Genomic DNA, 52,736 nt, shown 5'->3' with positions numbered 1-52,736 from the left:
CAGTGGAGACCGAGGACGGAGTAGTTCTTCACCAGCGCGTGGTTGAGGGCGGGGGCGGGGATGGTGCCGCTCGCGAAGCCGACGACGACGATCCGGCCCTCGAAGGCCACGCATTTGGCGGAGGCGGTGTAGGCGTCGCCGCCGACCGGGTCGTAGACGACGTCGGCGCCGCGTCCCGCGGTGAACTCCTTGACGCGGGCGACCAGGTCCTCGCTCGTGCGGTCGATGACGAGGTCACAGCCGAGTTCCTCGGCGGTACGGGCCTTCGCCTTGCCTCCGACGACCCCGATGACGGTGGCGCCGGCGGCCTTGCCGAGCTGGACGGCGGCGCTGCCGACCCCGCCGGCGGCGGCGTGCACGAGCAGGGTCTCGCCGGCTTGCAGCCGGGCCCGGCGGTGCAGGCCGAACCAGCCGGTCTGGTAGCCGATGTGCAGGGCGGCCGCCTCGGCGTCGTCGAGGGTGTCGGGCGCGGGGAGCAGGGCGCGCGCGGGGGCGGTGACGTACTCGGCGAAGCCGCCGTGCGGCAGGCTCGGGTTGGCGATGACGCGGCGGCCGTCCTCGGTTTCGCCGCAGATCTCCACGCCGGGGGTGAAGGGCAGGGGCGGGCGGATCTGGTACTGGCCGCGTACGAGCAGGGCGTCGGGGAAATTGACGTTGGCGGCGAGCACCCTGAGCTTCACCTCGCCCTCGCCGGGCACCGGTTCGGGAACCTCCTCGAGGCGCATGGCCTCGCGGGGTTCGCCGGGGGTATGTACTCGCCATGCCTGCATCCGGGGCCTCCAGCCGCCGTCGAGGAACCACGCTCGCCGGCATACTAAGCGGTCGCTTGTGTCATTGGGAACCCCGGCCGCGGGAACCCGGCGGCCCGGAATCGGGCACATCGGGCCCCGCGCGGTCACGGCCATGGAGATCTGGGCCCCGGCACGCTATCGATGGACCCATGCGTCCCCCCGAGAGCGGCCCGTCCGGTACACCCCGACTGCCCGGGCTGCCCGCTCCCCCGCCGCTCGGCGCCGCCGCCCTGCCGCCGGGCACGTACGCGGGCCGGGTGGTGCTCGTGACCGGCGGCGGCACCGGGCTGGGCAAGGCCATCGCCACCGAGTTCGCGCGGCTCGGCGCGGACCTGGTGATCGCGGGGCGCCGGGCCGAGCCGCTGAAGTCGGCGCGGGAGGAGCTCGCCGCCGTACCGGGCGCGGGCCGGGTGACCGCGGCCGTCTGCGACATCCGGGATCCGGAGCGGGTCGCGGCGGCCTTCGACGCGGCCGGGGCGGCCTTCGGACTGCCGGACGTGCTGGTCAACAACGCGGCCGCCAACTTCCCCTGTCCGGCGGAGGACCTGTCGCCGAACGCCTGGCGGGCGGTCGTCGACATCACCCTGACGGGCACCTGGTTCATGACCCGCGAGTTCGGCCGGCGCCACCTCGCCGCGGGCAGCCCCGGGTCGATCGTGAACATCGGCGCCTCGTACGCCTGGACCGGCGGGCCGGGCTTCGCCCACAGCGCGGCGGCGAAGGCAGGGGTGAAGAACCTGGTGGAGACGCTCGCCGTCGAGTGGGGACCGTACGGCATCCAGATCAACGGACTGGTCCCCGGGCTGTTCCCGCACGCCGACATGACCGAGGACATCCGCGGCGGCCTGGAACGGGCCGCGCCCGACGCCAAGGACGCCCGTCAGCCCGCCCTGCGGGTCGGCGCCCCGCGCGAACTGGGCTGGGCTGCCACCTTCCTGGCCTCGCCCTACGCCCGGTTCATCACGGGACACACCCTGGTGGTGGACGGCGCGAACTGGCAGCGCCGGTCCCTGGTGAACCCCGAGGTGGTCCCCGTCCGGGAGCAGTTGGGCCGCGGCCCCTTCACGCCGCCGCCTGCCGGGTAGCGGGTAGCGCACCCCGCCGTTGTCAGTGGCCCGGGGCACCATGGCCCGTATGACCCTCGCTGAACTGACCCTCGCCCAGTGGCGCTCCTTCGGCCCCGCGGCCGCCCGGCGGCTGGCCCGGGAGGCCGCGGCGGACGTGGGCGGCCGGGTGCGCCTGGTCGAGACCGTCGAGCACCTCGGCGCCCCGCTGCACCGCGCGCTCATCGAGCGGGACGGGCGGGAGTTCGCCCTGATACCGGGCGGGCGGGTGCGGCTCGGTTTCGATCTGGAGGCGTGGCAGCCGACGCCGGAGCAGGTCGCGGACTACGCCGAGTGCCTGGCCGAGGGCTTCGCCTGGGCGCCCGACATCAAGGCCCATCTCGCCGACGAGCTCTCCCCGCCCCGGACCGTGGAGCTCGCCGCCGTGCTCATGGCGGTCGAGGCAGAGGAACTGACCGAGCCCGCGGCCGACATGCCCGGGGTCCTGGCCGCGCGCGGGCTGCGGATGCCCGATCCCGACGAATGGGAGCACGCCTGCGGGGCCGGTGCCACGACGCTGTTCCGGTGGGGCGACGACTATCCCCTCGACGCCGCTCCGTACGGCGGCGGCGGTGACGGCGGCGCCACCGGGCCACGGCTCGAGCGGAACGCCTTCGGGCTGCGCATCGCGTACGACGTCTACAGCGCCGAGCTGAGCGGCGGCGGGCGCGCCGTGCACGGCGGGGACGGCGGCGAGGCCGTCTGCGGCGGCTACGGCCGGCTGCGGGAATGGTTGCCGCTGGCCACCGCCGGCATCAACCCGTCCATGGTCGAGTTCGTCCACGGACCGGACGGGGAGGACGTCATCGACTCGCTCTCGGTCCGCCCCGTCCTCAGCCTCCGGTGAAGCGCGGGGGCCGGCGCGCGGCCTTGGCGGTGTAGCCCTCCCGGCAGTCGTCCGAGGTGAGCGTGAGGGCCGCGGTCATCGCGACGCGGTCGAGGGCGGCGGGCAGGGCGGCGTCCGCGTAGCCGTCGATGGCACGCTTGATGCCCTGCACGGCGAGGGGCGCGTTCGCCGCGATCTCCGCCGCCACCGACCGGGAGACCTGCGCCAAGTCCTCGGGCGGGACCACCAGTTGGACCAGGTTCAGCCGCTCCGCCGTGGCCGCGTCGATCCGGCGTCCGGTCAGCGCGAGGAACTTGGCCCAGCCCGCGCCCGCCTCTCGGGCTATGCGCAGGTCCCCGCCCGCGTCCACGGCCACGCCCAAGCCGGCTTCCGGCAGGGCGAAGACGGCGTCGTTCGCCGCCACCCGGATGTCGGCCATCAGAGCCAGCTCGAAGCCGAAGCCCAGGCAGTACCCCTGGACCGCGGCCACCACCGGCTGCGGAAGGCGGGCCAGGACGGCGAAGCGCTCGTGGACCCAGCGGATGCCCTCGTAGTAGTTCCGGGTCTGCTCCGCCGGGGTCTCCCCCGTGATCGCGCCGCCCGGGGCCGTCACGTCGATGCCCGCGCAGAACGCCCGGCCCTCGGCCCGCAGCAGGACCACTCGTATTTCGGGGTCGAAGCGGATCCGGTCCGCCAGCAGGCCCAGTTGGCGCGTGGACTCCCAGCTCCAGCCGTTGAGCTTGTCCGGCCGGCACAGGGTGAGGAGCCCGATCCCGTCCGCGACCTCCAGACGGATCCGCTCCTCCCCCTCCGCGATCTCCGTGCTGATGGTGTCGATCACCCCGTCACCTTAGGGGGCGCCGATCAGCGCGGGAAGACCTCGAACGGCACCGCGGGGCGGCCGCCGAACCGTGCCGCCGCCTGCTGGGCGTTGCCCGTCAGGAAGGTGCGTACGTACTCCTCGGGGTCCTGGTCGGTGAGCACCTCGATGTACGCCTTGTGCTCCAGCAGGGACTTGACCGAACGCTCCAGGCCGGGCCCGGCGTCGGCGGCGTGGGTCGGGGTGCTGGAGCCGGCCACCGCGACCCAGCGCACCCCGTTCCAGGGCTCCAGGCCCTGCTGGGTGATGAGTTCGGGGAAGATCCACCGGTTGCCCGCGTCACTGGCGGCGTCCAGGGTGGCCCGGCCGACGGCCTTGTGGTCGGGGGTGTTCCAGAAACCGCCGCCGCCCGCCCCGCCCCAGGTGTCACGGTGGTTGAGGGTGATCACCAGCTCCGGGCGGTGTCGGCGGATGGCGGCCGCGATGTCCCGGCGCAGGCCCAGGCCGTACTCGACGATCCCGTCGCGGTAGTCGAGGAACTCGACCTCGCGCACCCCGACCACGGCCGCGCTCGCGCGCTGCTCCGCCTCGCGCAGCGCGGCGCAGGTTTCGGGAGCGACGGTGTCGATGCCGGCCTCGCCGCGCGTGGCGAGGAGGTAGACGACCTCCCGGCCGCCGTCCGTCCAGTCCGCGACGGCGGCCGCGCAGCCGTACTCCAGGTCGTCGGGGTGGGCGACGACGGCGAGGGCGCGCGTCCAGTCGGTGGGCATGGGCTGCAAGGGCGCGGGCTGATCGCGTTGTTGTTCGCTCATACGCCGCACAATAAGCGAGTGCTGGCGGGGGCGTTGTCAGACCCGGCGGCTACGGTGCCTCCATGACGGATTTCGTGTTGGTACCAGGCGTTTGGCTCGGATCGTGGGCGTGGGAGGAGGTGGCGGCGCATCTGCGCGGGGCCGGTCACCGCGCCCATCCCGTCACGCTGTCCGGAGTCGCCGAGAAGCGGGGTGTGGCGGCCGGACAGCAGACTCATGTCCAGGACATAGTCGAGGAGATCGAGCGCCGCGATCTGCGCGACGTCGTCCTGGTCGGACACAGCTACGCGGGCATTCCCGTCGGGCAGGCCGCCGAGCGGATCGGCGACCGGCTGGAGCGCGTGGTGTTCGTCGATGCCAATGTGCCGACGGACGGCGAGTCGTTCGTCTCCGGTTGGTGGGAGGGCCCGGCGAGCATGGAGGCCGAGCTCGCGGGGAACGGCGGCTTCTGGGCTCCGCGAACCGCCGACGAATACGAAGGCCAGGACCTCACCGCTGAGCAGATATCCCGCATCGTGAACGGCTCGACGCCGCACCCCGGCGCCACGCTGTCCGAGCCGGCCGTGCTGGCGCGACCGCTCGGCGATCTTCCGGCGACGTACGTCAAGTGCCTGCTGGACGGCGCCGAGCCGAGCGAGGACGTGGCCAAGCTGCTGACGAGCGAGCACTGGCGGCTGGTCGAGATGGACACCGGCCACTGGCCGATGTTCTCCCGGCCCGCCGAACTCGCGCGGATCCTCCTCGACGAGGCCTGAGCCGGCCCCGGCGGGGCCGGGGCCGGACGTGATCCGGCGGCCGGTCCCGGGTGCGTGCCGCCGGAGCCCTCGCTCGCTACCGGGCCACGTCGTCCCGTACGAGGGCCAGCAGACGGTCGAGTACGCGCGGGCCGCCCGCCCGGACGCCGTCGTGCTCGAACTCGTCGGTGACCCAGGTCCGCAGGCCCCGGATCGCGCGCGCGGTCTCCAGGGAGTGCCCGGTGTCCACGTAGAGGTCGTCGTGGTAGACGGCGGCGGCCACCGGCACCTCGTTGGCAGCGAGCCGGGCCGGGTCGTAGAGGGCCGGCCAGCCGGTACGGGCGGCCAGCAGCTCGGCGGTCTCGCGCAGCGGGGCCAGGGCCGGGTCGGCGGCGAAGTGCCAGGGGTGGACGTTCTCGGCGGTGAAGAGCAGCGGCTCGTCGCCCGTCAGGGTCTTGGCCGCGTCGAAGCGCGGGTGCCGGGCGCGCACCCGGTCGGCCGCCCAGCCCGTGGGGGCGGCGGGGTCCTGGGCGTAGATCGACTCGTGGATCAGCGCGTACAGGGGGTGCCCGGCGAAGGAGAGGAGCCCGCGGACCTCCTCCAGGAAGGCGTCGGAGAGGGCGGGTCCGGCCGGGGTCGGGACGAAGGCGTCCTCCAGGAGGTAGTGCAGCTGGTGGCTGCCGTCGCCCGTGCCGAGGAGGATGCCGAGGGACTGGAAGGCCTCGACGGTGAGGCGGTGCCCGCCGGGGAGTTCGGCCGGCTGCGCGGCGAGGTGGGCGGCGATCCGCCGGGCCCGCTCCACGTCCATGGGGTAACGGGCGTAGTGCGCGAGGCTCTTGCGCTCCATGCGGGGGTAGGCCGCCTCGTACACCTCCTCGGCGGTGGCCGTCAGCGAGGGGAGACCGCCGGTGATCAGGACGGCGGCGAGGCCCTCGGGGGCGGCGGCGAGGTAGCGGGTGGCGCAGAAGCCGCCGAAGCTCTGCCCGAGCACGGTCCAGGGCGCGCCGCCGGTCAGGGCGGGGCGGATGGCCTCGGCGTCGCGCACGATGGCGTCGGAGCGGAAGTGGGCGAGGTACTCGGCCTGTTCGGCGGGCGTGCCGCGCAGGGGCAGGGTCTGCCGGTTCACCGGGGTGGAGCGGCCGGTTCCGCGCTGGTCGAGGAGCAGCACCCGGTACTCGGCGAGGGCCCGCTCCAGCCAGGCCTGGCGGCCGATGAACCGCCGGGCGCCGAAGCCTGGGCCGCCCTCCAGGTACAGCAGCCAGGGCAGCGTGGCCGGGTCCTTGCCGGTGGCGACGATCTCGCGCGCGTACAGCTCGATCCGCTCGCCGTCGGGGCGGTCGTGGTCGAGCGGGACGGTGAAGTGGTGGTCGGTCAGGACGGTGCCGGGCTGACGGTAGGTGTGCGCGGTGGTCACGGACTGCCCCTGGTGTACGAGGAGGTGCGGAAACCCGCGCCCCGAACGGGTCACGGTCGGGGCGCGGGTGCGGTTCACCCGAGTCTAGTACGGGGCCCAGCCAGGGCTTGGGCCTTACGGGTGGGCCGTCAGAACTCGACGACCGACCGGAGCACCTCGCCGCGCTCCATCCGCGCGAAGGCGTCCTCGACCCCGTCCAGCGGGATCCTCTCGGACACGAAGGCGTCCAGGTCGAGCCGGCCCTGCAGGTAGAGGTCGATGAGCAGGGGGAAGTCCCGCTCGGGCAGGCAGTCCCCGTACCAGGAGGACTTGAGGGCGCCGCCGCGTCCGAAGACGTCGATGAGCGGGAGTTCGAGCTTCATGTCCGGGGTCGGGACGCCGACCAGGACCACGGTGCCCGCCAGGTCGCGCGCGTAGAAGGCCTGCCGGTAGGTCTCGGGGCGCCCCACGGCCTCGATGACCACGTCCGCGCCGTTGCCGCCGGTCAGGCCCTGGATGGCCTTGACCACGTCCTCGCTGCGGCCGTTGACGGTGTGCGTGGCGCCCAGGCCCCGCGCCCACGCCAGCTTCCGGTCGTCGAGGTCCACGGCGATGATCCGCGAGGCCCCCGCCAGCCGGGCGCCGGCGACGGCCGCGTTGCCCACTCCCCCGCAGCCGATGACGGCGACGGAGTCGCCCCGGCCGACGTTGCCGGTGTTCAGGGCGGCGCCGAGGCCGGCCATCACCCCGCAGCCGAGCAGTCCGGCGGCGGCGGGCGCGGCGGCCGGGTCGACCTTGGTGCACTGCCCGGCCGCGACCAGGGTCTTCTCGGCGAAGGCCCCGATGCCGAGGGCGGGCGAGAGCGGGGTGCCGTCCTCCAGGGTCATGCGCTGGGTGGCGTTGTGCGTGGCGAAGCAGTACCAGGGGCGGCCGCGCTTGCAGGCCCGGCAGTTGCCGCACACCGCACGCCAGTTGAGGACCACGAAGTCGCCGGGCGCGACGGAGGTGACGTCCGGACCGACCGATTCGACGATTCCGGCGGCCTCGTGGCCGAGCAGGAAGGGGAACTCGTCGTTGATCCCGCCCTCCCGGTAGTGCAGGTCGGTGTGGCAGACCCCGCAGGCCTGGACCCGCACGAGCGCCTCGCCGGCTCCCGGGTCGGGTACGAGGATCGTCGTCGTCTCCACCGGCGCGCCCTTGCTCCGGGCGATGACCCCTCGTACGCGATGTGTCACGTGCTGCCCCGCTCTCGATCTGGTTCGGATCCCATGAGCAACGTACACGGACACCCCCGTACAAGGGAGTTGTGTCACATCCCGCCGCGCGATCCGGCCAATTCCGGCGGAAGCGCCTCCCGCAGGGCCGCGCCGAAGGCGGCCACGGCAGGGTGGGTGGCGGCTCCGCTGCGGAAGGCCACCTTCGTACGGCGTTCCATGAGCAAGCGGGTGAGGCCGACGGCCGGATCGGCGGGGCCCGCGACCCCGAGCTGCGGTACCACGGCCACCCCCTGCCCGGCCGCGACCAGCGCGAGCACGGTGGCGAACTCGTCGACCTGGTGGCGGACCCGCGGGGTGAACCCGGCGGCCTGGCAGGCCCGCACGGTCATGGCCCGGCAGAGCGTGCCGGGCGTGGCGGTGATCCAGGGCGCGTCGGCGTACGTACGGAGCACCGCGCGCTGGTCTGCGCCTGAGTCAGGGCCGGAGTCAGGGCCTGAGTCAGGGCCGGCGCCCGGGCCGGTCCGCTCCGGGTCGGTCACCGGCGCCGCCAGGTACATCGCCTCCCGGTACAGCGGCTCGGTGGCCAGCCCCGGCTCGTCCGGGGTCGGCACGAAGTCGTACTCGTGGACCAGGGCCACGTCCAGGTCCCCGGCCCGCAGCGCGTGCGCGACCGCCGCCGGGTCGGTCTCCGAGACCATCGGCTCCAGCGCCGGATGGCGGCGGGCCAAGGCGACCAGCGCCGCCGGGACGATGGCCCGGGTGGCCGTGGGGAAGGCCCCGATCCGCAGCCCCCCGGCCAGGCCGCTGCGGGCCTCGGCGAGATCGGCGTCGGCTTGTTCCAGCCGCTCCAGCACGGCTTCGGCGTGCCGGACCAGGTTCTGTCCGGCGGGGGTGAGCCGGACCCGGCGGCCGGTGCGCTCCAGCAGCGGCAGCCCGGCTTCCCGTTCGAGGACGCCGAGCTGTTGGGACACCGCCGAAGGGCTGAAGGAGAGGGCCTCGGCCACGGCGGCGATGGTCCCGCGGCGGGCGAGTTCGCGCAGCAGGCGCAGGCGTCGTACGTCGAGCATCGGTCCAGCTTACGGTTCAGGTAAGAAACGCGAACTGGATTCGATGCTCCAGGCAGGCCAGGCTCGACGGCATGCGACAGGAACTCTCCCTGCACGGGATCCACGTACCTCTGATCACCCCCTTCGCGGCCGGCGGGGACATCGCCGCCGACGCCCTGGAAGCCCTCGCGCACGAGGTGCTCGACGCGGGCGCCGCCGGGATCGTGGCGCTCGGCACCACCGCCGAGGCGGCCACCCTCGACGAGGCGGAGCGCGACCTGGTCACCGAGGTCTGCGCGCGGGTCTGCCGGGAGCGCGGCGCGCCCCTGACCGTGGGGGCCGGGGCGAGCGGCACCCGGGCCGCCGAAGCCTCGCTCGCCCGGCTGGCGCGGTGGCCCGAGGTGCGGGCCGCGCTGGTGACGGCGCCGTCCTTCGTCCGGGCGGGGGCGGCCGGGGTGCTGGCGCACTTCGCGCGGCTGGCCGAGGTGAGCCCCGTACCGCTGATCGTCTATCACATCCCGTACCGGACCGGGCAGCCGCTGGACGCGGCCGCGCTGCGGGCCCTGGGGTCGCTCGCCGGGGTGGCCGGGGTGAAGTACGCGGCCGGCGGCATCGACCAGGACACGGTGGCGCTGCTCGGTGAACTGCCGGACGGTTTCGACGTGCTGGCGGGCGACGACGCGCTGGTCTCGCCCCTGCTCGCGCTCGGCGCGGCGGGCGGGATCCTCGCCTCGGCGCACCTCGAAACGGCGCGGTTCGTGGAGCTCGCGGCGGCCTGGCGGGCGGGCGAGGCGGAGCGGGCGCGCGCTCTGGGCCACGCCTTGGCCCGGCTCTCCGCGGCGGCCTTCAGCGAGCCCAATCCGGTGGTCATCAAGGGGGTGCTGCACGCCCAGGGCCGTATCCCGACCCCGGACGTGCGCCTCCCGCTGCTCCCGGCGAGCCCGGATGCGGTGACGGCGGCACTGAAGGAGCTCACGGAGTCCCGAAAGAGTCCTGAATGGGCGATTCGCGGATAACGCGCGAGTCGCCCGAATCAGGCATACGGAGAGGCGACTTGCCCGTATTGGGAAGCGCCGCCCCGGCCCGTGATGTGAGTCACGCCGGCCACTTCAACATCATTTCCCCGAAATGGCCGATTCCCTTTTCCCGCCGGGAAAGTTGGCAATTCCCCGCGGGCCTTTTCAAGGTCATTTGCCGGGCTGAAAGCGGGATGTGGATCTCCGGGTCGAATTCAAGCCTTGTTCCAGCCGTGCGGGCTCACTTACGGTCGCCTCGTTCCCAGTGGTCAGCTGTCTCATCCGGCCACCACCAGGGCTCTCCCGTACCCCGCACGTGAGGAATTCCGCCATGCCCGCAAAGGGAAAGCACCGCCGGCCGAAGCACCACCCGCTCACCCGCAAGCTGGCCCTCGCCGGCACGGGCGGCGCGGCCCTGGCCCTTCCGCTGATCAGCGCGACCACGGCCGGTGCGGCGCAGGTGGCGGCCGCGCCGACGACGTACTCCGTGGTCAGCGGTGACTCCCTTTCCAAGATCGCGGCGGAGCACTCCGTCAGCGGCGGCTGGCAGCAGCTCTACGAGGCGAACCGGGGCATCGTCGGCTCCGACCCGTCGGTCATCCGCCCCGGCCTCAAGCTGACGCTCGCCGCCGAGGCGAAGACCACCGCGACGGCGGTCCAGGCAGTCCAGGCGGTCGCGAAGCCCGCCAAGTCCTACGCGGACAACCTCGACGGCTGGATCCGCGAGTCCCTCGACGTCATGGCCCGGCACGGAATTCCCGGCAGCTACGACGGAATTCACCGCAACGTGATCCGGGAGTCCTCCGGCAATCCGCTGGCCATCAACAACTGGGACTCCAACGCCGCCGCCGGCATTCCCTCCAAGGGGCTGCTCCAGGTGATCGACCCGACCTTCCGCGCCTATCACGTCGCCGGCACGTCCCTGGACTCCTACGACCCGGTCGCCAACATCACGGCCGCCTGCAATTACGCGGCCGCCCGCTACGGCTCGATCGACAACGTCAACGGCCCGTACTGATCCGGCACGTGGCCGGGCGCCGGCGGCAGGGACCACATCATGCGGTCACACGCCGCCGTCGCGCCCGGGCGCGGACCAGGGTCCGCAGGGGCGCGGCGACCCCGTAGCCGGTGTCCTTGCGCAGGGCGCCGGCCCCGGCCCGCTCCACGGCGGTGAGCTGGTGCTCCATGAGCTCCGTCATGGTGGCGATCACCGGCCGCAGCCCCGGTTCGGCGAGGCCGAGGATGCCGTCGGCGGCCGCCAGGGCGGTGCGGGCGCGCCCGCACTCGGCGGCGAGGAGCTCGCGTACGGCCGGGGTGTCGCGGGCCCGTTCCAGATCGGCGCGGGTCACGGAGTGCTCGGCCAGGCGCGAGCCCGGAATGCACAGGCGCCCCTCCGCGAGGTCCCCGGCGAGGTCGGCCAGGAAGTCGACCCGCTGGGCGGCGTCCACGAACCGCCGCCAGCCCGCGGCCTGTTCGGCGTCGGGGCCGCCCTGGTACTGGAGGCCGGTGAAGACCACCACGCCGGGCCAGGCATAGGCGTCGAGGTACTCCTGGAACTCCTCCTCGGTGGCGAATCCGCCGAAGCCGGCTTCGGCGGTGGCCGCGCCCTCGAGGAAGCGGCTGACCCAGTGGGCGGGCAGAGCGCGGGAGCCGACGGCGTGGGCGTAGGCGCGCAGCAGCGGGTCGGGGCTCCCCCCGTCCCGCAGGGCGGTGTCCACCTCGGCGGCCAACTCCTCCAGACCTTTCGCCCGTTGCTCAGGGGTGCCGGTCTCGGCGACGTCGTCGACGCGGTTCATGAAGGCGAGGCCGGCGGCGAGCCAGGGCACCAGGGGCGGCGCGGCCAGCAGCCGCAGGGCCAGGTATGGGGCCGGTTCGCGGCGCAGCACCCGGCGTGCGGCGTGTGTGTAGTCCGCCCGCAGCCGGGGGTCGCGAATCCCGGCCGCGGTCAGCGTGGTGCGCCAGGTGGGCATGGCGGTCGTGCTCCCTCGTCAGTTGCGGTAGACCTTCTTGACCTTGCCATCGGTGTCCGCGAGCACATAACCGCCCTGGCCGTACGGGTCGCTGAGGTAGGGGCGCATGGACGGGGTCCCGTCCTGCCAGGTCTCGACGTTGATGTAGCGCGAGGTCGGGTTCGGGACGCCGAGGTCCTTCTTGGACTGTTCCAGGAGGGCGGGCAGGGCGTCCCAGTTGACCTTGGCCATGTCGATCAGCGGGTCGCCGTCCTTGACCGTGCCGGCCGGACCGCTGCGCTTGGCGGCGCCGTTGCGGTACTGCCAGGAGTCGACGGTCCTGGCTCCGGGGGCGGTGGGGATCGAGGTGATCACGTAGTCGTCGTAGATCCGCATGTTCACGAAGGTGGTGGTGCCGGTCTGCTGCTTGAAAGCCTCGATGGCGGTGCGGATGTTGGCGGGCGTGATCATCATGCCCTTGGGCGGATCGACGGGGGCGCCGGACGGCGGGGTGCTCGCCTTCGGGGTCAGGCCAGGGGTCCGGCTCGGGGAGGGGTCCGGGCCGGCGCTCGAGGCGACGGGGCTCGCGCCGCCCTTCGCGTCCCCGCCGCGGGTGTCGCCGTCCGGGAGCCACTTCACCGCGCCGGCCACGCCGGCCGCCAGGACCACCGCGAGCAGCCCGGCGATCAGGACCGGCCGGCGGCGCGGGGCGGCCGGGGCCGCGACGGGCACGGTGGCCGCGTACGGGTTGGACCCCGGCGCCGGGGGCAGGGGTGGAGGCGGGGGCGGTGTCGGCGGCCCGTACCGGCCCAGCGCGACGGGAGGCGTCACCGGGGTGGCGCCGCCAAGAGCACTGCTCGCATTGCGGAGCAGAGCTTCCAGTTCCTCGCCGCCCGGACGCGCACCCGGATCCCGTACCAGCAGCCGTTCCAGTACGGGCCCCAGCGGCCCGGCGCGGACCGGCGCGGGGATGGGCTCGTCCAGCACGGCGACCACCGTGGCCAGGCTCGTGGCCCGGCGCAGCGGATGGACCCCCTCCGCGGCCACGTACAGCAGCATGCCCAGCGACCACAGGTCGGAGGCCGCCAGCCCCTCCTCGCCGCGCACCCGCTCCGGCGCGATGTACTCGGGGGAGCCGATCAGCACCCCGGTGGAGGTCAGCGCGGTCGACCCGTGCAGCGCCGCGATCCCGAAGTCGGTGAGCACGGCCGAACCGTCGGGCCGCAGCAGCACGTTGGCCGGCTTCACGTCCCGGTGCAGGACCCCCTCGGCGTGCGCGGCGCGCAGCGCGGAGAGCACGTCCAGTCCGAGCCGCAGCACCTCGGCCACCGGCATCGGCCCCGAGGCCAGCCGGTCGTACAGGGAGCCGCCCCTGACCAGCTCCATCACGATCCACGGGTGTCCTTCGGCGCCGTCCGCCGGCTCCACGATGTGGTGGATCGTGACCACGTGCGGGTGCGCGAGGCGGGCCAGCGCACGGGCCTCGCGGACGGCCCGTGCGCGCAGTTGGTCGGCGAGAGCCGGCTGGGCGGCGGCGGTCGCCGGGTCCGGCGGGCGCACCTCCTTGAGTGCGACCTCGCGGTGCAATGCGATGTCGCGGGCGCGCCACACCGTTCCCATGCCGCCGCTGCCCAGGGGGGCGATCAGTTCGAAGCGCCCGCCGATCAGCTGTCTGCCGGCCTCACTGTTGTCCATGGCCGGTCATCGTAGGGGCCGCCGGTGTCAGCAGCGTCGGCGGTCCACCGTCACGGTGCCCTGCGCGGTGGCCACCGTACGGTCGTAGCAGCCGCCGGGCGCCTCCGAGCCCAGGAGCCGGTAGCGGGCGGTGGTGGTGGCGACGGCGTGGCGCTGATCGCGCGGGACGTTGGCCGTGTACGAGGCGTCGCCCGTGTAACGGTCGTCCAGGCGGGACCAGTCGACCTGCCGGCCGCCGCGCAGGGTCACGGTGTCCGCGCGGTCGCCGAGCGAGAGGACGGTGCGCAGCCGGTCGTCGGCGCCGAGGGTGGTCTCGCCGTCCATCGTGTACGTGCGCTGCGTGCGGGTGGCGTTCGCCCCGCGGGTCACCGTCTCCTCGTCGGTCCAGGTGGCGGTGAGAGCGTCCTGGTTCTCGCCCGCCGTCCAGCGGTGGACGGAGGTGGCCCGCACGACCCGCGTCACGGTGGTGGTGACGCGGCCGTGGGAGGTGTCGAGGCGCCCGGCGACGGTGAGGCGGTGGCCGCCCTCGGTGTCCAGCCGGTGCTCGGCGCCGGGTGCGGCGGGTGTCCAGCGGGAGGAGCCTTCGGGTGCGCCCTCCTCGTGCCGGGTCAGCGCGCCCGTGACGATCTCGCGGCCCCCGTCCTGCCAGAGCAGCAGGTTGGCGGGGGTGTTCCAGCCGCTCTGCCCGGCCGGGACCCCGGCGACGTGGACCTCGATCCGGTGCGGGAGGCCGTCGTTGAGGACGGCCGCGTAGGGGGTGAGGTCGTAGCGGACCGGCTGGACGTCGAAGGCGCGGGGGCCGGGGGTGACGTACCAGAGGAACGGGTTGGACCAGCCGCCGGTCCAGACGGTGGGGAAGGGCGCGGCGAGGCCGGCGAGCTGTCCGTCGACGGAGACCTGGACCTCGCGGTAGGGGCCGTCGGCGGCCTTGCAGGAGTACGGGGCCTCGTCGGGGGTGGTCATGTACCAGTACTCCTCGCAGCCGCCGCCGGAGCCGGTGGCGTACACCTCGGCGAGGAGCCGTTCGGTGTTGCGCGGGGTGGTGACGGTCGGGCCGGTGAGCGGCAGCACGCGGTCGGGCGTCTCGGGGGCCGGGGTGCGGCGGTCGGCGGCGTAGAAGGTCAGGGTGACCTTGACGTCGATGACGCCGGTGTAGGTGTCGTTGACGACGTTGCCGATGAGCATCTCGACCGGCTGGGGGCGGCTGAGGGCGTCGCGGTAGTGGGTGACGTCCTTCTCGACGGACCACGTGATGCCGTCGGGCGAGGGCTCGGGGGTGGAGGTGTGGAAGATCTCGACGCCGCCGACCGAGAGGTGGCCCAGGCGGTCGTACTGGCGGCCCTTGACCTTGCCGTCGAGGCGGAGCACGACCTTGGCCCAGGAGCCGGTGCCGCAGGACGTGGGCGGGGCGTAGGTCCCGCGGTACGGGGTGTAGTCCCGGAACTGCGCCTCCGCCAGGGTCACCTCGCAGGCCCGGGTCGCGGGCCGGGCGACGGGCGGGGCCGCGGTGAGGGGGTCGTGCCAGTCGGTGCCGAACTCGGCCGGCGGGGTGGGGCCGGTGGGGGCGGCCGCGCTCGCGGGTCCCGCGGCGGCCAGGGTGGCCGTGGCCAGCGCGAGCGCGCCGAGCAGGCCCATGATCCTGTGTCGTCTCATGGACCGGCAGTGAAACGCGGCCGCCCCGCACCCCGCCAGAGCCGCGGCCCGCCTCTGGCCGGATCTCGCCGGTAAGCGCCCCTCAGATCCGGCGGCGGGACCGTTCCCGCGCCATGGACGCGGGTCCGCGGGGCTCAGTCGCGGGAGTTGCCGAACAGGATCCGGTAGCCGACGAGCAGGACCAGGGAGCCCCCGATGGCGGAGCCCCAAGTGGCGAGGTCGAAGAACTCGTCCTGGATCGGGCGGTCCAGGAACTTCGCCGAGAGCCAGCCTCCGATGAAGGCGCCCGCGACGCCGATGAGGGTGGTCCCGATCAGGCCGCCGGGGTCCCGGCCGGGCAGCAGGACCTTGGCTATCGCCCCGGCCAGCAGTCCCAGGATGATCCAGCTGACGATCCCCATGCCTGTTCACTCCGCTTCGTTCGTGTGCGCGTATTCACCCCCGAGGACGCGCACCCGGCCGGAACGGTTCTCGGCCGTGGCCGGTCAGGCCGCCGCGTGGGTCATCGCGGGCGCCGCCGCGGCGGTGGGCACGCCCGCCGCCGCGGGTACGGCCGGCGGGGCGGTACGGGTGAGCAGCAGGACCCCGCGGGCCGCCGCGAGGGCGCCCGCCACGGCCAGCAGGACCCCGAGCGCGCCGCCCTGGAGGCGTTCGCCGAGCAGGACCATTCCGATCGCGGCCGCGGCCAGCGGATTGGCCAGGTTGACCACCGCGAGCGGGGCTCCGAGGCCGCCGCGGTAGGCGCGCTGGGACAGCAGCAGGCCGCCGACGGCGAAGACCACCACGAGCAGGGCCACGGCGACGACGCGGAGGCTGAGCAGGGCCCCGCCGCGGCCGGCCGCCACGGCGACGGTCTGGGTCAGGGCGGAGGCGGCCGCCGAGGCCAGCCCGGACGCCGTCGCGTGGCGCAGCCCGGAGCGCGTGTCCCTGCGTACGGTCAGCAGGGTGATCACCGCGGCGGTCGCGCCCGAGACGGCGAGGGCCTCGGCCAGGGTGAGGGTGTCGTCGGGGGCCGGTCCGGAGGCCGGGAGCAGGAGCAGGCCGAGCCCGAGGACGGTGGCCAGGGTGCCCCGCCACTCGGTGGCGGCGACCCGGCGTCCGGCGCCGTGCGCGCCCAGCGGGACCGCGGCGACGAGGGTGAGGGCGCCGAGCGGCTGGACCAGGGTGAGCGGTCCGTAGCGCAGGGCGGCCGCGTGCAGGAGTGCGGCGGCGGCGTTCAGGCCGGCCGCCCACCACCAGGCGCTGTTGCCGAGCAGGGACTTGGCGCTGCGGGCGGTGGCGCGGCGAGCGAGGCGCTCTTGGGCCACGGCGGCCGCCGCGTAGGTGGCGGCCGAGGCGAAGCAGAGTGCGACGGCGACGAGGGTGGCGTTCATCGCACCACCCCCACGGTCTCCGCGCCAGCGGCGGTGGCCGCGCCGGCGGCGGTGCGCTGCCGCGGCAGGCTCCGTACGGCCACCAGGGACCGGCCGGCCGGGCGCGGGATCAGCAGCAGGGCCGCACCGAGCAGCACGGTCGCCACGACGGCGTCGAGCCAGTAGTGGTTGGCCGTGCCGACGATCACCAGCAGGGTCAGCAGCGGGTGCAGCAGCCACAGGACGCGCCAGCGGGACCGGGTGGCCGCGATCATCCCGAGGGCCAGCATCAGCGCCCACCCGAAGTGCAGGGAGGGCATGGCGGCGAACTGGTTCGCCATGGTGTCGGTGGCGGGCGCGGCCCCGTAGACGGTGGGCCCGTAGACCTGGCCGGTGTCGACCAGGTGCGCCTCGCCGAGCATCCTCGGGGGCGCGAGCGGGAAGGACAGGTGCAGGGCGAGGGCGGCGCCGGTCAGCAGGGCGAGGACCCGCCTGGTCCACAGGTAGTGCGCCGGGCGCTTCAGGTAGAGCCAGACGAGGAAGAGCGCGGTGGCCGGAAAGTGCACGGCCGCGTAGTACGTGTTCGCGCTCTGCACGAGTGCGTCGCCGTGCAGGAGCAGCCGCTGGATCGTTCCCTCACCCGGCAGGTGCAGGGCGCGCTCGGCGTCCCAGACGCGCGTGGCGTTGCGGAAGGCCTCGTCGGTGCGGCCGGTCGAGAGCATCCGGCCCGCCTTGTAGACGGCGAAGAGGCCCGCGACGAGCAGCAGCTCGCGTATGAGGCGGCGGCGCCGATCGGTTCTTGGTCCGGCACCTGCCTCGGCGGGTGTGGTCTGGGAGGTCATCCCCCGGTCTCTCTTCCTGTACACGGGCACACATCGACACGCCAGTGTATCGATACATTGGCGTATCGATACGAGGGTGTACCGATACGCTTGCGTTCCCGTAGACTTCGACTGGAACGAGATCCAGCCATGAAGGCACCGAGGCGCCCCCGAGGAGAGCCGCACCACATGACGTCGCCGACGCCGAGCATCGCGCGCCGCTCGAAGATCACCCCGGAGCGGGAGCGGCAGTTCTACGACGCCGTCCTGGAGCAGCTGCGCGAGCAGGGCTACGAGGCCCTGACCATGGAGGGCATCGCGGCCCGGGCCTGCTGCGGCAAGTCCACGCTCTACCGGCAGTGGAAGACCAAGCCCCAGCTCGTCGCGGCCGCCCTGCGCGCGAACCGGCAGGGCACGCTCGCCGCCGTGGACACCGGCACCCTGGCCGGGGACCTGCGCGAGGCGGCCCGGATCGCGGCCGGCACCTCGGGCCGCGACACCCTGCTCACCCAGGCTCTGGGGCACGCCGTGCTCAGCGACGAGGAGCTCCAGGCGGCGCTGCGCGAGGCGCTGGTCGAGCCGGAGCTGGCGGCGTTCGACGCGATGGTCGAGCGGGCGGTGGCGCGCGGCGAGATCGCCGCGGAGCACCCGGCCGTGGAGTTCCTGCCCGCCCAGCTGATGGGCGTGCTGCGCATCCGGCCGGTACTGGAGGGGCGGTACGCCGACGCCGACTACCTGGTCCGGTTCGTCGACGCGGCCCTGCTTCCGGCCCTGGGCCTGGGCTCCGCCTCCCCCGCGGAGGCCACACCCACGGCGCCCGCACCCGCGGAGCCCGTACCCGCGACCGCTTCACCCCCGGCCGCTCAGGCCTCCTGAACCGGCGGGCCGCCGTCTTCGATGACCGGACGGCGACCTGCCCGCGCTGCCTCGTGGGGACGGCGGCAGCGCGCCACCCGGACCGGGCGGCGGTCACCCTCAGGGAGTGACCGCCGCCCGATCTGCGCGGCCCGGCAGGCGTCAGCCCCGGGCGGCGCCCATCACCCGGGCGTACTCCTCCGGATCGGCGTCGAAGCCCCGTACCGCGGCGTCCAGCGACCAGGCGCCGGATTCGTCGCGCGTGAATTCGGCGACCGTGGCCGCGGTGGCGCCCGGGACGCCCGCGAAGTCATCCTCCGCGAGGTCGGTGTAGCCCTCCCGGATCCTGAGCCCCTTGCCGGCGACTTCGGCGAACGTCGTCGACCCGGCCTGGATCACGACCCCCACCACCACGCGGCCCAACTCCGTTGACATCCGGTCCAGTTCGATGGTCATCACCTCGTCGAAGCCGAACCCCTGTCCGGTGTGGCTGTCCCGGTCCAGGGTGATGGTGCCGTCGGGGGACCGGCTGCCGAAGTGCACCAGGTGGACCGGCCGGCCGTACGGGTCCGCGGCCCCGTACACCGCGGCCACTATGTCCAGGTCGTGCGCGGGCGTTCCAGCCGGGCTGGGGTCCCACCGCAGCGCGATCTCCACCTTGGCCAGGCCCTTGCGTAGTCCGCTCACCGAACTCCCCCTCCACAGTCCTGCGTTGCCCCGCCATGCTGTCATGCGGCCGGCGGTCCGCCCCGGCCGACCGTACGTAACCGGCCAGCGCCGGCCGGGCTCACCAGTCGCCGTCCTGGACCGGTACGCCCGGCCGCGGGGCGTTGCCGAGCGGTTTGACCTGGCCCGGGGAGGGCGGGGTCCAGGGGGCGTGGTCGTCGCCGAGCCACTCCCCCACGGGCTGCACCGCGGTCAGCGGGCCGGCCGGCGCGAGGTCGGCGGCGGACTCGTCGTAGTAGTCGAACCAGGGCAGCCCGGCCTTGGTGTAGGCGGCCCGGTCGACGGGCGAGGGCGGCGGCTCCTCCCCGGTGATCCGGCGCCACGCGGGCGGGGTGACCAGGTGGACGAAGACCCGCCCGGCCGCCTCCTCGGCCCAGTCGGACAGCGGCCGGTCGTCCCCGTACACCTCCTGACGCATGGAACCGCCGACTCCGAGCCCCATCGCGGGGGCCGCCGGAGCCGCGCCGCCCGGCCGGGGCACGGCGGGCGCCGCTCCCGGGGCGGCCGCCATCGGGGGCGGCATCGGCCCGCCCCCGTAACCGCCGGTGAACCCCCGCGTCCGCCCGGCGCTCAGCTGCTCCGCCTCCCGCCACCGCGCCAGCGGCTCCGGGTTCAGCGCGAACGCCTGGAGCTGCACCCCGCCCGTGGTCTCCTCGCCGGTGACCTGCCCCTCCACGGTCCCGCCGAGGCCGAGCGGTACGGCCACGAACTGGCGTACCGTCCCGTCGCCCGAGTTGATCCCGTCGAGCCAGGGCTGGCGGGGCAGTACCACGTAGTTCTGCGGGCGCCGCGCGAGCCGGCCCGTCCAGCGCTCACCGGAGACCGCGCACACCTTGCCGACGCCGACCTGGACCGCGGCGGGCTCCAGGGTCCCGCCGAAGCCGAGCCACATCGCCTCGCGCAGGTAGACGGGGAGCATCACCCCGCCCTTGGCCAGCCACTGCGGCGGCGCCGTGTCCGGATAGTCCTCCACCCGCCGCAGCGGGAACTGCCCCAGTCCCGGCGGCAGCCCGTGCGTGCCCGACTCGGGCAGCCGCAGGGTCCGCATGAAGCTGACCCTCGCCGTGCCCAGCACCAGCACATTCCCGTCGACCCTTACCCCACCAGCAGCCACGCACCCAGCCCCTCTCCCGCCCAGGTCCGGGTCGGCCGCCGAATCTGCGGCCGAACCGGATCGTTACCTCAAGTTTTCCTCAGATCCAGTGACACTGTGCCTGTCGCTTTCCTAGCTTCCTCATACACGCGTCTTCACGTGCGCGCGGTTCCGTGCTCCGGTGATCCCGGCACCACCGTGCTGCTTCCGCGTGCCCGTACCCGCGCGATCCGCGATCCGCGTTCCGAGGAAAGAGTGCAGCATGAAGGTTCCCAAGGCCGGTGCGGTCGCCGCAGTGATCGGCCTCGTCCTCACCGCTTCCGGATGCGGCGGTGACGACGGCGGGAAGGGGACCATCGCCATCGGCATCAAGTTCGACCAGCCGGGCGTCGGCATGCGCGAGCCGGACGGCACCTTCACCGGTTTCGACGTGGACGTGGCGACGTACGTGGCCAAGGAGCTCGGCTACAAGCCGGACCGGATCGAGTTCAAGCAGGTCGACAGCTCGGACCGGGAGCTGCTGCTCCAGTACAGCGAGGTCAAGTTCGTCGCCGCCAGCTACTCGATCAACGAGAAGCGCAAGGAGAAGGTCAACTTCGCCGGCCCGTACTTCCTCGCGCACCAGGACCTGCTGGTCCGCGCCGACGACACCACCATCACCAAGGCCGAGGACCTCAACAACAAGAAGCTCTGCTCGGTCACCGGCTCCACCTCGGCTGAGAACGTCAAGAACAAGCTCGCCCCCAAGGCGAGCCTTCTTGAGCTCCTCGGCTACTCGGAGTGCCTCGTCGCCCTCCAGGACAACCTGGTCGACGCCATGACCACGGACAACTCCATCCTGGCCGGGTTCGCCGCCCGGAAGGGCAACGAGGGCAAGTTCAAGCTGGTCGGGCTGAGCCTGAGCAACGAGAACTACGGCATCGGCGTGAAGAAGGGCGACACCGCACTCCAGGGCAAGATCAACACCGCCCTCAAGAAGATGATCTCGGACGGCTCCTGGGAGGCCGCCGTGAAGAAGAACTTCGGATCGGCGAACTACAAGTACGAGCCGGCCCCGCAGATCACGGCGGGCAGCTGACGATCGTCGAGGCGGTCGCCGGGTCCGACCAGTCGGAGTCGAAGGCCGCATTGACCACGTAGAGCCGGCCCCCTGGACGGCCGCCGTCCTCGGTTCGTCGAACGTACAGCGTGTGGCCGGAGAGCAGCCCAGCCCGTCGCCGTGGGCCGCCGACCCGCCGTCGAGCACGGTCCGGGTGGCGGCGCCGGGGCCTGTGAGCCCGCGGGCCGCCGGGAGGAAGTGCAGGACGTCGTTGAAGGAGTCGGTGAACCAGGCTCCGCCACAGGCGACGACGACGTCCTTGACGAAGGTCGAGCCGGTGGCGGCCTGGTGGGTGGCCAGTACCCGCCCGTCGCCGGCCTGGACGACGCGGATCTGGCCGCTGGCGCCGCCGGCGACCAGCAGCCTGCCCTACGTTCCCGGTGGATCGAGCCGTCGATCAGCGAACCCGTACAGAGGGCGCCGTGCGGCGGGCCGTGCCTGCGCGAGGGGGCGAGGGGTCCGGCGGGCGCGGCTGCGCCGAGGGTCGCGGCCGCTCCGATGAAACCGCGTCGACCCAGAGTTGCGGTCACGGTGTGTCCCTTCGGCCGCCTTGCGAACAACAAGGGTTGAGGCACCGGCCTCAGCACACGACCGGCGCCCCGTCAGTCCCGCATCCCGACACTTCACAGGGGAGGGGCCAAAGTCCGGGCTCCCGACACATGGTCTTCATCTGTAGGGCACATGACAATGTGAGTCTCGCTCTGCCCACCTGACACCCCGCCAATTCCCCGGGCGGGGACGGTGCTTGTGGAGAGGTCCCCCACGTCATGAGAATCTCCCGCCTGACCCCCTGCGCGGCCGCGCTCGCCGCGGCCGCGCTGGCCCTCGTCCCGGTCTCGGCCTCCGCCGGCCAGCAGCGGGCCGCGGCTCCCGCGTCCGCCGACTCCGCGTCCGCCGCCGCTTCCGCTTCCGCGGTGGACGCGTACTACGCGGCCGCCGAGGGCAAGACCGGAGCCGCCCTGAAGACCGCGCTGCACAACATCATCAAGACCCAGTCCAAGGTCACCTACGACGGCGTGTGGAACGCCCTGAAGGTCACCGACCAGGATCCGGCGAACCCGAACAACGTCATCCTGGTCTACTCCGGCCGCTCCCAGTCCAAGTCCTCCAACGGCGGCGGCGTCAACGACTGGAACCGCGAGCACGTCTGGGCCAAGAGCCACGGCGACTTCGGCACCGCCACCGGACCGGGCACCGACCTGCACCACCTGCGGCCCGAGGACGTCACCGTCAACAGCACCCGCGGCAACAAGGACTTCGACAAGGGCGGCAGCCCGGTCTCGGAGGCTCCCGGCAGCTTCACCGACTCCGATTCCTTCGAACCGCGCGACGCGGTCAAGGGCGACGTGGCGCGGATGCTGCTCTACATGGCCGTCCGCTATGACGGTGGCGACGGCTTCGCGGACCTGGAGATGAACGACAAGGTCAACAACGGCTCCGCGCCCGCCATCGGCCGGATCAGCGTCCTGAAGCAGTGGAACCTGCAGGACCCGCCGGACGCCTTCGAGCAGCGTCGCAACCAGGTCATATACGACACCTACCAGCACAACCGGAACCCGTTCATCGACCACCCGGAGTGGGTCAACTCCATCTGGTGACCAACCGCCGGCGCCGCCGCTCCGGCCGGGGGTTGGGCCGTCCCAGGCAGGGTATTCGCACGCCAAAGGCTGCGGTCCGCGCAGGGCGGCGCCAGCCGGTGGAGGTACGTGGCCATGGACGGAGCCGGACTCTCCGATCGCGAGCAGCGCGCCCTTTCCGCGATCGAGGCCCAACTGAAGGGCGATCGGTCCCTTGACCGGTCCTTGGGTCGTTTCGTACGGTCCGCACACCGGCGTCGGCGCACCGCGGCGGCCTGCCTGCTCGGTGCGCTGACGGTGGCGCTGCTGATCGCCGCGTCGATCACCGTGGCCGAGCCGTTGATCTGGGGTTTCGCCGCCACCTGGATACTGACCGTGGTCCTGGCGCTGCCCCTGCTCGGCCAGTGGGCCCGGCGCCGCTGGCTGCGCCGCGACCGCACCCCGGCGCAGCCCTAGGGCAGGTAGATCTCGTCCAGGGTGTCGATCGCGCCGTCGGCGCCCAGGTGGTAGCGGAAGGGGAGGGCCGAGTCGGGGTGGGCGGTGACCCAGCCGATGAGTTCGTGGAGGCTGATCGGCTTGGGGGCCGCGCCCGCGATGATCGGAGCGGTCGCGGTGATCTTGGCGGTTTCCGCGATCGGGATGAAGGTCTCCTTGCCCACCTGCTCGAAGAAGGCGCCGTCCGCGTCCGGGGTGCCGCAGCCCCAGTTGCCGTGCCTGACGATGAGATTGTGGGAGCCGCCCTCCGGGGTGTAGCGGTAGAGCGCGAGCAGATCGGGCGCGATGGGCATCTTGTGGTCGCAGGCCGCGCTCGCGCCGGGAGCCGGGGTCGCGGGCTTCTTCGGCGGGGTGACGGCTGCCGTGGGCTTCGGGGCCGGCTTCGACACCGAGGGCGTCGGGGTGGCGGCGGGTGTGGCGGCGGACGCGGCGGGGGCCGACGAGCCGCTCGGGCCGGCGCTGGGCTTCGTACCGGCAGCGCCGGCGCCGTCTGCGCCCTGACAGGCCGTGAGCGCCAGCATCCCGCACACCGCCAGGGCGGCCAGTGCCCCCTGCCTCCGAGTCCGTCTCCGGCTGCGCACCGCTCGCATGGTCGTCTCCCTCTGCCAGGTTGAAGCGTGGCGTCAACGTAGCGTGCGGGATTCGGCCATCGTGATGGCCTGATGCTGTTCGTCACCGGGCCGGGATCACGCTGTTGCGGAGTGCGGACCTCCGTGACCCGTCAGAGGCGGTCGGCGAGGGCTTTGAACTGCTCCCAGGTCGGCTGCGGGGTCCGTGCGTCCCAGACCTTCTGGGCCAGCGCCGCCAGCGGAAGCCGGATGCCGGCCGCCACCTGCGCCTGGGTCTGGGAGCCGGCCAGATCGCACCAGACGGCGAGCCGGGCGCCCAGGATCTGCGCACCGTAGCTCGCGGGCACGGGCGTGGTGCCGCGCAGGACCAGCGGGGTCCACTGCTCGTAGATCCGGCGGCCGGTGGGGTAGGTGAACTGGTTCGGCTCGCCCAGCACGTAGTAGAGGAACTCGTCGTTGAGGTTGACGAGCTTGCGGCCCTCGCGCAGGTACTCCAGCGGCGGCCGGGCGCCGATCTCCTTGCCGGTCCAGTACTCGACCTGGAGGTCCCGCGCGGCCTTGGTCACCCCGCCGGCGAAGAAGCCGTCGTTCCACGCCTTGAGGGCCTTGCCGGAAGGCCGGACGACGGCCGCGCGGTCGTTGAGCCAGCCCGTCGCCAGGTCCTGCACCCGGGCGGTCGGCCCGTACCGCTGCCGGGCGGCGCTCGCGAGCTGCGGGAAGGAGGCCTGCGGGTCGCGGACCACCAGCGCCTGGTACTCGTCCGCACCCAGGTGCCAGGCCCCGCCGGGGAACAACGGCAGGTACTCGCGCAGCAGTTCGTCGACCAGCTTCGCCGCCGCCGGGTTCGAGATGTCCACGGCTCCCTTGACCGCCCCGCCCTGTACGTTGCGCAGTTGCAGGTCCGGGTGGGCGCGCAGCACCGCGCCGAGGTGGCCGGGCGAGTCGATCTCCGGGACGACGGTGATGTGCAGGCTCCGGGCGAGTGCCACGATCCGTCCGACCTCCGCCTTGGTGAGGTGCGGGGTCGAGACGATCTCGGGGTGGGAGGTGGACTCGATGCGGAAGGCCTGGTCGTCGGAGAAGTGCAGGCCGAACTGGTTGAGCTTCAGGTCCGCCATCTCGCGCAGCCGGTCCTCGATCCAGCCGACGGTGAAGTTCTTGCGGGCGATGTCGAGGTTGAGGCCGCGCTGGGGCCGGGCCGGGGCGTCGCGGACGGTGCCCTCGGGGGCCGAACCGCCCGCCGACACCTCCTGCTTGAGGGTGCGGGTCCCGTAGAAGACCCCGGCCTCGTCGGGTCCGGTGATGTGGACCTGCCCGTTCTGCACGGTGAGGGTGTAGGACTCGGGCGCGCCGGAGCCCTTGGCGCCCAGGTCGAGTTCGACGTCGCCGCGGCGTACCTCGGCCGACTCCGCGAACCCGATGTGCAGTTCACCGGCGAGCAGCCGGCCCTCGTCGGCCAGGGCCGCGCCGTCGCCCGGCGCGACGACCACTCGGGCACCCTCGGCGGGCTTCCAGCCGGGGCCGCGGGCCGGCACGTGCTCCCGTACGGCCGGGATGGTGCGCGGGGCCGTGGACAGGGGGTAGGACGGGGTCGGGGAGGGGGTGGCTCCGGCGGGCGTGGTCGAAGACGGCGTGGGGGCGGCGGTCGCCGCGGTGGCCGGGCCGGTCGGGCGGGGCTGCTCCGAGGCCGCCGTACAGGCCGGGACGGCAAGGGTGACCAGCGCGGCGACCGTGGCCGTCGCGATGACGTGGACTCTCCCGTACTGCCTCGGATTCCGCATCATGCACCCGTGTCCCCCGTACCAAAGTGGCACGGGGGGCACGGGCGCGCGACCGGACGGCTCAGCCCAGGGCGTCGAGGGCGGCCCCGGCGAAGCCGTGGTCCTGGTCGGGGGCGCCGCCGCCGGGCTGCACGACCTCGACGAGGTTGGCGGTCGGGGCGTCCAGCTGGAGCGCGGTGAAGGCCTTGCGGGTGCTGGTCTCGTCGGAGATCAGCACGGCCCGGTCGTCGCGGCGGCGGTGCGGGCGGCGGCGACGAGCAGGTCGGCGTCCTCGGTGGTCAGGGGGCGACGGCAGCGCGGCGGGCGGTGGCAGTGGCGGTCGTGCCTGCTTCTCCTGTGGTGTGTCGGGTCGTGGGAGCCGTACGAGGGCTCGTGGATCAGTGGCGGACGGCGACGGCCGCGGGGGCGCCGGCGGCGACGATCCGGCCGGCCCGGGCTCCGGTACGCCGCTCCAGGGCGCCGGAAACGACGGCGAGCAGCAGTGCGGAGGCGGCGAGGGCGGCGCCGACCCAGTTCGGGGCGGTCCAGCCGAGTCCGGCGGCGATGACGAGCCCGCCGAGCCAGGCGGCGAGCGCGTTGCCGAGGTTGAAGGCGCCGATGTTGACGGCGGAGGCCAGGGTGGGGGCCCCGGCGGCCTGGTCGAGGACCCGCTTCTGCAAGGGGGGCACGGTCGCGAAGCCGAGGGCGCCGATGAGGACGATCGTGACGGCGGCGCCGATCTTGGTGTGGGCGGTGAGGGTGAACACCGCGAGGACGGTGGCCAGCGCGCCGAGGGAGGCGTAGAGCATCGGCATCAGCGCGCGGTCGGCGAACCGGCCGCCGATGAGGTTGCCGGCGACCATGCCGAGGCCGAAGAGGACCAGCAGCCAGGTGACGGAGGTGTCGGCGAAGCCGGCGACGTTGGTCATCATCGGGGTGATGTAGGTGACGGCGGCGAACACCCCGCCGAAGCCGAGGACGGTCATCGCCATGGCGAGCAGCACCTGGACGTTGCGGAAGGCGGCGAGCTCGTGGCGGATCCGCACCCCCTCGGGCCGGGGCAGCTCGGGAACGAGGCGGGCGATGCCGAGCATGCCCAGGACGCCGAGCGCGGCGACGACCAGGAAGGTGACGCGCCAGCCGAGGTGCTGGCCGACGAGGGTGCCGAGCGGGACGCCGATGACATTGGCCACGGTCAGGCCGGTGAACATCATGGCGATGGCGCCGGCCTTCTTCTCGGGGGCGACGAGCTCGGCCGCGACGACCGAGCCGATGCCGAAGAAGGCGCCGTGGGCGAGGGAGGCGACGACGCGTCCGGCGAGCATGACGCCGAAGGCCGGGGCGAGCGCGGAGAGCACGTTGCCGACGATGAACAGGCCCATGAGCAGCATCAGCATGCGCTTGCGGGGGATGCGGGTGCCGAGGACCGTCATCAGCGGCGCGCCGATGACCACGCCGAGGGCGTAGCCGGTGACCAGGAACCCGGCGGCGGGGATCGAGACGTCGTAGCTGCCGGCGACCTCGGGGAGCAGACCCATGATCACGAATTCGGTGGTGCCGATCCCGAAGGCCCCTATGGCGAGGGCGAGGAGTGCGAGAGGCATGAGGGAGGTGCCCTTCAGGGGAGGTGGTGGTGCTGTCGCGGCGGGCGGCCGCTGTCGCCGCGAGGTGTTGATGCGGTCGCTGCTTACGTGCGTCCACATTAATTGCAGACGCGGGATGTTTGCAAGCGCGGGCTATTGCGGACGTGGCCTATCCTGGGCGGGAACACGCAGAAACAACACGCGTGAACGCATGAACACGTGACACAGGTATCGAAGGAGGAGCCCATGACGGCCACGGACGGCGCGCTCACCGCCCTCTCCCAGGGCTGGTGCGCCCTCTCCCTGCTGCACGGGCGGATCGAGGCCCACATCGAGCGGGCGCTCCAGGCGGGACACGGGCTGAGCGTGCGCGAGTACTCGCTGCTCGACGTCCTCAGCCGCCAGCACAGCGGCCCGGGCGGTCACCTGCGGATGCACCAGGTCGCGGACTCGGTGGTGCTCAGCCAGAGCGCGACGACCCGCCTGGTCAGCCGGCTGGAGGACCGCGGGCTGCTGAACCGCTACATCTGCGACACCGACCGTCGGGGCATCTACACCGACGTCAGCGAGGCCGGCCTGGCCCTCCTGAGCCTGGCCCGGCCCACCAACGACACCGCCCTGCGCGAGGCCCTGGACGCGGCCGCGCGCAATCCGGAGCTCGCCCCGCTGGTGGCGGCCGTGGAGAACGCGCGGCCCGCCTAAGGGAGCGCCGTGGGCGACGATGACGGCACGGGGCCGCCCGCGGCTCCCGGCCGGCCGGACGGCACCCTCGACGGGGCCGCCGCCGACGGGTTGCCCGCCGAGGGGACGGCGCGGCCCCGCGGAGTCGTCGCGACCCTGGGCGACGACGGCGAGGGCGACGGCGACGACGGGGCTGCCGAGGGTGCCACCGACGGGGCCGGGGTCGGCGGCGGCGGCGAAGTCCGCGGAGCGGGAGCCGTGATCTCGGGCGGCGAGGCCGGCGGCACCGGGCGGGCGGGGGTCTGGTCCGGAGCCAGTACGAGGTACCCCACCAGGGCGGCGGCCGCCGCGGCCAGACCCGCCAGCGGCAGGCTGAACCCGCGCATCCGCGCGAACGGCAGCGGCAGCCGTCGTACGTGCGGGCCCGGCGGATCGGCGGGCCGCAGCCCGCGCACGGTCACCTCGGCCGCGCGGGCATCGAGGGCCTGGCGCAACCGCCCCTCGACAGGTCGCTCACGGCGACGCTCGACGTCAGGCGTCATATCCGACCCTCCAAAATCCGCTCCAGCGCGTCCAGCGCCCGGCTCGCGTTCGACTTGACCGCGCCCCGGCTGATCCCGAGGGTCTCGGCTATCTCCGCCTCGCTGAGGTCGGCCCAGTAGCGCAGCACCAGGACCTGGCGCCGCCTCGGTGTCAGCCGGCCCAGCGCGGCCAGCACCTCCCGGTGTGCCTCGTCGAGGACCACGGACGCCTCGGCGGACGGTACGTCGGCCGGTGCGGGCGGGGTCCACGCGCGGGCGGTGCGCCTGCGCCGCAGTACGGAACGCGAGGTGTTGACCACGGCGGTGCGCAAGTAGCCCAGCGCGTTGTCGACCTCGGCTATCCGCTCCCCGTGGCGCCGGTACAGGGCGGTGAAGGCGTCCTGCACCACGTCCTCGGCGGTGCCCAGGTCGTCCACGAGCAACACCGCCAGCCGCACCATCCGCAGCCGGTGGGCGTGGTAGAGCGCGGTGACGGTGGGCGGCGGTGTGCCGCCGTCGCCGGCTTCGTACGTGTACCCGTGCCCGTACGCGAACGACGGCGCGGGCGTGGTGGGGGCCGAGCGCTCGCGGCGGAGCAGCAACGACCACAAGCCCCGCCGTACCCGGCCGGAGCCGGGCACGACGGAGCTCATTGGCAGTGCGAGGTGAAGCACGGGGATCCTCAGCCGTTGGCGCGGCGCCGCACGGCGTACAGGGTGCCGGCCCCGGCGACGACCAGGACGCCGGCCCCGGCCCCGATGGCGGTGGTGGTCGCGGAGGAGCCAGTATGCGCAAGCTCGGCCCCGCCGGACGAATCGGTCGGCGGGGTGCTCGGCGCCGCGCTCGGGGCACCGGGCGCCACGACGCTCGGCGCGGCGCCCGGGGGCAGGCTGGGCGTGGCGCTGCGGTCACCGGCGGACTGGCTCGGCGTGGCCTTGGGCGAGGAGCTGGGGGCCGCGCTCGGGGCCGCGCTCGGCACCACGCTCGGGGAGGCGCTCGGGGCGGCGGGAGACGGCGTGCCCGAGGTGCCGCTCGCGGCGAGGGCCGGCCCGGCGAGAGCGACGGCCACCCCGGCGGTGGCGGCGGCCAGGGCCATTGCCCGGCGGACGGAGAGGGGGACGCGCTTCAGGTTCTTCAAGGTGGTTCTCCACGGTCGGTCGCAAGGGCGCCGGATCACGCCCTTCACCCCTGCACGACGCGCGACCCCCGGGGAGGTTGCCGCCGGTTCCGAAGTTTTTTCGCGCCGCCCGGCGGCCGCCTCACGCTCCGGGGCCCCGGAGCCGGCGCAGGGCCGCGCCGAAGAGCGCGATGCCCTCCTCGATCTCGCCCTTCGGGCCCGCCGCGTAGCCGAGGATCAGGCCCGGCGGGCCCGGAGCCATCCGGTGCCAGGACAGCGGGTGGGCCTTGACCCCGAGCTCCAGGGCCGCCGCCGCGAGGGCGGTGTCGTCGAAGTGCGCGCCCTCGAAGGTGACCATGAGGTGCAGTCCCGCAGCCGCGCCGTGCACCCGTGCGTCGGGCAGCTCGGCGGCGACGGCCCGCAGCATCGCGTCCCTGCGCCCGCGGTGGCGGCGCCGGACGAAGCGCAGGTGGCGCTCCAGCTCGCCCGACTCCATCAGCCGGGCGAGCACGAGCTGGGCGAGGACCGGGTTGCCGAGGTCGGCGTAGCGCTTGGCGGCGACCACCGCGTCCAGGTGGCGCGGCGGGACCAGCAGCCAGCCCAGCCGCAGGGCCGGTGCGAGCAGTTTGGACACGCTCCCGGCGTAGCAGACCGCTTCGGGCAGCAGGGCGCGCAGCGCGGGAACGGGGGCGCGGTCGTAGCGGTGCTCGGCGTCGTAGTCGTCCTCGATGACCACTCCCCCGGCGGCGGCCCAGCCGAGGAGTTCCCGGCGCCGTTCGCCGTCCAGGACGACACCGGTCGGGAACTGGTGCGCGGGGGTCAGCAGCGCCGCCCGCGCCCCGCTCGCCCGGAGCTCCGTGACGTCCAGCCCGCCTTCGTCGACCCGTACCGGGACCGTCTCCAGGCGCCCGTACTCCAGTTGCTGCCGGGCCCCGAGCGAGCCGGGGTCCTCCACGGCGACGCGTCGTACGCCGTCCTCGCGCAGGACGTGCGCCAGCAGCCCGAGCGCCTGCGCGACCCCGGCGACGACGACCACCTCGCCCGGGTCGGCGCGGATGCCCCGGTTCCGGGCCAGCCAGCCGACGATCGCCTCCCTCAGCGCGGGCGCCCCCTGAGGGTTGCCGTAGCCGAAGTCGGCGGGGGTGAGTCCGGCCAGGACCTGGCGCTCGGCCTGGAGCCAGGCCGTACGCGGGAAGGCGGTCAGGTCGGGGACGCCCGGCGAGAGGTCGATCCGGCACGGTACGGCGCGCAGGGCGTCCACCAGCCCGCCCCGAAGCGGCGGGGCCAAGGCCGAGGCCACCGGTGGCGGCGCCGCGACGACCACGGTCCCGGCCCGGCCTCGCCCGGCCACCTGACCCGTCTCGGCCAGCCGCTGGTACGCCTCGGTCACCAGGCCCCGGGAGACCCGCAGCTCCGCGGCGAGGATCCGGCTGGCCGGGAGCCGGCTGCCCACCGCGAGCGTGCCGTCGGCGATGGCGGCGCGCAGCCGCTCCGCCAGCCACTCGGTTCGGCCGCCCGCCGGGGCCCGGCCGATGTCGAGTTGCAGGAAGTCGGACCCGGCCACGGGGCCGGCCGCGGGCTCGCGCTTGGCCTGGGCCTCAGGGGCTGCTTTGGACCCCTGAGGCCGGTCTTCTTTGGACCTGCTCATGGGTCCATTCTGACGTCAGGCTCGACGGTATGAACACACCGTCCGCTCCCCTGCGCGACCTCGCCCCCGGCATCGCCGGCATGGCGCTCGTCGGCAGCAGTGTCACCGTCTCCCGATCCCTCGTCGACGCCCCGCTGTTCGGCGTCCAGGCCGTCCGGTACGCGGCGGCCGCGCTGATCCTGCTCGCCCTCGCCCGGACGGCCCGGGTGGCGATCCTGCGGCCGCGCGGCCGGGAGTGGCTGTGGCTGGCCGGGATCGCGGCGACCGGGCTGGTGCTGTTCAACGTGGCCGTCGTACGGGGCGTCGCGCATGCGGAGCCGGCCGTGATCGCGGTCGCCGTGGCCTCCGTACCGGTCCTCCTCGGGCTGATGGGCCCGCTGCTGGAGGGGCGCCGGCCCAGCCGGCAGGTGCTGCTGGCCGCGCCGGTGGTGATGGCCGGGGCGGTGCTCGTGGAGGGGACGGGCCGGACCGACGCCGCCGGGGTGGCGTGGGCCGCGCTGGCGCTGGGGTGCGAGGCCGGGTTCACCCTGCTCGCGGTGCCGGTGCTGCGGCGGCACGGCGCCTGGGGGGTGTCGGTGCACGCGGTGTGGCTGGGGGCGGTGATGCTGGCGGCGCTGACGGTGTTCGTCGAGGGGCCCGCCGAGCTGGGGTCGGTGACGGCGGGCCAGTGGGCGGCCGCGGGCTACCTGGCCGTCATGGTGACCGCGGTGGCCTTCCTGCTCTGGTACCGCACGGTGGCCGCCGTCGGCTCGGGCCGGGCCGGGCTGCTGACCGGGGTCGCCCCGCTCGCCGCGGCGGCCGCCGGCGCCCTCACCGGCGGCGGGGTGCCCGGCCCCGCGGTGTGGCTGGGGCTCGGGGTCGTGATCGCCGGGCTGGCGGCGGGACTTCGGCCGGGCCGCGCCCCCGCGGGTCCGGCCGCCCCCACGGGTCCGGCGGCCCCCGCCGCACCCGTGGCGGAAACCGGCGCGGAACGGGCACCGGCGGCTCCCTGAGGGCCCCGCGCCCGCCCCGCACCCGCCCCCGCACCCTTGAGGGCGCTCGGCCTTGTGGATCACAATCCGCAGATGGCAACGCCCCCGTACAGCAGCTGGATGCGGTACTTCTCGCCGACCGCCAACCACCGCCGGCTCGGCCTGGTCTGCCTCGGGGTGGGGGTGCAGCAGGGCCTCCTGCCGGTCGTCGGCCCCCGCGCGCTCGACCACCACGTGGCGGTGGTCGTCTCCAGCGGCCGCGGCTGGTTCAGCCACGGCGGCCGGCCCCCGCAGCCGGTGACCGCCCCGGCGCTGCTGTGGCTGGTGCCGGGCGTGGAGCACCACTACGGGCCCGATCCGCAGACCGGTTGGGACGAGTGCTTCGTGGACTTCGCGGGCCCGAGCGTGGAGGCCTACACCGACCTCGGCTACGTCACCCCGGAGCGCCCGCTGGTGCCGCTGAGCGGGAGTGCCGGGGTGCTGCACGTGGTCGACGGGATCGTACGGGCGGCCCGGCGCGGCGGGCCGCTGCTGGAGGTGGAGGCCGCGGCGGCGGTCCACGGGCTGCTCGTCGCGCTGCGCTACGCCCGGTCCGAGGTGTCGCGACAGGGCGACGCGGTGATGGACACCCTGGCCCGGGACGCGCTGCTGCCGATATCGGTGGCCGAACACGCGGCCCAGCTCGGGATGCCGCTGCCCCAACTGCGCCGGGCGGTGCGGCGCAGTACCGGGGAGGGGGTCAAGGAGTACCTGCTCGACATCCGGCTGAGCCGGGCGAAGGAGCTGCTGGCCCGCACCGACCTGCCGGTGGCGGGGGTCGCCCGGCGGGTCGGCTACGAGGATCCCGCGTACTTCAGCAGGCTGTTCAGCCACCGGGTGGGCATGGCCCCGGTCCGGTTCCGCGCCCAGCAGTCGGCGCGCGGGCCCCTGCGCTGACGCCGGCCGATGCCCGCGTCAGGGCCGGCGCGCGAAGCAGAAGAGGTGCTCCTCGGGCTCGGCCAGGCCGCCGTGGGGGTGGAAGACCCGCGTGTGGTGGTCCAGTACTTCCAGCCCCGCGGCCGCCAGCGTGGTCAGGTGGTCTTCCGTGGAGAGGCTGCTGACCGTGACCCGGTGGCCCATCCACTCGATGTCGAGATTGCGGATGTCGCCCGGCACCGTGGCCATCACGAAGTACCCGCCCGGCGCGACCCAGGACGCCATCCGCCCCAGGGCCGCGGCCACTTCCGGCTGATCCATCATCAGCAGCGGGAAGAAGGCGCACACCGCCTCGAAGCCGTCCTCCGCGGGCGTGTACGTGCGCACGTCGGCCTGTTCGAAGCGCGCCCGCGGCACCTGCGTGCGCGCGAGGGCGACCATCTCCCGCGAGACGTCGATGCCGGTCACCGCGCAGCCCGCCGCGGCCAGGGCCTCGGCGGTGGGCCGGCCCGTGCCGCTGCCCACGTCCAGCACCCGGGCGCCGCGCGGCAGTCTGGCGGTGAGCCAGTCGAGGGCCTCCCGTTGCGCGGGCACGTGCCCGAACGCCTCCTCGTAGCGCCCGGCGAGCGCGTCGAACACCTCTGCCGCAGAACCGTGATCGCTCATCCGCTCCCCTTCGTCGCCGTGCGTCACCTCAGGATGCCCGCCTGGCGGGCGGCGCGGACATAGGACGGGAACTCCGACAGCAGCCGGTCGTACAGCTCCGGGTCGGAGAGGGTCTCGATGTCGTCGACGGCGAAGAAGCCGACGTTGTCCACGCGGCGGCCGGGCAGGGTGTCGAACCGTTCCAGTACCCCGTAGTTGGCCCTGCCGAGGCCGATGAACTGCCAGAACAGCGGTTCCTCCACCGCCGCGCGCAGCTCCCGTTCGATCGCGTTGTCGCGGTAGACGCCGCCGTCGGAGAAGAAGAGGACCAGCGTCGGGTCCGGCACGGGATTTTCGCGGACGTAGGCGCGGACCTGCGCGATGACCTTCTGCTCCTCGTTGCCCACGCCGACGGCGCGCATGTCGACCTGGCCCGGGACCATGCCCTTGCGCGCCTTGCGGCGGCTGAACAGGCTCAGCTCGCCGACGCGTACGTGCAGCCGCAGCCACTCGGGGAGTTCGGCGATCACGAGGTCGGGGAGCCGTGCGGGGCTGGAGGCGAAGGTCCAGGCCTGCATCTCGCCGTCGTCGTCGAGCTGCGCCGCCACGGCGGCCATCCGCTCGGCGACGCGGGCGACGGTGCCGCGGCTGTAGTGGGAGGCCATCGAGCCGGAGGCGTCGAGCACGAGGATGACGCGGGCGGTGAGGGCCCCGGCCCCGTGCTTGCTCAGGCTGACCGCGACCTGGCGTTTGCGCAGTGACAGGCGCTCGCGCACCTCGGGGGGCAGCAGTTCCTCGCCCTTGGTCAGCCGGACGGCGGCGGCGGGGACGGCGGCCGGGGCCAACGCCGGGGCAGGTGCCGGTGCGGGCACCCCGGCCGCCGGCACCCCGGCCGCCGGCGCAGCGGGCGTGGTCGTCGTCGGCACCGGCGCCTCGTCCACGCTGATGCCGTAGTCGGTCGCCAGGCCCGCCAGCCCGTGGGCGTACCCCTGCCCGACGGCCCGGAACCTCCAGGCCCCGGACCGCCGGTACAGTTCGCCGCTCACGTACGCCGTCTCCGTGCCCGCCGCCATGTCGAAGCGGACCAGCTCCGCCCCGGACACCGCGTCGAGCAGCAGCAGGTGCAGCCCGGGCACCTGCCCGAAGGAGCCGCCGTCCGCCGAAGCGCAGAGCAGGACGCGCTCGATGCCCGGCTCGATCGCGCCGAGGTCGACGGCGATCGTGTCGGCGCCGGGCCGCTTGCCGTGGTGGCTCACGGCCCCGGACGCGTGCCGCGGCTGGTTGTAGAACACGAAGTCGGCGTCGGAACGGACGCGTCCGTCGCCGCCCAGCAGCAGCGCGGAGGCGTCCACGTCCGGGACCCCGGGGCCGGCCGACCAGCCGAGCACGGCCCGGACCGCGGTCGCCCCGATCGGCAGATTGGCGCCCTTGCTCATTGAAGTCACGGCGCCCAGTCTGCCCGTCGGACCCTACGGCCGGTAGCCGATGTTCAGTTCCGCCACCGAGGTCCACGCATTGCCGCCCACCTCCCTCGTGGCCTTGAGCTTCACGTACCGGGCGGTCCTGGCGGTGAAGGAGACGTCCTGCTGTGCGGTGCTGTCCGCGAAGGTGCCGGTTGCCGCCGCGGTCCCCCAGGTGACCCCGTCGGCCGAGGGTGATCTCGTGCGGCATCGGCGCGGCGGCCGCGGACCACTGGGTGTGCCAGATGGTGGCGCTGTCGCCCTCCAGGACGTTGGCCCCGCTGCCGTTCTCACCGGTGGTCTCCTGGCTGTCGACGGCCTTCACGCTCATGTGGGCCTGCGGCACGAGGACTTCACCGCCGCCCACCGGTCCGAGGTCGTCGATCGCGAGGTCGTCGCCGCGGCCGCGGCCGGCCAGAGGGGGGTTCTCATGGGGCCTCCGGGAGTCGGCGCTTCCTTGGCGCAACACCGCACGGCTCGAAGGCACGGGCGGTCCGCTCACTGATCAGTCAGCTTGCGGACCGCGGCACGGCAGGCCCATGGACAAAGCGGAGCGCCGTCCTGGACTTACGTGGATCCTGGCTTACGTGGATCCTGGACCTACGTGGATCAGGGGGAGGCGGGCACCAGCACCACGGCCGTCCCGTACGCACACACCTCGGTCCCGACGTCGGCCGCGTCGGTGACGTCGAAGCGCATCATCAGCACGGCGTTCGCGCCGCGCGCCTTCGCCTGTTCGATGAGCCGCTCCATGGCCTGGTTGCGGGTCTCGACGAGGGTCTTGGTGAGGCCCTTGAGTTCGCCGCCGATCATCGACTTCAGGCCCGCGCCGATCTGGCTGCCGAGGTGGCGGGAGCGCACGGTGAGGCCGAAGACCTCACCGATCACCCGTTCGACGTGGTAGCCGGGGACGTCGTTGGTCGTCACGACCAGGACGCCGGTCTGCTCGGCCCCGGGGCCGCCGCCGTAGTCTTCGATTCCCATGGGACCCACTGTGGCGGCGCCCGCCGCGGCCCGCATCCGCAGGCCGCCGCGGTCACGGCATTCGGGCGGCGAGACCGAACTCGTACGCCACGACCACGGCCTGGGCGCGGCTGGACAGTCCGAGCTTGCTCATGCACCGGTGCACATGGGTCTTGACGGTGGCGGCGCTGAGCACGAGCCGGCCGGCGATGTCGGCGTTGGACAGGCCGGCACCGACCAGGCCCAGCACCTCGCGTTCGCGCGGGGTCAGGTCGTCGAGGCCCGGGTGCGGGGCGCGGGCGACCGGGGCGGCGTAGGCGTCGATGAGCCCGCGCAGGGAGCCGGGGCTGAAGAGCATGTCGCCGCCGTGCACCGTGGCGATGGCGGCGAGCAGCCGGTCGGGCGGGGTGTCCTTGAGGAGGAAGCCGCCGGCCCCGACCCGCAGGGCCCGCAAGACGTACTCGTCGGAGTCGAAGGTGGTCAGCACGAGCACCTTGGGCCGCGGGGCGGCGGCCTCGGGTTCGGCCCGCGCCCTGGCGTCGGCTTCCGCGAGGATCCGTCCGGTGGCGGCGATCCCGTCGGTGCCGGGCATCCGGATGTCCATGAGCACGACGTCGGGCCAGGTCTCGGCGGCGAGCCGTACGGCCTCCTCGCCGTCCCCGGCCTCGCCCACGACCTCGAAGCCGGGCGCCGCGGTGAGCAGCGCGGTCAGTCCGGACCGGATCAGGAACTGGTCGTCGACGACGAGCACTCTCAGCATCGCCGCCCCTTTCTCCTCAGGCGCCATGGCTGCCGGCCCGGGGCACGGGGACGCGCAGGCTGACCTCGAAGCCGCCCTCGGGGGCGGGTTCGGCGGTCACCGTGCCGTGGTAGATCGTCGCCCGCTCGCGCATGCCGATCAGGCCCTGACCGGTCACCCCGGAGGTGGCCCCGGCGGCCCGCGGGCGCGCCGGCGCGGCCCGGCCGGTCCCGTCGTCCTTCACCCGTACGTGGACCTCGTCCTGGCCGTAGTGCACGCGGACGGTGGTGTGCGCGGCCGGGGCGTGCTTGATCACGTTGGTGAGCGCCTCCTGCACCACGCGGTACGCGCACAGGTCGATCCCGGGCGGCAGGTCGTACGCCGTCCCCGTGACCCGTACGTCCACCGGTACGCCGGCCTCGCCCACCCGCTTGACCAGCTCGCCGAGTCCCCCGAGACCGCCGGAGCCGGGGGGCGTCCCTTCGGTGGGGGCCGAATCCTCCTCGCGGAGCACGACCAGCATCCGGCGCATCTCGGCGAGGGCTTCGTGGGCGCTGTCCCCGATGGTGTCCAGGGCCCGGCGGGCGGTCGGCGGGTCGGAGGAGAACACGTACCCGGCGAGGCCGGTCTGGACGGAGATCACCGAGACGTGGTGGGCGATCACGTCGTGGAGCTCGCGGGCGATCTGGATGCGCTCCTCGATGACGGCGCGGCGGGCCTTCTCCTCCTGCTCCAGGCGCAGCCGGCGGGTGAGGTCGCGCAGCCGCCGGGAGCCGTCCCCGGCCACCCAGCAGACGATGGTGGACACGGTCACGAAGCCCACGCTGAGCGGTCCGATGCCGGGTTCGGCGAGCCGGGTGCCCCATAGGAGGACGAGGAGTGCGCCAGCCGCGCAGCGGACCGAGACCGCGCGGGGGCGCAGGGAGGCGACGGTGTAGAGGGCGAGGAGCATGCCGCAGACCGCGGGCACGTGGTAGTAGCCGAGGGTGAAGTAGGTGCCGACGCAGAGGCCGGTGCTCACCAGGACGGCCACGGGGAAGAGCCGGCGCAGGACGAGCGGGAGGTAGACGGCGGCGAGCAGCCCGTAGGCGAGCGCGTCGGTGTCCCGCCAGTAGCCGCCGGGTCGGGCCAGTTGTGGAGCATCGTGGACGAGATCCAGAGCGAGCCGGCGGCGTACGTGATCTCACCGGTGACCGGTAGCGCGGCGCGGAGCCGGACCACCGCCGGATGTACGGACAACTGCACGTCAACCCCCTCGTGTACACCCCTGGTTGTACAGGGTTACCACCCGTGGGGGTAGGCGGGTTTCAACCCGTGGATGGGCGAGGCGGGGGCGGTGTCGGCCGTAGATTTCCCTGCGCCGGTCCCGACGACCGGCAGCGGCCCGTTCCCCCCGGGGCCTGCCGCGCGGCCGTGCCCGTTCGGGGGCGGGCACGGCCCCGTCACCTCCCGGGCGTTCCGCCCTGAGCGTAGACAGGGGCGTTCGCTCATTCACGCGTTTGATCGGCCGGCCGTGCTCCCGTTGCACGGGCTGTGCGGGGGCGCCAAGCCTCCGGGGACCGCCCGGTCGCAAACACGTCCGGCGAACCGTCTTGCGGGCAGCATGCCCGACCAAGCCCCTTACATCCACGGCCGGATCGTGTGGAATTCACGGATGCGACGCCGCAACTTTCCCATCTGCACGTGCATCTGCGGATGCAGCCACATTGCGGCCGTCGAATTACGCCATCAATTCCCACTACTTCAATCATTGACGATCACAAATGACCCCGAGACAACGGGGTTCGCGGGAAATCGGGCATTACCGAGCTCCCCACTTGCATGCGGGAAACGTTGCATGAATGGGCGCCGCGGAAGGATGAATGGAGGCGGACGCGAATTGATCCGGAGTGACTGTAGGATCGCCGCATCGCGCAGTGGCCGACAGCCACTTGCGTGGTGGTCCCGGGTTGCAGCCCGGGACCACCCGACAGACCAGCCACCTCATAGAAAGGCACACCATGGCCTGCGGAAAGGAACGGGTTGGCCGTGCAGACGACCCCGAACCTCGCCCCAGCATTATCCCTGACCCTCCCTCTCGGGAAACCTCCGCCGACGACAAGATCAGGGCGCGCTTCTGGTCGGCCCTGATCGTGGCCGCCTATCTCGTGGTCGCGGTGGCCCTGGTGTTCAGCCATCCGCGAGCGGCACCCACGGTCCCGCTGCTGGCCCTACTGGCGACCGTCCTCGGCACGATCTGCTCCCTGCTGATCCTGCGGCTCCTGCGCCGCCGGCGTCGGGAGTCCTGACACCCCTCGTGGGGGCGGCGTTTCACCCGCCCCCACCGCACTCGGGTCACTCGGGTCACTCGCGCCCTTCACGCCACGCGCGCCGTCCGTACACCAGAACCCCCGTACGAGTGATTGGCCTGACCCCGGCGGACTCCCTAACATGGGCCGTTCACCCAGCCGCCGAACCTCTGACCAAGGTGGGCCCAGGACATGGACTTAGGGCAGAACTCCCGGATTCCCCAAATTGACATGCACACCCCGAGCGTGGCCCGGATGTACGACTGGCTCCTGGGCGGGGTGGAGAACTACGACAGCGACCGCCAGGCCTGCGCCGCACTGCTGGAGATCGCCCCCAGCACGCAGCTGCTCGCCCGCAACAACCGCGCGTTCCTGCGCCGGGTCGTCCGCATCCTCGTCGAGGACTACGGGATCCGCCAGTTCCTGGACCACGGATCGGGCCTGCCCACCCAGGACAACGTGCACGAGGTGGCCCAGCGGGCCCACCCGGACTGCAAGGTCGCCTACATCGACAACGACCCCATGGTCCTCGCGCACGCCCTGACCACGCTGCACGAGAACACCGGCACCCTCGTCATCCCCAAGGACATGCGCCTGACCCGGGAGATCCGCGAGGACACCGACGGCTTCCTCGACTGGAAGCAGCCCATCGCCGCCCTGTTCGTCTCGGTCCTGCACTGTCTCCCGGACGCGGACGGCGAGGACGATCCCGCGGCGGTCGTGCGGAACACGGCCGCACTGCTGCCCCCGGGCAGCTTCATGGTGATCTGCCAGCTCGTCAGTGACGACCCGGTCGTACGGGATGACGTCACCCGGCTCATGGACGTCACCACGCACGGCCATTGGGGCCGCGTCCGCGAACGCCACGAGGTGCGGCGGTACTTCGACGGCCTGCGGATCCTCGACCCCGACCTGGTGGACGTGGTGGACTGGCGGCCGGACACCCCGCCCCCGCCCGTGCCCAACCGGCCCACGGACTGGGTCGAATGGGGCGGCGTGGGCCGGCTCTGACCGCCGCCCGCCCCTGCGGCGAACGGGACGGCCTACGCGAACCGGCCCTTCGCCGCTTCGATCAGGGCCCGGCTGTCGTCCATCGACTCCGCCGCCTGCCGGAGCTTGGTGAGGGCATTGCGGTAGTCGTCGAGGGCCCGCGGCCGGGTCACGTACGTCGCGCTGCTGATGTGTTCCACGTACGCCAGCTCGGACTGCTCGGGGTCGCCGAACTTCAGGTGCATGATCGGGTAGGGCGGCGTGGCGCTGTAGGCCCGGGACATCATCAGCACGCGGATGTTCACCTTGGCGACTCCGCACGCCTCGAGCAGGTGGTCCAGCTGTTCGCGCATCACCTCGTGCTCGCCGTAACGGCGGTAGAGGATGCCCTCCTCCAGCAGGACGGTGACGCGCGGCAGGGAGCCCTCCATCAGCCGCAGCTGCCGCTGGCGGCGCAGTTCCACCACCCGTGCGATCTCGTCGGGATGGGCACTGGGCATGGCGGCCTCGACCATGCACCGGGCGTAGGCGGTGGTCTGGAGGATGCCGGGGACGACGAGGTTCTCGTAGACGCAGATCTCCTCCGCGTCGCCCTCCATCTGGATCAGACGCTTGAGGAAGTCGGGCGTCACATCGCTGAACTGCTCGTACCACTCGGAGGTCCGGCCGAGTTCGAGGAGCCGCTCGATCATCCACATGTCGTCGGCGTTGGCGCCGTAGTGGCGGGCCAGGTCGAGGACGTCCCGCCGCTTCGGAGGGCTCTCGCCGCGCTCCAGCCGGCTGATCTTCGACACCGAACCGCGGATGACCGGAGCCACCTGCCGCAGCGTGAGACCCCGGGCCTCCCGCAGGGCCCGCAGTTCCTGCCCCAGCATGCGGTCGGCCGCCGCCCGTCCGGGCTCCTTGCCCATGGACAGGACGGAGGCTCCGGGGTCGGGCAGCGGCTCGGGGAGGGCGGACATACAAACTCCAATATGACTGAGGAAGTTGTCAGTCACCAGAATGGGGTCTGAATGCGCACCCTCCAAGCTTTGGCCTGAGGTCAGGCCGTCATCAGGTCAGTTGATCGAATTCCGAACGCTTGACGCCGTCGATGAACGCCTCGATCTCCGCGGCGGTGAACAGCAGCGCCGGACCGTCCGGGAAGCGCGAGTTGCGCATCGCCGCACCGCCGCCGGTCAGCGCGGCGACTTCCACACAGTTCCCGTTGCCCACGCTGGCCGCGCTCTTGACCCAGACCGCACCCGGGATTTCGTTCGCGGCCATGCCATTGGTCAACTGCATGATTCGACCTCTCCCTCGCCCGACACACCTGATCGTGCAATCCCATATGGGATTGCACGACAACCACTGGCGAGAATGCTAGCTACGCAGAGCGAGCGCGGGAGTCCCCCGAAAGGAGGCCTGAAATCCGGCCTCCTCATATGATCGGAGATTGGCTCGTATCGGGCTAACCCGCGGTGAGTCAGCCGGTTTGCGCGGCGCGACCTCGCCATAGTCGTCCGTGGCGGCCGCCAGGTCGCCGCCCCCGCGCCGCGAACCGCGGCCGGGGCGGATGTCTTCGTAGAGGAGCCGGCTCATGCTGAAGCCCACCAGGACCGTCCTCGCCCTCACCGCCGGAAGCCTGGTGCTCGGCCTGGCGGGGGCGGGCGCCGCGGTCGCCGACACGGACCCGATGCCCGACATGCCGGGGCACGCGGCCGTCGTGGCCGACGACGACGGTTCCGACCTCCTGCGGCCCGACGGGCAGCAGGAGTACAGGCACGCCCGCGGCGTGGTCGTCGCGCACGGCAAGCTGACCGTCCGCAACCGGCCGAGCACCCACGCGTACAAGGTGGGCGTGGTGTTCCCGCACCAGAAGCTCGCGATCGAGTGCAAGAAGCGCGGCGAGCGGGTCAACGGCAACAACCTCTGGTACCGCCTGGACGGCCGGAACGAGAACAACGGCATGGACGGCGTGGACGGCATGGGCGGTGGGGGCGGCGGCCATGTCACCAAGGACGAGAAGGACCACGAGCGCTGGGTCGCGGCCCGCTACGTCAAGAACCTCACCCCTGTGAAGTGGTGCTACTGACCTGCTCGGACAGCCTCCGACCGGACCGCCCGACGCCCCGCGAGGGGCGCCGGGCGGTCCGCCGGTCAGTCCGCCGGGCGTACGGTACGCGGCCCCACGCACTCCACGCCGTACGCCCGGACCCGCTCGCGCAGTTCGCGGTCGGCGGTGACCACCACACAGCCGCGCTCCGCGAAGGCCGCCGCCAGCTCCACGATCCGGTCGTCGCCGCTCCCGGGCGCCGAATCCACCCGTACGCCGGGCACCGACTCGACGCCCCGGGCGGCGCCTTCCACGACGAGGACGATCTCCTCGCCCCCTCCCCGGGCGGCCAGCAGGTCACGAAGCCGCTCCGCGGCCCCGCGACGGTCCCGCCACCAGCCGTCCGGCACGGACCCGACGACGTTCGCACCGTCCACGATCAGCACATTCACATCGCCAGTATGGGCCGGTCGGGCCCGGTCAGAAGTCGCCGTAGTTGACCTGCCAGGTCGCCAGGCCCATCCGGCGCCAGATGGCGACCACGCGGTCCCGGTCGTCCAGTGAGACCCGGACCGCGTACCGGCCGCGTACGTGGGCGTTGAACAGTTCGGCCTTCACGATGTCGTCGCGCCGCGTGTCCCCGGCGGGGCGCATCCACAGCTCGTCGTACGGGACGTCGTGCCGCAGCAGCCAGGCCTCCGTCTGCTGCCGGAACTCCTCGCTGCGACCGGACAGCAGCACGATCGTGTCGCCGTGGGCACCCCGGAAGGCGTTCAGGGCGTCGCGCACCGGGGTGTTCAGCGCGTCGATGTCGCAGCGCGAGAAGTCGTACGGGTTGCGCTCGCCGGTCAGTGCGAGCGTTCCGTCGATGTCGCACATCACCGCCGCGGGCAGCGCCGGGTCGGCCACGTACGGGGACACGTCCGGCTGCTCGTTCAGCCACTCCGCCGTGAGCCGCCAGCCGCCCTTCCTGGCCTTGGCGTGCTTGTCGGCGAGTATCCGGATGATCTCCTCGCCGACCTGGCGCTCGCGGGCGGCGTCGCGGCGCAGGCACTCCTCCAGGGGCACGTCGGTGAAGTCGTGCACCACGAAGGTGGCGCGCCCGGCGACGGCCGCCTTGAGCCGCTTGGGGATGTGCGAGGTCAGGTGCGTGTTGTCGACCACGACGTCGAAGCCGCCCTCGACGGCCGCGCGCACCGCCTCGTCCTGGATCTCCAGCACGGTCTGCTCGTGCCGGTAGGACCGCCCGCGCTCGGGGTCCGGCACGTCGAGCATGACCCGCAGGTCGTCGAGGTTGACGCGGCGCATGCGGCCGGCGGCCTCGGTCTGCAGGGCGCGCGCGGCGGTCGTCTTCCCGGAGGCCGGCAACCCCGTCATGACGTGTACCACGGGGAGTACGGGGGTTACGGGGGCTTCGGACACGGGTCAGTTCTCCTCATCGGTGGTGAAAGGGTCGGATGTTTCGGGTCGTACCTGCCGCCATACGAAGAGCTCGGTCGGCCGGTTGTCCAGGCGCTGGAACAGCGCGGCGCGGATCCGGGCGTCGGGCAGTCCCTTCGCGGCCCGCGCGAACGCGCCCCGGTCGCCGGCCAGGTGGGCTATCTCGGCGTACGCCTCGTCGATGGCGCGCTCGCGCCGCGCGGCCTCGTCCTCGAGCCGTTCGATGACCGAGCGGACCCAGGTGTCGAACTCGTCGGGCACCTGCTCCAGCAGGGCGTCGAGCGGCTTGCCGCCCGAGGCCTCGAGCTCGGCCACGGTGCAGTTCAGACCCTGGGCCAGCTGCTTGGCGGGCAGGCCGGCGAACCGCTGGATGCCGTGGCTGCGCCAGATGTCCCGCTCGGTGACGGCGGTGAGCACCCGGTGCAGGCGTACGTACTCGGACAGCTTGGCCTTCGCGCGCACACCGGAGGCGAACCGCAGCACGAAGCCCTCGGCGTCGATGCCGGTGACGTTCCCGCCGTCGGGCAGGGTGTTGGACTCGGCCAGCGCGATCAGCTCGGCGATGGGCATGGCGGGCCACACGGTGACGACGGAGCCGATCCCCCGCCAGTGGGCCGCGGCCTCGGCGAGGACGACCTCGGTGCCGTCGGCGCCGAAGGCGGCGAGCAGGACGAGGTCGCGGCGGTCGCCGTAGTCGACGACGATGCGGTTCTGCGGGTACAGGATCTCCGCGAGGTACGTGGTGCCGGGGACCAGGGCGGAGGTGTCGCGTCCGTCGAGGCGGCGCTGCGCCCAGGTGGCCTGCGCGCTGATGAAGGAGCCTTTGGAGGCGACGCGCCACCGGCCCGCGTAGTGGAAGACCACGCCGAGGCTGCCGTCGACCTTGTCGTACACCTCGAACGGCTCGTCCGGCAGGGCGGGCGCGTAGGGCTGACCGGACGCGTGCTCGCCGACGTTGAAGAACTTCGGCAGCGGCAGGGCGATCACGGCTCCGGTGGTGTCGTCGGCGACGAGACCGCGGCAGCGGGTGGTGACCTCGTTCCAGACGCGCTCGTACTGGGCCGTCCGCGTGTACGTGTAGATGGACAGCGGCAGCTCGGGGTGCGACTTGCGGGTCACGTGTCCGGCGTCGATCGCCTCGGCCAGCGCCTGCGCGGGCATCAGGTCGTGCAGAGTCAGGCGCTCCTGGCTCATGGGGTCCCTCCCGGTTTGAGATGCCTCATTCTCAACGGCGGGAGGGACGGTTCGAAACCGAATTACCGCTGGTCGGGACGGGGCGCGGCCAGCCGGTTGATGTCCTGCGGGCGCAGGACGCGCTGCTCCCCGCGCGGGCCCGGCCCGGCGACGGCGATCATGGCGCGGCCCAGGGCCTCGGTGGTGGTGACGAGGTTCGGGGCGACGCGGCGCAGCACCGGGACGAGGGGCGCGGTCACCGCGTAGAGGGCGCGGTAGAGCCGGGTCTTGGAGGGCATGCCGCGGGCGGGCTGCACGATGCCGGGGCGGAACATGTAGGCCTGGAAGTCCAGCTTCAGCAGGTCGTTCTCCGTCCGGCCCTTGACCCGGGCCCACATGGAACGGCCGCGCTCGGTGCTGTCGGTGCCCTCGCCGGAGACGTAGGCGAAGGTCAGGTGCGGGTTGGCGGCGGCGAGGGGGCGGGCGACGGCGAGCGTCAGGTCGTGGGTGACGCGCCGGTAGGCATCCTCCTTCATGCCGACGGAGGAGACGCCGAGGCAGAAGAAGCAGGCGTCGTACGAGGCCAGGTCCGGTGCCGAGAGGTCGGACACGTCGTCTTGGACCAGCTCGCGCAGTTTGGGGTGGCTGACGGCGAGCGGGGTGCGCCCGACCGCGAGGACGCGTTCGACGGTGTCGTCACGCAGGCACTCGCGCAGGACGCCCCGGCCGATCATTCCGGTCGCGCCGAAGAGGATGACGTTCACCCGGCCACACTATGCGGCGCCGGCGCCGGCGCCGGTCAGTGGGAGACGCAGAGTTCATTGCCCTCGGGGTCGGCGAGGGTGGTCCAGGCGAAGGGGCCCTGGCGGCCCTCGTGGAGGTGTTTGGCGCCCTTGGCGAGCAGCCGCTCGACGACCGCCCCGGGGTCGTCGTCCCCGGTACGGACGTCCAAGTGGAGGCGGTTCTTGACGGACTTGGGCTCCGGAACCAGCTGGAAGAGGATGCGGGGCGCCCGCTCCAGGCCCTGCGGGTGGCGGATCGCGGCGCCGACCTTCCAGACCAGCACGCCGTGGTGGGTGGTGGTGTCGTCCTCGCTCGCTTGGCCCGCGGCGATCAGGCCGCGGATGAACTCCTCGTCGGTGGGCTCCACTTCCCAGCCGAGGGCCTCGGCCCACCAGTCGGCGAGGGGGTGCGGGTCGGCGGAGTCGATCGTCAGCTGGAAGGTGTAGGCCATGCGGGGACCCTACCCCCGCGACACCGCGCGCGCCCGTCCGCGCGGCCGTGGGGATGCGCTCCCCCGTGGTAGTACGGTCCGCATGACGTCCACCGCACGGCGCGGCCTGCTGCGGCCACTGGCCGCGCGGCTCTTCCCGCCGGGGCCCGGCGGCGCGACGCAGCCGTACGGGGTGCTGCCGCCGCTGCTGGTCGTGCTCACCTTCGTCAGCGGCTTGGTCGACGCCGTGAGTTATCTCGGGCTCGACCACGTCTTCGTCGCCAACATGACGGGCAATGTCGTCTTCCTCGGCTTCGCGCTCGCCGGGGACCGCCAACTGTCCGCCGCGGCCTCACTCTTGGCGCTCTCCGCCTTCTCGCTGGGGGCGATGGCCGCCGGGCGGCTGCGCCGCGCGACGGAGGCGGCCCGGATGTTCGAGCCGCTGATGGCGGTGCAGGCCGTACTGGTCAGCGGCGCGCTCGCCCTGACGGCGGGCGGCGCCGGACGGCTGGCGGTCATCGGTCTGCTCGCCCTCGGCATGGGCCTGCAGAACGCCGTGGTGCACCGGCTCGCCGTCCCCGACCTGACCACCACGGTCCTCACCCGGACGCTGACCGCCCTGGCCGCCGATCCGTGGGGGCCGGCCTCGGTACGCCGGATCGTGTCGGTCGGGGCGCTGCTGCTGGGGGCGCTGGCCGGCGGCCTGCTGACGTTGCGCCACGGTTCGCGTTGGGCGCTCGCGGCGGCGGTGGTCCTGTTGGCCTGGGTCGCGCTCACGGCGTACCGCGCCGCCCGGCCACGAAGAGGGCGGTGAAGGTCAGCAGCCACGCGGCGACGGCGATCCACAGCAGCACCTCGCCCAGCGGCCGCAGCCAGCCGACTCCGGTGGGACCGGCGGCGGAGAGGCAGGCGGTGGCGGTCATGCCGAGCGGGAAGACGGTGGCCCAGCGCCGGATGTCGTAGCCCGGGCGGGGCCGCAGCACCTCGGCGCCGAGCAGGGCCGCGTACCAGGCGAGGGCGAGGCCGAGCAGCACCAGGGTGGCGGTACGCAGCGCCGTGTGCGCCGTACCCGCCCATACGGGTGACGCGACGAGCTTGGATCCGGCGAGGGCGCAGATGGACAGGGCCCCGCCCGCCACCCAGTGGTCTCCCGCGCCGGTCAGCACCTCGCGGAAGTCGAAGCGTACGAGGGCCTCGGCGTACAGCAGCAGCCCGAGGACGAAGGCGGCCAGCGCCGCCCAGGCCAGCCATTCGCGGCCGGTGGCCGTGGCCAGCACGGCCGCCAGGACGGCGAGTCCCTGGGTGGCCACGCAGACGAGGAAGACCACGCCGGGCATCCGCCGCCGCCAGTGCCGCAGGACGCGGAGCAGCAGTCCGGGCCAGAGCGCGGCGGCGAGCACGAGCAGCGCGGCGGCGGCCGGCTGCCGGCCGAGCAGGGAGAGCCGGGCGCCGAGCACGGTCGTGGCGGCGACGGCGGTGAGGGCGGCCGGGGTGTCGGCCTCGGCCCGGAACCGGCCGCGGTCGCCGATCAGCCGGTAGCCGAAGTCGGCGGCGAGCAGGATCCACAGCGCCCCGGCGCCGGCCAGCGCCGCGAGCGAGAGCCCGTCGCGGCCGATCAGGTGCAGGCCCATCGAGATGATCCCGGCGGCCATGACGGCGGCGCCCGCGGCCGGGGGCAGCCCGGCCCACCAGCGGCCGACCGCCGAGGGCCGCCGGGGTCGCGGGTGACGAGGGGGGCGCGGTGCGGCGCCGGACGGCGGGGTCAGGGCACGTCGTCCGGGTCGCAGCTGTCCCTGGCCAGGCCGATCGTCCGCAGGGCGTGCATGAGGCCGTCGCCGTCGCCGTCGCGGACGATGTGGACGGCTCCGTCTTCGGCCAGCCGGGCCAGGTCCGCGGGCGCCGTGGTGGCCGTCGTACGCAGGACCACGCCGCTCGGTGGGTCCAGGGCGCGCACCCCGCGGAAGACGCCGAGCGCGCCGGGATCCGTGTCGAGGGCGCCGGGTACGGCCAGGACGGTGACGTCGGGGAGCAGGACCCGGGCGTGCGCGAGGGCGACGGCGGGTTCGGCGGCGTGGGAGATGACCCGGAAGTGCGGGTTGCTCTGGATCCGCGACCGCAGCCGCTCCAGCTCCTCGCCCTCCGGGAGGCCGACCACCAGTACCGTCATCACAGTTCCCCATCCTCCGTCGGCCCGGCCTCCTCGGCGAGCGGGGTGCGGCGGACGCCTGACGGTCGGTCCGGGCGCCCTGGGCCTTCGGCCGCCTCTCACCTGGTGCTGTGACCGCACTAGGCTGGGCGGCCACGACAGTCGGCGCAGATGTGCGGAGGGGCCTCGACCCATGGGCGACACGAATGCGGAGCGCCGGCCCGCCGGCGAACTGGAGGCCGCGGTCCTCGCCGCCCTGTGGGCTGCCGACACACCCTTGACCCCGGTGCAGATGCAGGACGCCCTGGGTGGTTCCCTCGCCCGGACGACCGTGACGACGATCCTGACCCGGCTGTACGAGAAGCGCAGCGTCGACCGCATACGGTCGGGCCGCGGCTTCGCGTACCTGCCGACCGAGGACGCCTCCGGCCTCACCGCACGGCGGATGTACGCCGAGCTGGAGAAGACCGAGGACCGGGGCGCCGTGCTGACCCGTTTCGTGTCCCGGCTGAGCGACGAGGACGAGCAGCTGCTGCGGGCCTTGCTGGAGGGGGACGCCTCGTGAACTACATGGTGTGGCTGCCGCTCCTCGTCCCCTTCCTCGCCGGCCCCGCGGCCCGCCGGCTCGCCGCCCACCTGCCGCCCCGCCGGGCGGCCTGGCTGCTGGCCGGTTCCGCGGTCGGTCTCGCGGCGGGCAGCATCACCTCGCTCGCCCTGCTCGTCGTGCCCGGCGCCACGCACCTGCACGTCGTCGCCGCCCTCGGGGAGCTGCTCACCCCGCTCGCCACGGGTTCGGCCGCCGCGATGATCGCCGTGGCCGTCGTGGCCGCCGCGGTCCTGGCCTGGCGCACCGCCGTGCTGGTGCGCGCCGTGCACGCGCGGCTGGCCCAGTTGCGCCGCTCCAGGCGGCTGGCGGCCCGCGCCGACGGGGAGCTCGTCGTCCTGCGGGACGACTGCCCCGACGCCTACGCGCTGCCCGGCCGGCCCGGCCGGATCGTGGTGACCACCGGGATGCTGCGCACCCTGGCGCCCGACGAGCGCGCGGCCCTGCTCGCGCACGAGCGCGCCCACCTGCGCGAGCACCACCACGTCTTCGTGGCCGCGGTGGAGCTGGCCGCCCTGTGCCATCCCGCGCTGCACGCCCTGCGCGAGCCGCTGGCGTACGCGCTGGAGCGCTGCGCCGACGAGTCCGCCGCCGACGCGGTCGGCGACCGCCGCCTGACCGCCCGGGCGATCGGCAAGGCCGCCCTGGCCTCCCGTACGACGAGCCGCCCCGGCCTGGCCCTGGCCGCTACGGCCGGACCGGTCCCCCGCCGGGTGGCCGCCCTGCTGCAGCAGCACTCCGACGCGGCCCCGGCCCGGCCGCGGATCCCGCACCTGGTCACGGCCGCCTACCTGGCGTGCCTCGCGCTGTCGGTCGGCGCGACCGTGCACGCCGCGCACGATCTGCACGCGGGCATCGAGGTCGCCCAGGGCGAGAGCCTGCCCGAGCGTTAGTGCCGTGACCGAAACGGTGACCACGACCGCGGCCCATGGTGAACCCTTGACGCAACGTTGACCGGTTCGGTGGCGAGTGGCCCGCGCATGGTCAACTAGCTTCCCTGCCATGCCTCTACGACCTCCGCCCCTGCCGGTCCTGCCCTACCGCAAGCCGACCCGCGGGCGTGACTACTGGGAACTGGACAACGTACTTCCGGACCCGGAGGCCGTACGGGAGCGGCTGCTCGCCCGGGACGACTGGACCGAGGGCTACCCTCACAAGCCCGAGGCCTGGCCGGGCCTGCGCTCGATGCCGGCGCTGGAGCCCGGCGAACTGGCGCACGTGGAGCGGCTGGTGCGCAAGGCGACCGGCGCGCCGCGGATCTGGGCCCAACAGCCCACCGGCGGCGGCACCTTCAACCACAACTGCGTGCAGGTCGTCGGCGAGGGCGAGTGCGAGCCGCGGCCCCACACCGATTCCCGTACGCTCTGCCGCTACGCGGCGGTGCTCTACCTCAACCCCAAGGTGCCGAAGGACTGCGGGACCAGCTTCTACCGCCAGAGCCTGCCGGGCGGCTCCCTGGGCGGGAACCAGGTGGCCGCCCCGCACAACAACCTGGTCGACGCGCTGGGCACCCGCTTCGTGGCTCCGGATTCCTTCGTCGAGGACGTCCGGGTCCCGCACCGGGCCAACCGGCTGCTGCTCTACTCCGCCAACCTGATCCACACCGCCACCGCGTACTGGGGCCACACCCTGGAGGACAAGCGGATGACGGCCGTCTTCTTCTGGATGGCCTGAGCGGAAAAGGCTCCGCGCTCCGGAACCCGCAGCGCCCGCCGTGCGACTCCTACCCCGTGCGGACAGCGGGCCACGGAGTGCGGAAGGGCGTGGGATGGGCGGGCTGGACATTCGGATGCGGGGGGTGGGCTGCCGCCACGGGCGGGTCGAGGCCGTCGCCGGCGTGGACCTGGAGATCGCCGCGGGTGAGCGCGTCGCGCTGACCGGGACCAACGGTTCGGGCAAGACCACCCTGCTGCGCGCCGTGCTCGGGCTGCACCGGCAGGCGAGCGGCACGATCCTGGTCGGCGGCCGCGGTACCGGTTCGGCGGCCGACTGGGCCTGGCGGCGGCGCGCCTGCGCCTGGATTCCGCAGAAGCCCGCGGCCGGCCGGTTCCCGCTGCTCGGGGAAGAGCTGCTGGCGTCCGGAGCCGCGCCGGCGCAGGCCGCCGAGGCCGCGGACCGGCTGGGGGTGGGCCGGCTGACCGGGCGCCCCCTGCACACGCTGTCGGGCGGCCAGTTGCAGCGGATGTACCTGGCCCGGGCGATCGGCTGCGTGGCCGCCGGGGCCGAGGTGCTGCTGGCCGACGAGCCCACCGCGGCACTCGACTTCGACGGTCAGGAGGAGGCCGCCGACGTACTGGCCTCGCTGCCCGTGACGCTCGTCGTCGTCACCCACGACCGCGCGCTGGCCGAACGCTGCGACCGGGTACTGGAGATGGCCGCCGGCCGGCTGCGGGAGGTCCGGTGAGCACCCTGGCCACCGCCGACGTGGGCGAGCTGCTGCGACTGCTTCCTGTACAACGGGCCGCTGTCGCCTTGCTGTTGGCGGCGATCGGGCTGCCGGTGATCGGTGTGGTCATCGTCGGTCTCGACATCATGCCGGTGCGCTTCGCGATGATGCACGTCGCGCTGCTGGGCATCGCCGTCGGCCTGCTGACCGGTCTGGACCCGATGCTGTGCGCGCTGGTGGCCTGCGCCCTGGCCGGGGCGGGGGTGGCGCCGCTCGCCCGGACCCCGGACGGACTCTCCGGCGCGATGGGTCTGCTGATGAGCCTGGCCATCGCCGCCGCGCTGCTGTTGCTCGCCGTGTCCGGGGTCAACGCCTCCGGCGCGTTCGCGCTGTTGTGGGGTTCGATCCTGTCGGTGGGCACCGCCGACCTGGTGGTGCTCGGGACTCTCGCCGTCCTCGTACCGGCCCTGTTCTGGTGGCGGCGGCGCGAGGTGGCGCTGCTGCTGTACGACCGGGAGCTCGCGCAGTGTTCGGGCGTACCGGTCCAGGCGCTGACGGCGGTGCTGCTGGTGCTCGTCGCGGTGGCCGTCGCCGGGGCGATCAAGCTGACCGGCGCCCTGCTGGTGGACGCGCTGACCCTGCTGCCGGCCCTGGCCGCACGCCGGTTGGGCACGTCGCTGCGGTCGATCACCGGGTGGGCCGTCGGCATCGGCGTGGCCGTGAACCTCGCCGGCTTCCTCACCGCTCTCTGGCTGGACTGGCCTCCCGGGCCCGTCCTGGTCCTCACCGCGGGGGCGGTCGTCCTCGTGGTCCATCTCCTCCCCGAACGGAGAATCAGCTCATGGCGCGTACCCGCGTCCGATTCGCTTCCCTCCTCGCACTGAGCGCGGCCATGGCCCTCGCCCTGGTCACCGGCTGCGGCAGCGACGGGGGTGACGGCGACGGCAAGGCCCCGGCGACAGCGGCGGCGGCGAAGGGCGGAAAGAAGCCGGAGGTGGTCGTCACCACCAGCTGGGAGGGCGCCTTCGCGAAGGCCGCCGGGGCCGAGGAGGTCAAGGTGATCGTGCCCCAGTCCGTGCACCACGCGCCGGACTACGATCCCAAGCCCTCCGACCTCGCCGCCGTCGCCAAGGCCGACTTCGTGCTGTACGCGCCCTTCGAGCCCTACGCGGCGAAGATCAAGCAGGCGGCCGGGTCCAAGGCGGAGCTGGTCGAGGTGAACCTCGACAACGATCCCGACAAGGTCAGGGCCGAAGTGGCCCGGCTGGCCGCGCTGTTCGGCACCGGCGAGGCCGCCGCGAGCTGGACGGCCTCCTTCGACACCGAGTACGCCAGGCTCTCGCAGGACGTGCGCGCCGGCTGGCCCGGCGGCCGCAGCCCGGCGGTCGTCAGCCAGGTCTTCACCGCCTGGTCCGCGAAGCTGGCCGGCGCCACCACGGTCGGTACGTACGGCCCCGAGGCGGTCACCCCGGCGCAGCTGGCGGATCTGTCCGCGAAGAAGCCGGCGCTCGTCCTGGACAACGCCCACATGTCGACCGGGACCGTGCTGCCCGACTCGGGTGCCAAGCAGGTCGAGATCGTCAACTACCCGGACAAGGATCTCGACTTGCTGCCGGTCTTCCGCAATGCGGCGGCCGGGCTGAAGAAGGCCATGGCCGGCTCCTGAGGACGCCGTGACGGCGGCCCCCTGACGGCGGGGGGGGGGGGGGAGGACCCCGGGGCCCCCCCCCCCCGGGCGGGGGGGGGGGGCCCCGCGCGGGCCCGGCCCGGAATCCGCGGGCAGGCACGCGCCGCGACATGGCAGGGTGGTGATCAT

General features: G+C 73.5%; 58 protein-coding genes and 1 pseudogene (1 of these 59 running past the window's edge). 23 read left to right on the top strand and 36 right to left on the bottom strand.

Annotated elements, in window-relative coordinates; all coding sequences use genetic code 11:
* Positions 1 to 770, bottom strand: the 5' portion of a protein-coding gene (locus ACFWBF_RS02500) for an NADPH:quinone oxidoreductase family protein (protein WP_385593937.1). It extends 235 nt beyond the left edge of the window; only the first 770 of its 1,005 coding nucleotides appear in the window; its start codon is at positions 768 to 770; its stop codon lies off the left edge, out of view.
* Between the two features lie 170 nt (positions 771 to 940).
* Between ACFWBF_RS02500 and ACFWBF_RS02495 the strand changes: the two genes are divergently transcribed.
* Together ACFWBF_RS02495 and ACFWBF_RS02490 are read left to right on the top strand one after the other, a co-directional pair.
* A complete protein-coding gene (locus tag ACFWBF_RS02495; protein ID WP_385593934.1) occupies positions 941 to 1,876 on the top strand; it encodes an SDR family oxidoreductase in 936 nt (311 codons plus the stop codon).
* Positions 1,877 to 1,925: 49 nt separating this feature from the next.
* The gene (locus tag ACFWBF_RS02490) at positions 1,926 to 2,741 is read left to right on the top strand and encodes a hypothetical protein (protein ID WP_385593931.1); all 816 of its coding nucleotides are present in this window, start codon (positions 1,926 to 1,928) and stop codon (positions 2,739 to 2,741) included.
* Here ACFWBF_RS02490 and ACFWBF_RS02485 read toward each other — a convergent pair.
* Positions 2,728 to 3,561, bottom strand: a complete 834-nt coding sequence (locus ACFWBF_RS02485) for an enoyl-CoA hydratase/isomerase family protein (protein ID WP_385593928.1) — start codon at positions 3,559 to 3,561, stop codon at positions 2,728 to 2,730. The genes ACFWBF_RS02490 and ACFWBF_RS02485 overlap by 14 nt on opposite strands.
* Positions 3,562 to 3,584: 23 nt before the next feature.
* The gene (locus tag ACFWBF_RS02480) at positions 3,585 to 4,352 is read right to left on the bottom strand and encodes a PIG-L deacetylase family protein (protein ID WP_385593926.1); all 768 of its coding nucleotides are present in this window, start codon (positions 4,350 to 4,352) and stop codon (positions 3,585 to 3,587) included.
* Positions 4,353 to 4,414: 62 nt separating this feature from the next.
* Here ACFWBF_RS02480 and ACFWBF_RS02475 point away from each other — a divergent pair, with 62 nt between their 5' ends.
* Positions 4,415 to 5,107, top strand: a complete 693-nt coding sequence (locus ACFWBF_RS02475) for an alpha/beta fold hydrolase (protein ID WP_385593923.1) — start codon at positions 4,415 to 4,417, stop codon at positions 5,105 to 5,107.
* A gap of 76 nt (positions 5,108 to 5,183) precedes the next feature.
* Here the strand turns inward: ACFWBF_RS02475 and ACFWBF_RS02470 are convergent, their stop codons facing one another.
* The 3 genes from ACFWBF_RS02470 to ACFWBF_RS02460 all read right to left on the bottom strand — a co-directional run bounded on the left by ACFWBF_RS02470 (position 5,184) and on the right by ACFWBF_RS02460 (position 8,763).
* Positions 5,184 to 6,500 carry an alpha/beta fold hydrolase gene (locus tag ACFWBF_RS02470; protein ID WP_385593919.1) on the bottom strand — a complete coding sequence of 439 codons (1,317 nt, stop codon included), beginning with the start codon at positions 6,498 to 6,500 and terminating at the stop codon, positions 5,184 to 5,186.
* A 128-nt stretch (positions 6,501 to 6,628) separates the two neighbouring features.
* Positions 6,629 to 7,714, bottom strand: a complete 1,086-nt coding sequence (locus ACFWBF_RS02465) for an S-(hydroxymethyl)mycothiol dehydrogenase (protein ID WP_385593916.1) — start codon at positions 7,712 to 7,714, stop codon at positions 6,629 to 6,631.
* A 74-nt stretch (positions 7,715 to 7,788) separates the two neighbouring features.
* On the bottom strand, positions 7,789 to 8,763 hold the full coding sequence (locus tag ACFWBF_RS02460) for a LysR substrate-binding domain-containing protein (RefSeq protein WP_385593913.1): 975 nt from the start codon (positions 8,761 to 8,763) through the stop codon (positions 7,789 to 7,791).
* A gap of 71 nt (positions 8,764 to 8,834) precedes the next feature.
* Here ACFWBF_RS02460 and ACFWBF_RS02455 point away from each other — a divergent pair, with 71 nt between their 5' ends.
* The gene (locus tag ACFWBF_RS02455; protein WP_385593910.1) at positions 8,835 to 9,758 is read left to right on the top strand and encodes a dihydrodipicolinate synthase family protein; all 924 of its coding nucleotides are present in this window, start codon (positions 8,835 to 8,837) and stop codon (positions 9,756 to 9,758) included.
* Positions 9,759 to 10,089: 331 nt separating this feature from the next.
* Positions 10,090 to 10,776: a LysM peptidoglycan-binding domain-containing protein gene (locus ACFWBF_RS02450; protein WP_385593907.1), complete on the top strand. Its 687-nt coding sequence runs from the start codon at positions 10,090 to 10,092 to the stop codon at positions 10,774 to 10,776.
* 37 nt (positions 10,777 to 10,813) lie between these two features.
* On the opposite strand, the gene ACFWBF_RS02445 is transcribed toward ACFWBF_RS02450, so the two are convergent.
* The 6 genes from ACFWBF_RS02445 to ACFWBF_RS02420 all read right to left on the bottom strand — a co-directional run bounded on the left by ACFWBF_RS02445 (position 10,814) and on the right by ACFWBF_RS02420 (position 17,249).
* Positions 10,814 to 11,728, bottom strand: coding sequence for a phytoene/squalene synthase family protein (locus ACFWBF_RS02445; protein ID WP_385593904.1), 915 nt, complete (start codon positions 11,726 to 11,728; stop codon positions 10,814 to 10,816).
* 18 nt (positions 11,729 to 11,746) lie between these two features.
* Positions 11,747 to 13,402, bottom strand: coding sequence for a serine/threonine-protein kinase (locus ACFWBF_RS02440; RefSeq protein WP_385593901.1), 1,656 nt, complete (start codon positions 13,400 to 13,402; stop codon positions 11,747 to 11,749).
* 27 nt (positions 13,403 to 13,429) lie between these two features.
* Positions 13,430 to 15,055: a peptide-N4-asparagine amidase gene (locus ACFWBF_RS02435; RefSeq protein WP_385593898.1), complete on the bottom strand. Its 1,626-nt coding sequence runs from the start codon at positions 15,053 to 15,055 to the stop codon at positions 13,430 to 13,432.
* 134 nt (positions 15,056 to 15,189) lie between these two features.
* A complete protein-coding gene (locus ACFWBF_RS02430) occupies positions 15,190 to 15,456 on the bottom strand; it encodes a GlsB/YeaQ/YmgE family stress response membrane protein (RefSeq protein WP_385593895.1) in 267 nt (88 codons plus the stop codon).
* 84 nt (positions 15,457 to 15,540) lie between these two features.
* A complete protein-coding gene (locus tag ACFWBF_RS02425; protein ID WP_385593892.1) occupies positions 15,541 to 16,428 on the bottom strand; it encodes a hypothetical protein in 888 nt (295 codons plus the stop codon).
* Complete coding sequence (locus ACFWBF_RS02420) at positions 16,425 to 17,249, bottom strand: phosphatase PAP2 family protein (RefSeq protein WP_385593889.1); 825 nt, start codon at positions 17,247 to 17,249, stop codon at positions 16,425 to 16,427. The genes ACFWBF_RS02425 and ACFWBF_RS02420 overlap by 4 nt, the downstream gene beginning before the upstream one ends.
* Before the next feature lie 168 nt (positions 17,250 to 17,417).
* Here ACFWBF_RS02420 and ACFWBF_RS02415 point away from each other — a divergent pair, with 168 nt between their 5' ends.
* Positions 17,418 to 18,104 carry a TetR/AcrR family transcriptional regulator gene (locus ACFWBF_RS02415; protein WP_385593886.1) on the top strand — a complete coding sequence of 229 codons (687 nt, stop codon included), beginning with the start codon at positions 17,418 to 17,420 and terminating at the stop codon, positions 18,102 to 18,104.
* A 141-nt stretch (positions 18,105 to 18,245) separates the two neighbouring features.
* On the opposite strand, the gene ACFWBF_RS02410 is transcribed toward ACFWBF_RS02415, so the two are convergent.
* Positions 18,246 to 18,770 carry a TerD family protein gene (locus tag ACFWBF_RS02410; protein WP_385593884.1) on the bottom strand — a complete coding sequence of 175 codons (525 nt, stop codon included), beginning with the start codon at positions 18,768 to 18,770 and terminating at the stop codon, positions 18,246 to 18,248.
* Positions 18,771 to 18,870: 100 nt separating this feature from the next.
* Complete coding sequence (locus ACFWBF_RS02405) at positions 18,871 to 19,923, bottom strand: hypothetical protein (RefSeq protein WP_385593881.1); 1,053 nt, start codon at positions 19,921 to 19,923, stop codon at positions 18,871 to 18,873.
* A gap of 241 nt (positions 19,924 to 20,164) precedes the next feature.
* On the opposite strand from ACFWBF_RS02405, the gene ACFWBF_RS02400 reads away from it, so the two are divergent.
* From ACFWBF_RS02400 to ACFWBF_RS02390, 3 genes are all read left to right on the top strand, one after another.
* A complete protein-coding gene (locus ACFWBF_RS02400; RefSeq protein ID WP_385593879.1) occupies positions 20,165 to 20,980 on the top strand; it encodes a glutamate ABC transporter substrate-binding protein in 816 nt (271 codons plus the stop codon).
* Between the two features lie 788 nt (positions 20,981 to 21,768).
* Positions 21,769 to 22,599, top strand: coding sequence for an endonuclease I family protein (locus ACFWBF_RS02395; RefSeq protein WP_385593877.1), 831 nt, complete (start codon positions 21,769 to 21,771; stop codon positions 22,597 to 22,599).
* 114 nt (positions 22,600 to 22,713) lie between these two features.
* A complete protein-coding gene (locus ACFWBF_RS02390) occupies positions 22,714 to 23,034 on the top strand; it encodes a DUF3040 domain-containing protein (protein WP_385593874.1) in 321 nt (106 codons plus the stop codon).
* Here the strand turns inward: ACFWBF_RS02390 and ACFWBF_RS02385 are convergent.
* Positions 23,031 to 23,366 carry a hypothetical protein gene (locus ACFWBF_RS02385; RefSeq protein WP_385593871.1) on the bottom strand — a complete coding sequence of 112 codons (336 nt, stop codon included), beginning with the start codon at positions 23,364 to 23,366 and terminating at the stop codon, positions 23,031 to 23,033. The genes ACFWBF_RS02390 and ACFWBF_RS02385 overlap by 4 nt on opposite strands.
* On the opposite strand from ACFWBF_RS02385, the gene ACFWBF_RS02380 reads away from it, so the two are divergent.
* Complete coding sequence (locus tag ACFWBF_RS02380; RefSeq protein ID WP_385593869.1) at positions 23,359 to 23,574, top strand: hypothetical protein; 216 nt, start codon at positions 23,359 to 23,361, stop codon at positions 23,572 to 23,574. The two genes, ACFWBF_RS02385 and ACFWBF_RS02380, sit on opposite strands and share 8 nt — an antisense overlap.
* Before the next feature lie 220 nt (positions 23,575 to 23,794).
* On the opposite strand, the gene ACFWBF_RS02375 is transcribed toward ACFWBF_RS02380, so the two are convergent.
* The 3 genes and pseudogenes from ACFWBF_RS02375 to ACFWBF_RS02365 all read right to left on the bottom strand — a co-directional run bounded on the left by ACFWBF_RS02375 (position 23,795) and on the right by ACFWBF_RS02365 (position 27,006).
* Positions 23,795 to 25,423, bottom strand: a complete 1,629-nt coding sequence (locus ACFWBF_RS02375; protein ID WP_385594329.1) for a glycoside hydrolase family 20 protein — start codon at positions 25,421 to 25,423, stop codon at positions 23,795 to 23,797.
* Positions 25,424 to 25,484: 61 nt separating this feature from the next.
* A pseudogene (locus tag ACFWBF_RS02370) lies at positions 25,485 to 25,705 on the bottom strand (hypothetical protein).
* A gap of 95 nt (positions 25,706 to 25,800) precedes the next feature.
* Positions 25,801 to 27,006: an MFS transporter gene (locus ACFWBF_RS02365; protein ID WP_385593866.1), complete on the bottom strand. Its 1,206-nt coding sequence runs from the start codon at positions 27,004 to 27,006 to the stop codon at positions 25,801 to 25,803.
* Positions 27,007 to 27,231: 225 nt separating this feature from the next.
* Here ACFWBF_RS02365 and ACFWBF_RS02360 point away from each other — a divergent pair, with 225 nt between their 5' ends.
* Complete coding sequence (locus tag ACFWBF_RS02360) at positions 27,232 to 27,687, top strand: MarR family winged helix-turn-helix transcriptional regulator (protein WP_385593864.1); 456 nt, start codon at positions 27,232 to 27,234, stop codon at positions 27,685 to 27,687.
* On the opposite strand, the gene ACFWBF_RS02355 is transcribed toward ACFWBF_RS02360, so the two are convergent.
* The 4 genes from ACFWBF_RS02355 to ACFWBF_RS02340 all read right to left on the bottom strand — a co-directional run bounded on the left by ACFWBF_RS02355 (position 27,684) and on the right by ACFWBF_RS02340 (position 30,952).
* Positions 27,684 to 28,208: a hypothetical protein gene (locus ACFWBF_RS02355; protein ID WP_385593859.1), complete on the bottom strand. Its 525-nt coding sequence runs from the start codon at positions 28,206 to 28,208 to the stop codon at positions 27,684 to 27,686. The two genes, ACFWBF_RS02360 and ACFWBF_RS02355, sit on opposite strands and share 4 nt — an antisense overlap.
* The gene (locus ACFWBF_RS02350; RefSeq protein WP_385593857.1) at positions 28,205 to 28,840 is read right to left on the bottom strand and encodes a SigE family RNA polymerase sigma factor; all 636 of its coding nucleotides are present in this window, start codon (positions 28,838 to 28,840) and stop codon (positions 28,205 to 28,207) included. The genes ACFWBF_RS02355 and ACFWBF_RS02350 overlap by 4 nt, the downstream gene beginning before the upstream one ends.
* 29 nt (positions 28,841 to 28,869) lie before the next feature.
* Positions 28,870 to 29,325: an LAETG motif-containing sortase-dependent surface protein gene (locus ACFWBF_RS02345; protein WP_385593854.1), complete on the bottom strand. Its 456-nt coding sequence runs from the start codon at positions 29,323 to 29,325 to the stop codon at positions 28,870 to 28,872.
* A 121-nt stretch (positions 29,326 to 29,446) separates the two neighbouring features.
* Entirely contained in the window at positions 29,447 to 30,952 is a 1,506-nt protein-coding gene (locus tag ACFWBF_RS02340; protein WP_385593851.1) for a PLP-dependent aminotransferase family protein, read from the bottom strand.
* Positions 30,953 to 30,981: 29 nt separating this feature from the next.
* Here ACFWBF_RS02340 and ACFWBF_RS02335 point away from each other — a divergent pair, with 29 nt between their 5' ends.
* Both ACFWBF_RS02335 and ACFWBF_RS02330 read left to right on the top strand, forming a co-directional pair.
* Positions 30,982 to 31,944: a DMT family transporter gene (locus ACFWBF_RS02335; protein ID WP_385593848.1), complete on the top strand. Its 963-nt coding sequence runs from the start codon at positions 30,982 to 30,984 to the stop codon at positions 31,942 to 31,944.
* Positions 31,945 to 32,016: 72 nt separating this feature from the next.
* Positions 32,017 to 32,859: a helix-turn-helix domain-containing protein gene (locus ACFWBF_RS02330; protein ID WP_385593845.1), complete on the top strand. Its 843-nt coding sequence runs from the start codon at positions 32,017 to 32,019 to the stop codon at positions 32,857 to 32,859.
* Between the two features lie 18 nt (positions 32,860 to 32,877).
* Here the strand turns inward: ACFWBF_RS02330 and ACFWBF_RS02325 are convergent, their stop codons facing one another.
* From ACFWBF_RS02325 to ACFWBF_RS02305, 5 genes are all read right to left on the bottom strand, one after another.
* Entirely contained in the window at positions 32,878 to 33,504 is a 627-nt protein-coding gene (locus tag ACFWBF_RS02325; RefSeq protein ID WP_385593840.1) for a class I SAM-dependent methyltransferase, read from the bottom strand.
* A 23-nt stretch (positions 33,505 to 33,527) separates the two neighbouring features.
* A complete protein-coding gene (locus ACFWBF_RS02320; protein ID WP_385594326.1) occupies positions 33,528 to 34,919 on the bottom strand; it encodes a VWA domain-containing protein in 1,392 nt (463 codons plus the stop codon).
* A gap of 633 nt (positions 34,920 to 35,552) precedes the next feature.
* Positions 35,553 to 35,927 carry a YbjQ family protein gene (locus tag ACFWBF_RS02315; protein ID WP_385231711.1) on the bottom strand — a complete coding sequence of 125 codons (375 nt, stop codon included), beginning with the start codon at positions 35,925 to 35,927 and terminating at the stop codon, positions 35,553 to 35,555.
* A 52-nt stretch (positions 35,928 to 35,979) separates the two neighbouring features.
* Positions 35,980 to 36,666 (bottom strand): response regulator, encoded by a 687-nt coding sequence (locus ACFWBF_RS02310; RefSeq protein ID WP_385593837.1) that lies wholly within the window; start codon positions 36,664 to 36,666, stop codon positions 35,980 to 35,982.
* 16 nt (positions 36,667 to 36,682) lie between these two features.
* The gene (locus ACFWBF_RS02305) at positions 36,683 to 37,678 is read right to left on the bottom strand and encodes a sensor histidine kinase (protein ID WP_385593834.1); all 996 of its coding nucleotides are present in this window, start codon (positions 37,676 to 37,678) and stop codon (positions 36,683 to 36,685) included.
* 1,099 nt (positions 37,679 to 38,777) lie between these two features.
* On the opposite strand from ACFWBF_RS02305, the gene ACFWBF_RS02300 reads away from it, so the two are divergent.
* Together ACFWBF_RS02300 and ACFWBF_RS02295 are read left to right on the top strand one after the other, a co-directional pair.
* Positions 38,778 to 38,933, top strand: a complete 156-nt coding sequence (locus tag ACFWBF_RS02300; RefSeq protein WP_385593831.1) for a hypothetical protein — start codon at positions 38,778 to 38,780, stop codon at positions 38,931 to 38,933.
* A gap of 192 nt (positions 38,934 to 39,125) precedes the next feature.
* The gene (locus tag ACFWBF_RS02295) at positions 39,126 to 39,944 is read left to right on the top strand and encodes an SAM-dependent methyltransferase (RefSeq protein WP_385593828.1); all 819 of its coding nucleotides are present in this window, start codon (positions 39,126 to 39,128) and stop codon (positions 39,942 to 39,944) included.
* A gap of 32 nt (positions 39,945 to 39,976) precedes the next feature.
* On the opposite strand, the gene ACFWBF_RS02290 is transcribed toward ACFWBF_RS02295, so the two are convergent.
* Both ACFWBF_RS02290 and ACFWBF_RS02285 read right to left on the bottom strand, forming a co-directional pair.
* Complete coding sequence (locus ACFWBF_RS02290; RefSeq protein ID WP_385593825.1) at positions 39,977 to 40,885, bottom strand: helix-turn-helix domain-containing protein; 909 nt, start codon at positions 40,883 to 40,885, stop codon at positions 39,977 to 39,979.
* Between the two features lie 91 nt (positions 40,886 to 40,976).
* Complete coding sequence (locus ACFWBF_RS02285; RefSeq protein ID WP_385593822.1) at positions 40,977 to 41,207, bottom strand: DUF397 domain-containing protein; 231 nt, start codon at positions 41,205 to 41,207, stop codon at positions 40,977 to 40,979.
* 295 nt (positions 41,208 to 41,502) lie between these two features.
* Here ACFWBF_RS02285 and ACFWBF_RS02280 point away from each other — a divergent pair, with 295 nt between their 5' ends.
* Positions 41,503 to 41,997 carry a hypothetical protein gene (locus ACFWBF_RS02280; RefSeq protein WP_385593819.1) on the top strand — a complete coding sequence of 165 codons (495 nt, stop codon included), beginning with the start codon at positions 41,503 to 41,505 and terminating at the stop codon, positions 41,995 to 41,997.
* Positions 41,998 to 42,062: 65 nt separating this feature from the next.
* Here the strand turns inward: ACFWBF_RS02280 and ACFWBF_RS02275 are convergent, their stop codons facing one another.
* The 5 genes from ACFWBF_RS02275 to ACFWBF_RS02255 form a co-directional block, all read right to left on the bottom strand.
* The gene (locus ACFWBF_RS02275; protein WP_385593816.1) at positions 42,063 to 42,410 is read right to left on the bottom strand and encodes an NTP pyrophosphohydrolase; all 348 of its coding nucleotides are present in this window, start codon (positions 42,408 to 42,410) and stop codon (positions 42,063 to 42,065) included.
* A gap of 28 nt (positions 42,411 to 42,438) precedes the next feature.
* Positions 42,439 to 43,347 carry an AAA family ATPase gene (locus ACFWBF_RS02270; protein WP_385594324.1) on the bottom strand — a complete coding sequence of 303 codons (909 nt, stop codon included), beginning with the start codon at positions 43,345 to 43,347 and terminating at the stop codon, positions 42,439 to 42,441.
* Positions 43,348 to 43,383: 36 nt separating this feature from the next.
* Complete coding sequence (locus tag ACFWBF_RS02265) at positions 43,384 to 44,592, bottom strand: RNA ligase (RefSeq protein WP_385593814.1); 1,209 nt, start codon at positions 44,590 to 44,592, stop codon at positions 43,384 to 43,386.
* Between the two features lie 62 nt (positions 44,593 to 44,654).
* On the bottom strand, positions 44,655 to 45,335 hold the full coding sequence (locus ACFWBF_RS02260) for an epimerase (protein WP_385593811.1): 681 nt from the start codon (positions 45,333 to 45,335) through the stop codon (positions 44,655 to 44,657).
* A gap of 35 nt (positions 45,336 to 45,370) precedes the next feature.
* On the bottom strand, positions 45,371 to 45,805 hold the full coding sequence (locus ACFWBF_RS02255; RefSeq protein ID WP_385593809.1) for a VOC family protein: 435 nt from the start codon (positions 45,803 to 45,805) through the stop codon (positions 45,371 to 45,373).
* A gap of 82 nt (positions 45,806 to 45,887) precedes the next feature.
* On the opposite strand from ACFWBF_RS02255, the gene ACFWBF_RS02250 reads away from it, so the two are divergent.
* A complete protein-coding gene (locus ACFWBF_RS02250) occupies positions 45,888 to 46,598 on the top strand; it encodes a YoaK family protein (RefSeq protein WP_385593806.1) in 711 nt (236 codons plus the stop codon).
* Here the strand turns inward: ACFWBF_RS02250 and ACFWBF_RS02245 are convergent.
* The gene (locus ACFWBF_RS02245) at positions 46,558 to 47,436 is read right to left on the bottom strand and encodes a hypothetical protein (protein ID WP_385593803.1); all 879 of its coding nucleotides are present in this window, start codon (positions 47,434 to 47,436) and stop codon (positions 46,558 to 46,560) included. The two genes, ACFWBF_RS02250 and ACFWBF_RS02245, sit on opposite strands and share 41 nt — an antisense overlap.
* Positions 47,437 to 47,546: 110 nt before the next feature.
* Positions 47,547 to 47,951 (bottom strand): hypothetical protein, encoded by a 405-nt coding sequence (locus ACFWBF_RS02240; protein WP_385593800.1) that lies wholly within the window; start codon positions 47,949 to 47,951, stop codon positions 47,547 to 47,549.
* Positions 47,952 to 48,123: 172 nt separating this feature from the next.
* On the opposite strand from ACFWBF_RS02240, the gene ACFWBF_RS02235 reads away from it, so the two are divergent.
* From ACFWBF_RS02235 to ACFWBF_RS02210, 6 genes are all read left to right on the top strand, one after another.
* Positions 48,124 to 48,495 carry a BlaI/MecI/CopY family transcriptional regulator gene (locus tag ACFWBF_RS02235; protein ID WP_385593798.1) on the top strand — a complete coding sequence of 124 codons (372 nt, stop codon included), beginning with the start codon at positions 48,124 to 48,126 and terminating at the stop codon, positions 48,493 to 48,495.
* Between the two features lie 5 nt (positions 48,496 to 48,500).
* Positions 48,501 to 49,427 (top strand): M56 family metallopeptidase, encoded by a 927-nt coding sequence (locus tag ACFWBF_RS02230; protein ID WP_385594321.1) that lies wholly within the window; start codon positions 48,501 to 48,503, stop codon positions 49,425 to 49,427.
* 109 nt (positions 49,428 to 49,536) lie between these two features.
* Positions 49,537 to 50,208, top strand: a complete 672-nt coding sequence (locus ACFWBF_RS02225; RefSeq protein WP_385593795.1) for a DUF6445 family protein — start codon at positions 49,537 to 49,539, stop codon at positions 50,206 to 50,208.
* 94 nt (positions 50,209 to 50,302) lie between these two features.
* Complete coding sequence (locus tag ACFWBF_RS02220) at positions 50,303 to 50,938, top strand: ATP-binding cassette domain-containing protein (protein ID WP_385593792.1); 636 nt, start codon at positions 50,303 to 50,305, stop codon at positions 50,936 to 50,938.
* Positions 50,935 to 51,804: a metal ABC transporter permease gene (locus tag ACFWBF_RS02215; protein WP_385593789.1), complete on the top strand. Its 870-nt coding sequence runs from the start codon at positions 50,935 to 50,937 to the stop codon at positions 51,802 to 51,804. The genes ACFWBF_RS02220 and ACFWBF_RS02215 overlap by 4 nt, the downstream gene beginning before the upstream one ends.
* Positions 51,762 to 52,586, top strand: a complete 825-nt coding sequence (locus tag ACFWBF_RS02210) for a metal ABC transporter solute-binding protein, Zn/Mn family (protein WP_385593786.1) — start codon at positions 51,762 to 51,764, stop codon at positions 52,584 to 52,586. Before ACFWBF_RS02215 ends, ACFWBF_RS02210 begins: the two co-directional genes overlap by 43 nt.
* Positions 52,587 to 52,736 lie beyond the last annotated feature (150 nt).

It is taken from the genome of Streptomyces sp. NPDC060028 (assembly GCF_042736725.1).
Taxonomy (GTDB): domain Bacteria; phylum Actinomycetota; class Actinomycetes; order Streptomycetales; family Streptomycetaceae; genus Streptomyces.
The sequence above is the reverse complement of the archived record's forward strand: the minus strand, read 5'-3'. Positions and strand labels throughout refer to the sequence as shown.

Excerpts from the sequence above, each read along its gene's own strand:
- ACFWBF_RS02495 (WP_385593934.1), top strand. The coding sequence starts at position 941 with ATGCGTCCCCCCGAGAGCGGCCCGTCCGGTACACCCCGACTGCCCGGG.
- ACFWBF_RS02490 (WP_385593931.1), top strand. The coding sequence starts at position 1,926 with ATGACCCTCGCTGAACTGACCCTCGCCCAGTGGCGCTCCTTCGGCCCC.
- ACFWBF_RS02480 (WP_385593926.1), bottom strand. The coding sequence starts at position 4,352 with ATGAGCGAACAACAACGCGATCAGCCCGCGCCCTTGCAGCCCATGCCC.
- ACFWBF_RS02475 (WP_385593923.1), top strand. The coding sequence starts at position 4,415 with ATGACGGATTTCGTGTTGGTACCAGGCGTTTGGCTCGGATCGTGGGCG.
- ACFWBF_RS02460 (WP_385593913.1), bottom strand. The coding sequence starts at position 8,763 with ATGCTCGACGTACGACGCCTGCGCCTGCTGCGCGAACTCGCCCGCCGC.
- ACFWBF_RS02455 (WP_385593910.1), top strand. The coding sequence starts at position 8,835 with ATGCGACAGGAACTCTCCCTGCACGGGATCCACGTACCTCTGATCACC.
- ACFWBF_RS02450 (WP_385593907.1), top strand. The coding sequence starts at position 10,090 with ATGCCCGCAAAGGGAAAGCACCGCCGGCCGAAGCACCACCCGCTCACC.
- ACFWBF_RS02445 (WP_385593904.1), bottom strand. The coding sequence starts at position 11,728 with ATGCCCACCTGGCGCACCACGCTGACCGCGGCCGGGATTCGCGACCCC.
- ACFWBF_RS02440 (WP_385593901.1), bottom strand. The coding sequence starts at position 13,402 with ATGGACAACAGTGAGGCCGGCAGACAGCTGATCGGCGGGCGCTTCGAA.
- ACFWBF_RS02435 (WP_385593898.1), bottom strand. The coding sequence starts at position 15,055 with ATGAGACGACACAGGATCATGGGCCTGCTCGGCGCGCTCGCGCTGGCC.
- ACFWBF_RS02430 (WP_385593895.1), bottom strand. The coding sequence starts at position 15,456 with ATGGGGATCGTCAGCTGGATCATCCTGGGACTGCTGGCCGGGGCGATA.
- ACFWBF_RS02425 (WP_385593892.1), bottom strand. The coding sequence starts at position 16,428 with ATGAACGCCACCCTCGTCGCCGTCGCACTCTGCTTCGCCTCGGCCGCC.
- ACFWBF_RS02420 (WP_385593889.1), bottom strand. The coding sequence starts at position 17,249 with ATGACCTCCCAGACCACACCCGCCGAGGCAGGTGCCGGACCAAGAACC.
- ACFWBF_RS02415 (WP_385593886.1), top strand. The coding sequence starts at position 17,418 with ATGACGTCGCCGACGCCGAGCATCGCGCGCCGCTCGAAGATCACCCCG.
- ACFWBF_RS02400 (WP_385593879.1), top strand. The coding sequence starts at position 20,165 with ATGAAGGTTCCCAAGGCCGGTGCGGTCGCCGCAGTGATCGGCCTCGTC.
- ACFWBF_RS02395 (WP_385593877.1), top strand. The coding sequence starts at position 21,769 with ATGAGAATCTCCCGCCTGACCCCCTGCGCGGCCGCGCTCGCCGCGGCC.
- ACFWBF_RS02390 (WP_385593874.1), top strand. The coding sequence starts at position 22,714 with ATGGACGGAGCCGGACTCTCCGATCGCGAGCAGCGCGCCCTTTCCGCG.
- ACFWBF_RS02380 (WP_385593869.1), top strand. The coding sequence starts at position 23,359 with ATGGGCATCTTGTGGTCGCAGGCCGCGCTCGCGCCGGGAGCCGGGGTC.
- ACFWBF_RS02385 (WP_385593871.1), bottom strand. The coding sequence starts at position 23,366 with ATGCCCATCGCGCCCGATCTGCTCGCGCTCTACCGCTACACCCCGGAG.
- ACFWBF_RS02375 (WP_385594329.1), bottom strand. The coding sequence starts at position 25,423 with ATGCGGAATCCGAGGCAGTACGGGAGAGTCCACGTCATCGCGACGGCC.
- ACFWBF_RS02365 (WP_385593866.1), bottom strand. The coding sequence starts at position 27,006 with ATGCCTCTCGCACTCCTCGCCCTCGCCATAGGGGCCTTCGGGATCGGC.
- ACFWBF_RS02360 (WP_385593864.1), top strand. The coding sequence starts at position 27,232 with ATGACGGCCACGGACGGCGCGCTCACCGCCCTCTCCCAGGGCTGGTGC.
- ACFWBF_RS02355 (WP_385593859.1), bottom strand. The coding sequence starts at position 28,208 with ATGACGCCTGACGTCGAGCGTCGCCGTGAGCGACCTGTCGAGGGGCGG.
- ACFWBF_RS02350 (WP_385593857.1), bottom strand. The coding sequence starts at position 28,840 with ATGAGCTCCGTCGTGCCCGGCTCCGGCCGGGTACGGCGGGGCTTGTGG.
- ACFWBF_RS02340 (WP_385593851.1), bottom strand. The coding sequence starts at position 30,952 with ATGAGCAGGTCCAAAGAAGACCGGCCTCAGGGGTCCAAAGCAGCCCCT.
- ACFWBF_RS02335 (WP_385593848.1), top strand. The coding sequence starts at position 30,982 with ATGAACACACCGTCCGCTCCCCTGCGCGACCTCGCCCCCGGCATCGCC.
- ACFWBF_RS02330 (WP_385593845.1), top strand. The coding sequence starts at position 32,017 with ATGGCAACGCCCCCGTACAGCAGCTGGATGCGGTACTTCTCGCCGACC.
- ACFWBF_RS02325 (WP_385593840.1), bottom strand. The coding sequence starts at position 33,504 with ATGAGCGATCACGGTTCTGCGGCAGAGGTGTTCGACGCGCTCGCCGGG.
- ACFWBF_RS02320 (WP_385594326.1), bottom strand. The coding sequence starts at position 34,919 with ATGAGCAAGGGCGCCAATCTGCCGATCGGGGCGACCGCGGTCCGGGCC.
- ACFWBF_RS02315 (WP_385231711.1), bottom strand. The coding sequence starts at position 35,927 with ATGGGAATCGAAGACTACGGCGGCGGCCCCGGGGCCGAGCAGACCGGC.
- ACFWBF_RS02310 (WP_385593837.1), bottom strand. The coding sequence starts at position 36,666 with ATGCTGAGAGTGCTCGTCGTCGACGACCAGTTCCTGATCCGGTCCGGA.
- ACFWBF_RS02295 (WP_385593828.1), top strand. The coding sequence starts at position 39,126 with ATGGACTTAGGGCAGAACTCCCGGATTCCCCAAATTGACATGCACACC.
- ACFWBF_RS02290 (WP_385593825.1), bottom strand. The coding sequence starts at position 40,885 with ATGTCCGCCCTCCCCGAGCCGCTGCCCGACCCCGGAGCCTCCGTCCTG.
- ACFWBF_RS02285 (WP_385593822.1), bottom strand. The coding sequence starts at position 41,207 with ATGCAGTTGACCAATGGCATGGCCGCGAACGAAATCCCGGGTGCGGTC.
- ACFWBF_RS02280 (WP_385593819.1), top strand. The coding sequence starts at position 41,503 with ATGCTGAAGCCCACCAGGACCGTCCTCGCCCTCACCGCCGGAAGCCTG.
- ACFWBF_RS02265 (WP_385593814.1), bottom strand. The coding sequence starts at position 44,592 with ATGAGCCAGGAGCGCCTGACTCTGCACGACCTGATGCCCGCGCAGGCG.
- ACFWBF_RS02255 (WP_385593809.1), bottom strand. The coding sequence starts at position 45,805 with ATGGCCTACACCTTCCAGCTGACGATCGACTCCGCCGACCCGCACCCC.
- ACFWBF_RS02250 (WP_385593806.1), top strand. The coding sequence starts at position 45,888 with ATGACGTCCACCGCACGGCGCGGCCTGCTGCGGCCACTGGCCGCGCGG.
- ACFWBF_RS02245 (WP_385593803.1), bottom strand. The coding sequence starts at position 47,436 with ATGGCCGCCGGGATCATCTCGATGGGCCTGCACCTGATCGGCCGCGAC.
- ACFWBF_RS02240 (WP_385593800.1), bottom strand. The coding sequence starts at position 47,951 with ATGACGGTACTGGTGGTCGGCCTCCCGGAGGGCGAGGAGCTGGAGCGG.
- ACFWBF_RS02235 (WP_385593798.1), top strand. The coding sequence starts at position 48,124 with ATGGGCGACACGAATGCGGAGCGCCGGCCCGCCGGCGAACTGGAGGCC.
- ACFWBF_RS02230 (WP_385594321.1), top strand. The coding sequence starts at position 48,501 with ATGGTGTGGCTGCCGCTCCTCGTCCCCTTCCTCGCCGGCCCCGCGGCC.
- ACFWBF_RS02225 (WP_385593795.1), top strand. The coding sequence starts at position 49,537 with ATGCCTCTACGACCTCCGCCCCTGCCGGTCCTGCCCTACCGCAAGCCG.
- ACFWBF_RS02220 (WP_385593792.1), top strand. The coding sequence starts at position 50,303 with ATGGGCGGGCTGGACATTCGGATGCGGGGGGTGGGCTGCCGCCACGGG.
- ACFWBF_RS02210 (WP_385593786.1), top strand. The coding sequence starts at position 51,762 with ATGGCGCGTACCCGCGTCCGATTCGCTTCCCTCCTCGCACTGAGCGCG.